At 65.7% G+C, this 56,975-nt stretch carries 41 protein-coding genes and 1 pseudogene; 26 read left to right on the top strand and 16 right to left on the bottom strand.

The window, feature by feature from the left end; all coding sequences use genetic code 11:
• Positions 1-78: 78 nt before the first annotated feature.
• The 4 genes from trxA to IFT77_RS16250 form a co-directional block, all read right to left on the bottom strand.
• On the bottom strand, positions 79-405 hold the full coding sequence (trxA, locus tag IFT77_RS16265; RefSeq protein ID WP_123547390.1) for a thioredoxin: 327 nt from the start codon (positions 403-405) through the stop codon (positions 79-81).
• Positions 406-476: 71 nt separating this feature from the next.
• Entirely contained in the window at positions 477-1,484 is a 1,008-nt protein-coding gene (trxB, locus tag IFT77_RS16260; RefSeq protein WP_192040485.1) for a thioredoxin-disulfide reductase, read from the bottom strand.
• Positions 1,485-1,703: 219 nt separating this feature from the next.
• Entirely contained in the window at positions 1,704-3,377 is a 1,674-nt protein-coding gene (gene murJ, locus IFT77_RS16255) for a murein biosynthesis integral membrane protein MurJ (RefSeq protein ID WP_371741097.1), read from the bottom strand.
• A complete protein-coding gene (locus tag IFT77_RS16250; RefSeq protein WP_192170639.1) occupies positions 3,374-5,692 on the bottom strand; it encodes a DUF6049 family protein in 2,319 nt (772 codons plus the stop codon). Before IFT77_RS16250 ends, murJ begins: the two co-directional genes overlap by 4 nt.
• Positions 5,693-5,865: 173 nt before the next feature.
• On the opposite strand from IFT77_RS16250, the gene IFT77_RS16245 reads away from it, so the two are divergent.
• The 7 genes and pseudogenes from IFT77_RS16245 to dnaB all read left to right on the top strand — a co-directional run bounded on the left by IFT77_RS16245 (position 5,866) and on the right by dnaB (position 12,864).
• Positions 5,866-7,296: a CCA tRNA nucleotidyltransferase gene (locus IFT77_RS16245; protein ID WP_192170638.1), complete on the top strand. Its 1,431-nt coding sequence runs from the start codon at positions 5,866-5,868 to the stop codon at positions 7,294-7,296.
• A 16-nt stretch (positions 7,297-7,312) separates the two neighbouring features.
• Positions 7,313-8,719 carry a sugar ABC transporter substrate-binding protein gene (locus tag IFT77_RS16240; protein ID WP_192170637.1) on the top strand — a complete coding sequence of 469 codons (1,407 nt, stop codon included), beginning with the start codon at positions 7,313-7,315 and terminating at the stop codon, positions 8,717-8,719.
• 210 nt (positions 8,720-8,929) lie between these two features.
• A pseudogene (gene rpsF / locus IFT77_RS16235) lies at positions 8,930-9,292 on the top strand (30S ribosomal protein S6); the annotation flags it as partial.
• 111 nt (positions 9,293-9,403) lie between these two features.
• A complete protein-coding gene (locus tag IFT77_RS16230; protein WP_192040481.1) occupies positions 9,404-9,979 on the top strand; it encodes a single-stranded DNA-binding protein in 576 nt (191 codons plus the stop codon).
• Positions 9,980-10,030: 51 nt separating this feature from the next.
• Complete coding sequence (gene rpsR / locus IFT77_RS16225) at positions 10,031-10,291, top strand: 30S ribosomal protein S18 (RefSeq protein ID WP_055964231.1); 261 nt, start codon at positions 10,031-10,033, stop codon at positions 10,289-10,291.
• Between the two features lie 28 nt (positions 10,292-10,319).
• Positions 10,320-10,772, top strand: a complete 453-nt coding sequence (gene rplI, locus IFT77_RS16220) for a 50S ribosomal protein L9 (protein WP_123547383.1) — start codon at positions 10,320-10,322, stop codon at positions 10,770-10,772.
• Positions 10,773-11,460: 688 nt separating this feature from the next.
• Positions 11,461-12,864: a replicative DNA helicase gene (gene dnaB, locus IFT77_RS16215; RefSeq protein WP_192170636.1), complete on the top strand. Its 1,404-nt coding sequence runs from the start codon at positions 11,461-11,463 to the stop codon at positions 12,862-12,864.
• 493 nt (positions 12,865-13,357) lie between these two features.
• On the opposite strand, the gene IFT77_RS16210 is transcribed toward dnaB, so the two are convergent.
• Complete coding sequence (locus IFT77_RS16210) at positions 13,358-13,864, bottom strand: hypothetical protein (protein WP_192170635.1); 507 nt, start codon at positions 13,862-13,864, stop codon at positions 13,358-13,360.
• 324 nt (positions 13,865-14,188) lie between these two features.
• On the opposite strand from IFT77_RS16210, the gene IFT77_RS16205 reads away from it, so the two are divergent.
• From IFT77_RS16205 to IFT77_RS16190, 4 genes are all read left to right on the top strand, one after another.
• Positions 14,189-14,905: a hypothetical protein gene (locus IFT77_RS16205; protein WP_192170634.1), complete on the top strand. Its 717-nt coding sequence runs from the start codon at positions 14,189-14,191 to the stop codon at positions 14,903-14,905.
• A gap of 797 nt (positions 14,906-15,702) precedes the next feature.
• Positions 15,703-18,840 carry an RHS repeat-associated core domain-containing protein gene (locus tag IFT77_RS16200; RefSeq protein ID WP_192170633.1) on the top strand — a complete coding sequence of 1,046 codons (3,138 nt, stop codon included), beginning with the start codon at positions 15,703-15,705 and terminating at the stop codon, positions 18,838-18,840.
• Between the two features lie 620 nt (positions 18,841-19,460).
• Entirely contained in the window at positions 19,461-20,030 is a 570-nt protein-coding gene (locus tag IFT77_RS16195; protein ID WP_192170632.1) for a recombinase family protein, read from the top strand.
• A gap of 170 nt (positions 20,031-20,200) precedes the next feature.
• Complete coding sequence (locus IFT77_RS16190) at positions 20,201-21,082, top strand: DUF3800 domain-containing protein (protein ID WP_192170631.1); 882 nt, start codon at positions 20,201-20,203, stop codon at positions 21,080-21,082.
• 166 nt (positions 21,083-21,248) lie between these two features.
• On the opposite strand, the gene IFT77_RS16185 is transcribed toward IFT77_RS16190, so the two are convergent.
• From IFT77_RS16185 to IFT77_RS16150, 8 genes are all read right to left on the bottom strand, one after another.
• Positions 21,249-26,033 carry a type ISP restriction/modification enzyme gene (locus tag IFT77_RS16185; RefSeq protein WP_192170630.1) on the bottom strand — a complete coding sequence of 1,595 codons (4,785 nt, stop codon included), beginning with the start codon at positions 26,031-26,033 and terminating at the stop codon, positions 21,249-21,251.
• A 193-nt stretch (positions 26,034-26,226) separates the two neighbouring features.
• Entirely contained in the window at positions 26,227-28,353 is a 2,127-nt protein-coding gene (locus IFT77_RS16180) for a DUF262 domain-containing protein (RefSeq protein WP_192170629.1), read from the bottom strand.
• Positions 28,354-28,396: 43 nt separating this feature from the next.
• Positions 28,397-29,203: a hypothetical protein gene (locus IFT77_RS16175; protein WP_192170628.1), complete on the bottom strand. Its 807-nt coding sequence runs from the start codon at positions 29,201-29,203 to the stop codon at positions 28,397-28,399.
• A 645-nt stretch (positions 29,204-29,848) separates the two neighbouring features.
• Complete coding sequence (locus tag IFT77_RS17620; RefSeq protein ID WP_371741098.1) at positions 29,849-30,070, bottom strand: hypothetical protein; 222 nt, start codon at positions 30,068-30,070, stop codon at positions 29,849-29,851.
• A 219-nt stretch (positions 30,071-30,289) separates the two neighbouring features.
• Entirely contained in the window at positions 30,290-30,874 is a 585-nt protein-coding gene (locus IFT77_RS16165; RefSeq protein ID WP_192170626.1) for a GntR family transcriptional regulator, read from the bottom strand.
• A 90-nt stretch (positions 30,875-30,964) separates the two neighbouring features.
• Positions 30,965-31,627 carry a hypothetical protein gene (locus tag IFT77_RS16160; protein ID WP_192170625.1) on the bottom strand — a complete coding sequence of 221 codons (663 nt, stop codon included), beginning with the start codon at positions 31,625-31,627 and terminating at the stop codon, positions 30,965-30,967.
• Positions 31,628-31,661: 34 nt separating this feature from the next.
• The gene (locus IFT77_RS16155) at positions 31,662-32,339 is read right to left on the bottom strand and encodes a hypothetical protein (protein WP_192170624.1); all 678 of its coding nucleotides are present in this window, start codon (positions 32,337-32,339) and stop codon (positions 31,662-31,664) included.
• A 376-nt stretch (positions 32,340-32,715) separates the two neighbouring features.
• Positions 32,716-33,261 (bottom strand): hypothetical protein, encoded by a 546-nt coding sequence (locus IFT77_RS16150; protein ID WP_192170623.1) that lies wholly within the window; start codon positions 33,259-33,261, stop codon positions 32,716-32,718.
• A 372-nt stretch (positions 33,262-33,633) separates the two neighbouring features.
• On the opposite strand from IFT77_RS16150, the gene IFT77_RS16145 reads away from it, so the two are divergent.
• From IFT77_RS16145 to IFT77_RS16100, 10 genes are all read left to right on the top strand, one after another.
• Positions 33,634-33,900 carry a hypothetical protein gene (locus IFT77_RS16145; protein WP_192170622.1) on the top strand — a complete coding sequence of 89 codons (267 nt, stop codon included), beginning with the start codon at positions 33,634-33,636 and terminating at the stop codon, positions 33,898-33,900.
• A gap of 317 nt (positions 33,901-34,217) precedes the next feature.
• Positions 34,218-35,081: a hypothetical protein gene (locus IFT77_RS16140; protein ID WP_192170621.1), complete on the top strand. Its 864-nt coding sequence runs from the start codon at positions 34,218-34,220 to the stop codon at positions 35,079-35,081.
• Between the two features lie 47 nt (positions 35,082-35,128).
• Positions 35,129-37,129, top strand: coding sequence for a DDE-type integrase/transposase/recombinase (locus tag IFT77_RS16135; protein ID WP_192170620.1), 2,001 nt, complete (start codon positions 35,129-35,131; stop codon positions 37,127-37,129).
• On the top strand, positions 37,126-38,292 hold the full coding sequence (locus IFT77_RS16130) for an ATP-binding protein (protein ID WP_192170619.1): 1,167 nt from the start codon (positions 37,126-37,128) through the stop codon (positions 38,290-38,292). The genes IFT77_RS16135 and IFT77_RS16130 overlap by 4 nt, the downstream gene beginning before the upstream one ends.
• Positions 38,293-38,296: 4 nt before the next feature.
• Positions 38,297-40,552 carry a TniQ family protein gene (locus tag IFT77_RS16125; RefSeq protein WP_192170618.1) on the top strand — a complete coding sequence of 752 codons (2,256 nt, stop codon included), beginning with the start codon at positions 38,297-38,299 and terminating at the stop codon, positions 40,550-40,552.
• A gap of 359 nt (positions 40,553-40,911) precedes the next feature.
• Positions 40,912-41,763: a hypothetical protein gene (locus IFT77_RS16120; protein WP_192170617.1), complete on the top strand. Its 852-nt coding sequence runs from the start codon at positions 40,912-40,914 to the stop codon at positions 41,761-41,763.
• 97 nt (positions 41,764-41,860) lie between these two features.
• Positions 41,861-42,463 (top strand): DUF1599 domain-containing protein, encoded by a 603-nt coding sequence (locus tag IFT77_RS16115; RefSeq protein WP_192170616.1) that lies wholly within the window; start codon positions 41,861-41,863, stop codon positions 42,461-42,463.
• A 59-nt stretch (positions 42,464-42,522) separates the two neighbouring features.
• On the top strand, positions 42,523-43,104 hold the full coding sequence (locus IFT77_RS16110) for a hypothetical protein (RefSeq protein ID WP_192170615.1): 582 nt from the start codon (positions 42,523-42,525) through the stop codon (positions 43,102-43,104).
• 287 nt (positions 43,105-43,391) lie between these two features.
• Positions 43,392-44,402 carry a hypothetical protein gene (locus tag IFT77_RS16105; protein WP_192170614.1) on the top strand — a complete coding sequence of 337 codons (1,011 nt, stop codon included), beginning with the start codon at positions 43,392-43,394 and terminating at the stop codon, positions 44,400-44,402.
• A 613-nt stretch (positions 44,403-45,015) separates the two neighbouring features.
• Positions 45,016-47,484 carry a preprotein translocase subunit SecA gene (locus tag IFT77_RS16100; RefSeq protein ID WP_192170613.1) on the top strand — a complete coding sequence of 823 codons (2,469 nt, stop codon included), beginning with the start codon at positions 45,016-45,018 and terminating at the stop codon, positions 47,482-47,484.
• Positions 47,485-47,629: 145 nt separating this feature from the next.
• Here IFT77_RS16100 and IFT77_RS16095 read toward each other — a convergent pair whose 3' ends face one another.
• Positions 47,630-49,231, bottom strand: a complete 1,602-nt coding sequence (locus tag IFT77_RS16095) for an ATP-binding cassette domain-containing protein (protein WP_192170612.1) — start codon at positions 49,229-49,231, stop codon at positions 47,630-47,632.
• A 341-nt stretch (positions 49,232-49,572) separates the two neighbouring features.
• Complete coding sequence (locus tag IFT77_RS16090; RefSeq protein ID WP_192170611.1) at positions 49,573-50,199, bottom strand: TetR family transcriptional regulator; 627 nt, start codon at positions 50,197-50,199, stop codon at positions 49,573-49,575.
• 101 nt (positions 50,200-50,300) lie between these two features.
• On the opposite strand from IFT77_RS16090, the gene IFT77_RS16085 reads away from it, so the two are divergent.
• Positions 50,301-52,127 (top strand): carboxylesterase family protein, encoded by a 1,827-nt coding sequence (locus IFT77_RS16085; RefSeq protein WP_197980967.1) that lies wholly within the window; start codon positions 50,301-50,303, stop codon positions 52,125-52,127.
• Between the two features lie 139 nt (positions 52,128-52,266).
• Here the strand turns inward: IFT77_RS16085 and IFT77_RS16080 are convergent, their stop codons facing one another.
• Positions 52,267-52,935 (bottom strand): hypothetical protein, encoded by a 669-nt coding sequence (locus tag IFT77_RS16080; protein WP_192170609.1) that lies wholly within the window; start codon positions 52,933-52,935, stop codon positions 52,267-52,269.
• Positions 52,936-53,068: 133 nt separating this feature from the next.
• Here IFT77_RS16080 and IFT77_RS16075 point away from each other — a divergent pair, with 133 nt between their 5' ends.
• The 4 genes from IFT77_RS16075 (at position 53,069) to IFT77_RS16060 (ending at position 56,891) form a co-directional block, all read left to right on the top strand.
• Positions 53,069-53,773 (top strand): response regulator transcription factor, encoded by a 705-nt coding sequence (locus IFT77_RS16075; RefSeq protein WP_371741096.1) that lies wholly within the window; start codon positions 53,069-53,071, stop codon positions 53,771-53,773.
• The gene (locus IFT77_RS16070; RefSeq protein WP_192170607.1) at positions 53,763-55,547 is read left to right on the top strand and encodes a HAMP domain-containing sensor histidine kinase; all 1,785 of its coding nucleotides are present in this window, start codon (positions 53,763-53,765) and stop codon (positions 55,545-55,547) included. The genes IFT77_RS16075 and IFT77_RS16070 overlap by 11 nt, the downstream gene beginning before the upstream one ends.
• Before the next feature lie 19 nt (positions 55,548-55,566).
• Entirely contained in the window at positions 55,567-55,839 is a 273-nt protein-coding gene (locus tag IFT77_RS16065) for a hypothetical protein (RefSeq protein ID WP_192040476.1), read from the top strand.
• 149 nt (positions 55,840-55,988) lie between these two features.
• Complete coding sequence (locus IFT77_RS16060) at positions 55,989-56,891, top strand: phosphotransferase (protein ID WP_192170606.1); 903 nt, start codon at positions 55,989-55,991, stop codon at positions 56,889-56,891.
• The last annotated feature ends 84 nt before the right edge of the window (positions 56,892-56,975 follow it).

The raw sequence follows: 56,975 nt of genomic DNA, 5'->3' as shown, positions 1-56,975 counted from the left end.
GGAGCGGCCCGGAGACGGCGAGAGCCCGCCCAGCGGTGCTGGGCGGGCTCTCGGGCGGTGCGTCGACGCGGGGTCGACCTACGCGAGGAACTCCGCCAGGTCGGCCTCGAGGGCCGGCTTCGGCTTGGCGCCGATGACGGTCTTGACGACCTGGCCGCCCTTGTAGACCTTCATCGCCGGGATCGACGTGATCTGGTACTGCATGGCGGTCTGCGGGTTGTCGTCGACGTTGAGCTTGACGATCTCGATCTTGTCGGCGTTCTCGGCCGCGATCTGGTCGAGGATCGGCGAGACCGCGCGGCACGGGCCGCACCACTCGGCCCAGAAGTCGACCAGGATCGTCTTGTCGGACTTGAGGACGTCGGCCTCGAAGGAGGCGTCGGTGACTGCCTTGGCGCTGCTCATGGTGGTTCCTTTCGTCAGGGGGTTCGTGTGGTCGTGCGTGCGGGCCGACGTCGTCGACCCGCGGTCGCAGGTCAGGCGGAGACGGGCTCCGGGGCGACCGACTCGGCGGTGTCGATGCCCTCGGCGGCGCCCTCGGTGTTCTCGGCTAGAAAGGTCTGGTCGAGGCTCGCCAGGAAGTGCTCGGCGTCGAGCGCGGCGACGACTCCGGAGCCGGCCGCGGTGGCCGCCTGGCGGTAGGTGTCGTCGACGACGTCGCCCGCTGCGAAGACGCCGCGGAGGTTGGTCTTCGAGCTGCGGCCCTCGACGGCGATGGTGCCGCTCGAGGTGAGGTCGACCTGGCCGTGCACGAGGTGCACGCGGGGGTCGTTGCCGATGGCGATGAAGAGGCCGTCGAGGTCGAGGTCGCTCGTGCTGCCGTCGACCGTGTCGGTCAGCTGCACGCCCGTGGCCTTCTCGTCGCCGAGGATCGCCGTGACCTGCTTGTTGAACAGGAACTCGATCTTGTCGTTGCCCTGCGCGCGGTCCTGCATGATCTTCGAGGCGCGCAGCGTCTCGGAGCGGTGGATGACGTAGACCTTCGAGGCGAAGCGCGTCAGGAACGTCGCCTCCTCCATGGCCGAGTCGCCGCCTCCCACGACCGCGATCTCCTTCTGCTTGAAGAAGAAGCCGTCGCAGGTGGCGCACCAGCTGACGCCGCGGCCGCTGAGGCGCTCCTCGTCGGGCAGGCCGAGCTTGCGGTACGCGCTGCCGGTCGCGAAGATCACGGTCAGCGCCTCCTCGACGGTGCCGCTGCCGAGCGTGACCTTCTTGACGTCGCCCGTCAGGTCGACGCTGGTGACGTCGTCGAGCAGGACCTCGGCGCCGAACTTCTCGGCCTGCTCCTGCAGCTTGAACATGAGCTCGGGGCCCTGGATGCCGTCGGGGAAGCCGGGGAAGTTCTCGACCTCGGTGGTCTTCATGAGCTCGCCGCCCGCCTCGACCGAGCTCGCCACGATCAGCGGCTCGAGACCGGCGCGCGCCGCGTAGATGCCCGCCGTGTAGCCGGCGGGTCCGGAGCCGATGATGATGATCTGGCGCATGGCACCTTCCTCAGTGACGTTCGTGGATGACGGGAGAGGGACTGCGGGCGGTCTGCCCGTCTCGCCCTCGCTCGACCGTCTGGTGCAACACATCCTAGGGTCGGGGCATTCCGTCGGTCCGGGGCTCGCAGACGGCGCTCAGCGACCGGCCTGCCAGCCGGTCGGCGACCGGCTCGGCGACCAGCCTGCCAGCCTGTCGCGACCGGCTCGGCGACAGGGTCAGCGACGCAGGAGGCGCGCTGCCAGCGGGCGCACCCGGCGGATCACCGGGGCGGTCAGGTCGGTCAGCTCGGGCAGGCGGATCAGCGCGAGGAGGCCGAGGTACACCGCGGCCATGACGAGCCCGGCGACGACGACGGTCAGGATGCCGGCGATGCGGCCCGAGTGGGCGAAGCCGTCGGGGGTGAAACCACCCAGCACGGTCACGACGGCGAGCCCGACGGCACCGGCGACCAGCGAGAAGAAGGCGAACTGCAGGTAACGGCGCAGCACCCACCGACCGTCGATGCCGCCGAGCCGGCGCTTCACGAGCACGAGGGCGACGATCGTCTGGGCCGAGCCGGCGATCGAGGTGGTGATCGCGATGGCCACGGCGATGAGCTCGTCGGGCACGACCGCCGACGACATCAGCGTGCCGACGACGAAGATGCCCGACTGGACGATCTGCATGAAGAACGGCGTGCGCTGGTCGTGCAGGGCGAAGAAGACGCGCTGCACGACGAACAGGACGCTGAAGAGCACGAGCCCGGGCATGAAGCCGAGGATGACCTGCGCCATCTGGCTCGCCCCGGTGAAGGTGCTCTCGAAGAAGCTCGCGAACGGGTAGGCCACGACGCACATGGCCACCGTCGCGAAGACCATGAACATGCCGATGGTGCGGAGCGACTGCGACAGGTCGGTGCGCACCGCACGCAGGTCGCCGCGCGAGGCGTGCCCGCTCATGCGCGTGAAGTAGGCGGTCGCGATCGAGACGGCGACGATGCCGTGGGGCAGCATGAACAGCAGCCACGAGTTGGCGAGCACGGCGTTCGAGGCGCCCGTGCCGCTGCCCTCGGACGCGACGCGGCTCTGCACGAGGCCGGCGAGCTGGGTCACGAGCACCATCCCGAAGAGCCAGCCGGCGGCCTTGCCGGTCGCCCCGAGGCCGACGCCGCGCCAGCGGAAGTCGGGACGGAACGACAGCCCCGCACGTCGCCAGAACAGCAGCAGGAACCCTGCCTGTGCCAGGACGCCGAGGCTCGCCGTGCCGGCGAGCACGGTGATGCGGCCGGGGGTCCAGACGTCGACGACCGAGTTCTCTGCCGATCCGCCGAAGAGCACCATGAAGACGACCAGGCCGGCGATGGCGACGACGTTGTTGATGACCGGGGCCCAGGTGAACGGCCCGAAGACCTGGCGGGCGTTGAGCACCTCGCTGAGCAGCGAGTACATCGCGTAGAAGAAGATCTGGGGCAGGCACCAGTAGGCGAACGCCGTGGCGAGGGCGATCGCGTCGGACGTGTAACCACCTTGACCGGTCGACCCTGCCTGTTGGGCGTAGAGCCGCACGAGCAGGGGCGCGAGCAGCGTGCCGACCAGGCCGACCGCCGCGAAGACGATGGTGCCGAGCGTCACGATCTTGTTGATGAACCGCTGGCCGCCGTCGTCGTCCTGGGTGGCGGCACGCACGATCTGCGGCACGAGCACTGCGCTCAGCAGGCCGCCCGCGATGAGGGCGTAGATGTTGTTCGGCAGCTGGTTCGCGAGGGCGAACGAGTCGGCCGCCCGGCTGGCCGACTGGCCGATGGCCGCGGCGAGCACGGCGGTCTTGACGAAGCCGAGCACCCGGGACACCATCGTGCCCGAGGCGAGCAGCACGCTCGCCCGGCCCAGGCCGGCCTGCTGTGCGCTCACGAACTGACACCCGTCTCGGTGGTGTCAGGTCGGACACCGGTCTCGGTGGTGTCGCTGCCGGCGGCTCCTACGGCACCGTCCGCACCGGCGGCACCGTCGGACGTCCCTGCCGCCGCCTCCTCGCGAGCGAGACGCCGCTTGCGGAACGTCCGGTAGATCCCGCCGCCGAACAGCACCAGGAACCCGACGGCGAACACCCACGTGATCGCGGTCTCCCAGCCGGCCTGCACCGAGATGGACACGGTGGACGGCGTCGAGATGGCGACGCCGGTCGCGCTGACGAGGCTGAGCGACACGTCGACGGTCCCGTTGGCGACGGACTGCACCGGGACGCGGACACGGGCCTGCGAGTCGGAGGCGACGGTCACCTCGATGCGGTTCTGCTCGACCGACAGCAGCGAGTTCGACGGCTGCACCATCAGGTAGACGGTGGCCGCCGACGAGGTCGAGTTCTGCACGTAGAGCGGCAGGGAGGTGCGGTCGCCGAGGATGGAGAGGTCGCTGCCCTGCACGATCGAGACGAGACCCGACGTGGCGACCGACTCGGCGTCGGCGTCGGCGACCTCGGCGGCGAGGCCGTCGGGGTTCGCACGCCAGGAGTGCGACGCGAGGGCGAGGGTCCGCAGGCGCGAGGGGGCGGTCACCGTCTGGGGCTGGGCGAGCGCGGTGGAGAAGTCGGAGACGCGGCGGTCGGCCGTCGCGAGCGTGCGCATCAGGGCGGCGCGCGCGTCGTCCTCGGGCTCGTCGACGACGGTGGCGGCGGTCGGGGCGCTGGCCACCGCCTCCTGCAGGGTGCTCTCGGCGGACCACGGGAGGTCGCGCAGCGCTGCCAGCGTCCGCGTCAGGTAGGCGCTGTCGGGCGACCAGCCGCGACCGAGCGTGGCGAGGAGCGTGCGGGCGTCGCTCGGACGCTCGCGGGCGACGGTGGCGACGCTGGCGGAGAGCTCGGCCATCGCCGTGGCCCAGGCCGCGTCGTCGGAGGCGCCGGCTGCCTCCGAGAGGAGCGTCGAGAGCGTGTCGTCCGAGACGAGCCCCGCGGTGGCCCCGAGCTGCGTCGCCGCGTTCTCGGTCGCCCCGGTCGAGACCTCGACGTTCGAGCTGGACAGGATCGTCGAGGTGTACCCGCTGGCGGCCAGGACGTCGAGGTCGGCGGCGACGACCGTGTCGGCCTCGGGCCACGCGACGCCGGTGGTCGACCAGGGCCAGCTCAGCAGCGACTCGGTGGTGGGCAGGGGCGGCGCGGCCGAGGGGTCGTCCGCCTGGCCGGTGCCGGTGCCTCCGGTGCCGGTTCCTCCCGTGCCGTCGGTGCCGGTGCCCCCGGTGCCGCCCTCGGCGGGCGGCTCGACGGCCGAGGGGTCGGACGTGCCGCTCGACGACGGCTCGGGCGTGCCGCTCGGCGTCGGCTCGGCGAACAGCGTCGGGTCGATCAGGGCGTCGAACGAGACGGGCGTCGGGATCGGCGTCGCGCCTCCCTGGCTCAGGCCTGCGACGTCGGCGTCGGCGTAGGCGAGCGGGAACATCTCGAGGCCCGACCGCAGCAGCTGGTCGAGCCAGTCGAGGGCGGAGGGCGGTGCCGAGGTGCCGAGCAGCCGGACGGAGGCGATGATCATGGGGTCGACGGCCACCGCGGCCTGCGTGCCCTGCACGGCCCTCAGCTGCCGCGTCAGGGTGCCGTCGATCGAGGTGTACGCCGAGAGGGCGCTCGCGTCGAGCACCCCGTTCTCGGTCTCGGGCGTCGTGATCGGCACGGCGACGGCGACCTTCGTCGCCTGGAAGCTCTCGGCCGGGAACCACGCGACGCTGCTGCGCGCCTGGGCGAGCTGGGCCCCGTCGTCGTCGACCAGGCGGGCCCCGAGCGCCCGAGCGCCCCAGCCGTAGCCGCCGAGCGCGACGGTCGCGGCCGGCACGGTCACGGAGCCGACGGTGCGCGACTGCCCCGACGGGACCTCGGGCACGTCGACGCGCGTCAGGGAGGTGCCGAGGTAGTCGCTCCCGCTCGTCGAGGCGGGCGAGAGCCAGCCGGCGAGCTTGGCGCGGGTGACGAAGGCTTGCCGGTCGAGGTAGATGCGGGCGACGGAGGCCGCCAGGTCGTCCTCGGTCGCGTTCGTGACGACGACGTCGAGCACGAGGTCGCGGTCCGGCACGAGCACGCCCGACTCGGCGGGCGCCAGCGAGAGCGTGACGGCGTCCTCGGGAGCACTCGAGACGGCGGCGGCCGCGCGGGCGGGAGACGAGCCCGACGACCCGAGGCCGAGCCCGACGACCACGACGAACACCGCCGTCAGCGCGGCGAGCAGGGCGTGGAGTCGTCTCATAGGCAGGGTGCGGCCGGCGCGGGACGGCCGACGAGCATGCCGAGTCTAGGCAATCGAGACCATGCGGTCGCGGTGGGCGCCCCGGGACGCGACCGACGACGGACGGCCTCAGCCCTGGGGAGGAGGCGCCCGCCGCCCGGTGCGCCGGGCGCACTGTGGCAAAGTGGTCGGTCATGGACACCGTCGCCTCCGCAGTCGAGCGACTGGACCGACTGGCCGCCGCTCCCCGCATCGAGAAGCTCGCCGCCGCGTTCGCCGCGGCCGGCCACGAGCTCGCCCTCGTCGGCGGCCCCGTCCGCGACGCGTTCCTCGGCCGCCGGGTCAACGACCTCGACTTCACCACCGACGCCTCCCCCGACGAGATCCTCGAGATCGTCGTGCCCCTCGCCGAGGCGCACTGGGACGTCGGCCGCCAGTTCGGCACCATCGCCGCCCGCGTCGACGGCGAGGTCGTCGAGATCACGACGTACCGCAGCGACGTCTACGACGGCGAGACCCGCAAGCCCGTCGTCGAGTTCGGCGACACCCTCGAGGGCGACCTCGTGCGGCGCGACTTCACCGTCAACGCGATGGCGCTGCGACTGCCCGAGCGGGTGCTCGTCGACCCGTCGGGCGGCGTGGAGGACCTGCTGGCCGGTCGTCTCGTGACGCCGGGCAGCGCCGTCGACTCGTTCCGCGACGACCCGCTCCGCATGATGCGCGCCGCACGCTTCGTCGCGCAGCTCGGCTTCTCCGTGTCGGACGAGGTGCGCGAGGCGATCTCGGCCCGCGCCTCCACCCTGTCGATCGTCTCGGTCGAGCGCGTCGCCGACGAGCTCTCGAAGCTGCTCCGCACCGACACGCCCCGCGACGGCATCCGGCTGATGGTCGACACGGGCCTCGCCGACCACGTCCTGCCCGAGCTCGCGGCGATGCGCCTCGAGATCGACGAGCACCACCACCACAAGGACGTCTACGAGCACAGCCTCACGGTGCTCGACCAGGCCATCGGCTACGAGCGCGAGCGGCACCCGGGCGAGGCTCCCGACCTGACCCTCCGGCTCGCCGCGCTGCTGCACGACTGCGGCAAGCCCGACACCCGAAGGCTCGAGCCGGGCGGGGTCGTGACGTTCCACCACCACGACGTCGTCGGGTCGAAGCTGGCCCGGAAGCGCCTGCGCGCCCTCCGGTTCGACAACGACACGACCAAGGCCGTGTCCCGCCTGATCGAGCTGCACCTCCGCTTCTTCGGGTACACCGAGGGCGCCTGGACCGACTCGGCGGTGCGCCGCTACGTCCGCGACGCCGGTGACGAGCTCGAGCGCCTGCACATGCTGACCCGTGCCGACGTGACGACGCGCAACAAGCGCAAGGCCGACCGGCTCGGCTTCGCCTACGACGACCTCGAGGCCCGCATCGCCGACCTGCGCGAACGCGAGGCGCTCGACTCGCTCCGTCCCGACCTCGACGGCGACGACATCCAGCGCGTGCTCGGCATCTCCCCCGGCCGCGAGGTCGGCGAGGCGTACAGGTTCCTGCTCGAGCTGCGCACCGAGGAGGGGCCCCTCGGCAGCGAGGTCGCGACCGACCGGCTGCTGGCCTGGTGGGCGGCGCGCGCCTCCTAGGCCGTACTGTCGGGTCGTGCGCACCCGACCCAGCTCCGTCACGATCGCCGCCGCCGTCTGCGTCGTCGTGGTCGCCGGTTCCGCGGCGGGCATCGCCGCCTTCGGCGCCTCCCACTCGTCCGAGGGCGCGACGGCGTCGCCCGGCCGCGACGGTCGGACGACCGTCACCGTGCGGCTCTGGGACGAGGGCGTCGCCGCCGGCTACGAGAAGTCGTTCGCGACCTTCGAGCGCGACAACCCGACGATCGACGTGGACGTCGAGGTGGTGCCCTACGCCGAGTACGCCGCCGACCTCGAGTCGGACGTCGACGACGGCAGCGCCCCCGACGTCTACTGGCTGAACAGCGCCGCCTACGCCGACCAGGCCGAGGCGGGCGACCTGCTCGACGTCGACCGGGTGCTCGGCGCCTCGGCGCACCGCGCCTGGAGCCCCGAGGTCACCGAGCAGTACACGCTCGACGGCCGGCTCTGGGGCGTGCCCCAGCTCAGCGACGGCGGCGTCGCGCTCTACTACAACGCCGACCTGCTCGCCGCGGCGGGCATCGACCCCGCCGCGCTCGACGAGCTGACCTGGGCGCCCGGCGGCGGCGAGGGCGACACCCTGCTGCCGGTGCTCGAGCAGCTGACCCTCGACGCCCAGGGCCGCAGCGCCGCCGACCCCGCCTTCGACGGCACGCCGGTGCAGTACGGCTACAACGCCGGCGAGGACCTGCAGGCGATCTGGCTCGACTACCTCGGGTCGAACGGGGCGAGCCTCGAGGACGCGACGGGCACCTCCTTCGAGCTGGACACGCCGGAGGCGCAGGCCGCGTTCCGGTACGTGGTCGACCTGGTGCAGCAGCACCGGGTCGCTCCCCCGGCGTCGCTCACCAACGCCGACCCGGACTACAGCCGCGACCAGTTCACGTCCGGCCACATGGCGCTGTTCCAGTCGGGGCTGTACAGCCTGGCGCCGGTCGCGGCCGGGTCCGACTTCACCTGGGGCGTCGCGCGCATGCCCGCCGGTCCCGAGGGCCGGGTCAGCGTGTCGAACGGCATCGTCGCGGCAGGCAACGCCCACACGCCCCACCTCGACGCCACGGCGCGGGTGCTGGCCTGGCTCGGCTCGACCGACGGCTCGCGCTACATCGGCGCCGAGGGAGCGGCCGTGCCCGCCGTGCTCGGCGCCCAGGCCGCCTACTACGAGCACTGGTCGGACCAGGGCGTCGACGTGGCGCCGTTCTTCGACGTCGTCTCGTCGGGGCGCTCGATCCCGGCCCCGACCGGCATCTGGGGCGACGCCGAGCCGGTCGTCGACCCGGTGCTCGACGAGATGTTCCTCGGCACGACGACGGTTGAGGAGGCGCTGGCCAGGGCCCAGGAGCTGGCGACGGCCACGCTCGAGGACGACCCCGGCGAGGGCGGGCGCGGGACGCCTCGCTGATCGGTCGCCTCGCTGATCGGGCGCCGGGCTGCCCGGGCGCCGGGCTGATCGTCGTGCGCTGGTCGCTGGCCACTAGCCCGGCATTGTGCGAGGCGGGGCGACCGGCTACGCTGGGAAGGTTGCGTCTGCCCCCGGGCGGGCGCGACGTCATGAACACCCTCCTGCTGCAGAACGTCTGTAGCCGCGAAGTCCGAAGGAGGTGGGTTAGTCATGCACCAGTACGAACTGATGGTCATCCTGGACCCCGAGATCGATGAGCGCACCGTCGCCCCGAGCTTGGACAAGTTCCTCAACGTCATCCGCAACGACGGCGGCACGATCGACAACATCGACATCTGGGGTCGTCGTCGTCTCGCCTACGAGATCAAGAAGAAGACCGAGGGCATCTACGCCGTCGTCAACATGACCTCGAACTCGGCCGCCACGGTCGAGCTCGACCGTCAGCTGGGTCTCTCCGAGGCCGTGCTCCGCACCAAGGTGCTGCGCGCCGAGGAGGCCATCGCGATGGTCGCCGAGGCCAAGAAGCTCTCGGACGAGAAGGCTGCCCGCAAGGCCGCCAAGGCTCCCGCCGCTGCTCCGGCCGCCGCTGCTGCACCGGCCTCCGCCGGTGCCGCGACGCCTGCCGGCTCCGCGACCCCTGCCGCTCCCGCTGCGCCCGCCGCACCGAAGGCTGCCGAGTAGCCGATGGCAGGCGAGACCGTCATCACAGTGGTGGGCAACCTCACCAGTGACCCCGAGCTGCGCTACACGCAGAACGGGCTCGCGGTCGCGAACTTCACCATCGCGTCGACCCCCCGCACGTTGGACCGCGCGTCCAACGAGTGGAAGGACGGCGAGGCGCTCTTCCTCCGTGCCAGCGTCTGGCGCGAGTTCGCCGAGCACGTGGCGTCGTCGCTGACGAAGGGCTCGCGCGTCATCGTGCAGGGCCGTCTGAAGCAGCGCAGCTACGAGACGAAAGAGGGCGAGAAGCGCACCAGCTTCGAGCTCGACGTCGACGAGATCGGCCCCTCGCTCCGCTACGCGACCGCTCAGGTCACGCGTGCGGCCTCGTCTCGCGAAGGCGGCGGCGGCGGTGGCTCCTTCGGGGGCAACCGCGGCGGCGGCCAGCAGGGCCAGGTCGGCGGCGGCCAGCAGTCCGAGCCGTGGGGCCAGTCCGCACCGGCTCAGGGCGGCGGCCAGCAGGGCGGCGGTTCCCAGGGCGGCGACGTCTGGAACACCCCCGGCGGCGGCGGCACCTACAACGACGAGACGCCTTTCTAGGCCTCGTCGCACCTCACTTCTTCTTCATCTGAACTCGAAAGCAGAAAAACAATGGCTGGAAAGAGCAGCGGCGACCGCCGCAAGCCCCTCCGCGGCAAGGGCGGCAAGAACGCCGCTCCCGCGAAGGCGATCCGCGTCGGCGTCATCGACTACAAGGACGTCGCGACCCTCCGCAAGTTCATCTCGGAGCGTGGCAAGATCCGCGCCCGTCGCATCACCGGCGTCTCCGTCCAGGAGCAGCGCCTCATCGCCCGTGCCGTGAAGAACGCCCGCGAGATGGCGCTCCTCCCCTACGCCGGCTCCGGCCGCTGATCAGCGGCGAACGGAAGAGAGAGCAACCATGTCCAAAGTGATCCTCACGCACGAGGTCTCCGGCCTCGGCTCGGCCGGTGACGTCGTCGACGTCAAGAACGGCTACGCCCGCAACTACCTCGTCCCCCAGGGCTTCGCCGTGGCGTGGTCGCGTGGTGGCGAGAAGCAGGTCGAGCAGATCCGCACCGCCCGCGAGACCCGCGAGCTCAAGACCATCGAGGAGGCGCACGACCTCAAGGCCCGCCTCGAGGCCCAGAAGATCCGCCTCACGGTCAAGACCGGTGCCGACGGCCGCCTGTTCGGCTCCGTCCGTCCCGGCGACGTCGCGGACGCGGTCAACGCCCAGGGCGTCGCGACCATCGACAAGCGCAAGGTCGAGATCCCGACCGCGATCAAGCTCGTGGGCGACCACGAGGCGACCCTGCGCCTGCGCGAGGACGTCGTCGCGACGATCACCCTCACGGTGGTCAGCGCGAAGTAGTCCTGCGCTGCGTCAGCAGCCAGCACCACCGCAGCACAGCAGAGCGGCGGCCCCCTCGGGGGTCGCCGCTCTTCTGCGTGCCCAGGGCGCGTCAGCCGGCTCAGGGTGGGCTCGACAGGGCCGACTCCTCTGCGCGCGGGCCTCGATGCCCCGTTCCGGACAAGATGCCTCCGCGTGCCGCGTCATCTCGTCCGGAAGGCCACACGGAGGGCACGAGGCGGTCCACGAGGGTCCCGCAGGAAACGGCGAACAGCCCCCGAACAGGGGGTTACGTCAAGCTGAACGCGACCTGCGCTCGTACCGGGTGCCGCGCCTCCTTGTCAACTTGTCTGTGCACAGCCGGATGTCAAATCGGGACTCTCAACCCACGGTTCAAGGAACTTTCTACACACAGGCTGCGGGAAAATAAAGCCCAGGTCAGAATGCCCAAGTCGCTGCGAAGTATCTGTTTGTCCACAGGACGATCCACAGTTGTCAACAAGCACTCCCGGCGTTTCTCACCGGTTCTCCCCAGAGTTATCCACAGGTGCATTTGCTGTGGAGAACTAGGTGTCCATAAGGTGTACCGCGCTCGCCAGACGGGGGTCGCGGGGGCTCGGCACGGGGATGTCGGTCGCTCGCTGTAGAACCGTCCTGGACGACGTCCGTCGCCGTCCGGCACGCACCCGAACACCCTGCAGGAGGTCCCATGTCGATCGCTCACCTCGGTATCGCGAGCGGCACCTCCGGCGACAGCGACCGGCAGCAGCGCAGCGACCGCGGCGGCATGGGCACGGGCATGGACCGGGTGCCCCCGCACGACCTGCTGGCCGAGCAGAGCACCATCGGCGGCATGCTGCTGAGCAAGGACGCGGTGGCCGACGTCATCGAGACCGTCCGCGGCATGGACTTCTACGTGCCGAAGCACGAGGTCATCTACGACGCCATCCTCGGCCTGTACTCGCACGGCGAGCCCACCGACGTCATCACGGTCAGCGACGAGCTGATGAAGTCGGGCGACCTGTCGAGGGCAGGAGGCGCGGAGTACCTCCACACGCTCACCGGCGTCGTGCCCACGGCCGCCAACGCCGGCTACTACGCGTCGATCGTCGCCGAGAAGGCGGTGCTGCGGCGCCTGGTCGAGGCCGGCACCCGCATCGTGCAGATGGGCTACGCGAGCGAGGGCGAGGTCGTCGACCTGGTCAACAACGCGCAGGCCGAGGTCTACAACGTCGCCGGGGGAGTCCAGACCGAGGACTACGTGCCCCTGAACGAGGCCGTGACGGTCGCGATCGACGAGATCGAGGCGGCCAAGGGCCGTGACGGGCAGATGACCGGCGTGCCCACCGGCTTCGCGCAGCTGGACGCGCTGACCAACGGGTTCCACCCCGGTCAGCTGATCATCGTGGCGGCGCGACCGGCGCTCGGCAAGTCGACGCTGGCGCTCGACCTCGCGCGGGCGGCGTCGATCAAGCACGGCCAGGCCTCGGTCTTCTTCTCGCTCGAGATGGGGCGCAGCGAGATCGCGATGCGCCTGATGTCGGCCGAGTCGAGCGTGCCGCTGCAGAACATGCGCAAGGGCACCGTCGACGCCCGCGACTGGACGAACATCGCGCAGGTGCGCGGTCGCATCAACGACGCGCCCCTCTTCATCGACGACTCGCCCAACATGACGCTGGTCGAGATCCGGGCGAAGTGCCGTCGGCTGAAGCAGCAGCACAACCTCAAGCTCGTCGTGATCGACTACCTGCAGCTGATGACCTCGGGCAAGCGCGTCGAGAGCCGTCAGCAGGAGGTCTCGGAGTTCTCGCGTGCGCTCAAGCTGATGGCCAAGGAGCTGCAGGTGCCGGTCATCGCGCTGTCGCAGCTGAACCGTGGCCCCGAGCAGCGTGCCGACAAGAAGCCCGCGATCAGCGACCTCCGTGAGTCCGGCTCCCTCGAGCAGGACGCCGACATGGTCATCCTGCTGCACCGCGAGTCCGCCTACGAGAAGGACAACCCGCGCCAGGGCGAGGCCGATTTCATCGTCGCCAAGCACCGCAACGGCCCGACGGACACGATCACCGTGGCCTTCCACGGCATGTTCTCGCGGTTCGTGGACATGCCCAGCTAGACCCGTCACTGTCGTCTGCGGTTTAGTTTGTCGAAATGCTGCCTAGATTGTCGCTTTTGATGAAAGACGACAATCTGACCTGCATGGAGCCGCCGACGAGATCGAGACGCTGCGAGCAGGACGATGACGAAAGCGGAAGAGCTGCGAGCACGAGCTGCTCGCACAACTCAGAGAGCCGCGTCGACGACGCCCGAGCAGAGCCAGCCCGGAGCGCCCGCCGCCGAGGCGGCGCCAGCACCCCGGCCGAACGTCATTCGAGCCAAGCCCGTACGCATCACCGCCGACCTGTCGCCCCAGGTCTAGCGAGGCCTCATCGACTACGCCGCAGGCCTCGCAGAGACTCAGGGCCGCGTCCGCGTCACGCACGTGCACGTCACTCGCGCCCTCGTTGCAGAGCTGCTGGAAAAGGACGAGCTGCAGGGGGCCATCGCCCGCCGCGTCCGCGCGCAGCTCGACGACTAGAACGTCCGTAGTTCAGTAACTACTGCGTAGCTCAGTCGCCAGCGCGGATCTGCCCGCTCGCAACAAGGTGAAGCCAAAAGAGCTCGTTTGCGAGGTTGGCGAGGTCATTGGCTACATCCTCCACAGCCCGAACCGAGAACTCTCGCTCTTTGGTACCTCGTGTTCGCGTGAGAGTGGCCTTGGCTATGCCCTCGCTCCACGGCACCCATTCGCCATGTAGTAGGTGGTTTCTACTCTCCATCGCAAGTCTCATCGGCGCACCGAGCCGTTCGATGTTCTTCCGCACCGTGTCGCCTTCGGGCCGGCGGGTCGCTAACTGAGAGCCAAGCTCGAGCAGTCGATTAAAGGAGAGACCGTTCGTCACAAGGGCGCCGGCGTCGGGTGTTCCGCCAATGAGGCTCGCCACTACGAGGGCCAGCGTTCGCTCGACGCGCGCCGCCCACACGGCGACTTCGCCCATGGCAATTAGTTGCTGGTCGCCAAGATCCGTGTCTCTTAGCTGAGCGAGATCCTCGACCGTGTACTCCTCGTGGCTCACGGGTTGACTCGCGGGAGCGTCATCGGTGCACCTTCGGCGAGGGGGTGCCGGTGGTCATGTCCTCAGTCTCACAGAGGGTGCCGTCACCGGAACCTATTTCGGACTTTCTATCTGAGACGGCAATACCCCCGAAGATCCGGGGGAGTGGTCGTAGCTTCAGATCGTCCGGTGAGCGATCGACCAAGGCGTGATTCCGCAGAGGGGGGCGGTCGTGACGGCCAAGCCAGCATGGCTCCTCGTCAGCTGCTGCAGGTCTGTGTCGTTGGGTAATGAGTCTCTGTGTGCTTTGCTGGACGGACCTGTCGGTTAATTATTGGAGGCCTCATGGCTCGTAAACGTGTCATTGCATTTGTAGGAGCTGTTGCTGCTGTCGCGGCTTTCTGTGCTCCGTCCGCGGCTGTCGCCGTTCCGAAGACGTTGGAAACTGGGGGTAGTCCCGTTGCCGAATCCGAGCTGCCAGGTGCGGGGGAGCACGTCGGATTGCCCGAGGGGCTCTACTCGTACAACGACGGAGAGTTCACTCCCGTCGACGTTTCTCGCGTTCAGTTGGACATCGTCGAGCCGGCCCCTCTCGCCGACGGCGAGGTGGAGACCAACTTGATCGATTTCAATCAGTGGAGCAGCTGCTTTGTTGCGAACAACTCCCAGGAGGTCTTCGCGAACTATGCATGGCAGCTCCTCGAGCCGATTCAGAACATCCAGCTCAAGTGCGGAACAGGCGATTGGGGCTACAAGCACATCCGGGCCGGCAAAGAAGCGGTCTGGCAGACGCAGCTCGAGTACCTCAGGACGGTTTCGCCCGGCTTCTTCGCAAACTGGTCTTGGGATGACGTGATGAGCACATCCAACGACACAGCCATTTACGACCCGCAGTATTGGGCGCAGAAGCAATCGAATACCCGCTGCGCAATTGGTGTCAACTACTGGCTCGACAGCAACGGAAACACTTCTCTGCCCATCCGGGGCACCACGGTCTGGAGCACTGACATCCCGGGGAATGGTGTCATCTCCTCATACCCGGACGCGAGGCCTGTCTGCTAGCTCAGTGAGAATAAGAGGGGGCCTCGTGCCCACAGCGCGAGACCCCCTCGGTACCTGGCCCGACTCGAACGGGCAGCCATCCCCAACAAACTGTGGGCTGGACGCTCCCTTACCGGTGTAGGAACGCCTTGGGCGGGCATAGCCAACAGCTTAAGTCTGCAGAGGCGCAAGAAGCTAGACCAGCAAATTCGTAGCTGCAGGTTCGATTCCACGCTGCGGCGGGGCCGTCATATGCCGTCCCAACCCGGTGTCCGTTAGGCGGTCGTCAACCGGACGCGTACTTGACGGCAAACGCGAAAGTCTTGAGCGGTGCGACGGCCGGCCACGACAGTCAAGGTGTTGTCCCAGTAGGTGCCTCTCGAGAGAGGCACCTTTCTGCAAGGCGATCGGGTGCCGAGGGCTTGTTGGTCGAGTGAGAGCTGAATGGAACACGTGTGCCCACTGTGGGGGCATACAGACTGGTTCACCCTCTTAGGCAATTCTTTCACCCGGTACCTAAGTGCTTTAGAGGGACATCTCTGGTGAAGTCCACCTCAGGGCCTAATTCGCAGGTCCTTCTTATGGCGCATTGGAGCACCTTGAAAAATCGAGCGTTCATCTCGGCCGTCGCAGTGGCGGCCGTTCTCGGATCGGCGCTCGTCGCCGTTCCCGCGGCAGCGGCAGGCCCGGAGGCCTGGAACACTGCTTGGACACCACCCGCATCCGCCAACGGTGCGCTCATCCCCGCAGCAAACCCCCCAGCAGCTGACTGGGACGCACCCGCGTCCGCAGCCCGAGCGTCTTCCTCGACTTCACGCGTGGCCGCTGCGACCGTCGGAGCGCCGGGCCTCGGATCGCTGCCGTACTTCGGGTTCGACCAGACCGAGCTGAGCCTTGACACCGTCGCCCAGGTCAACCTCGGCAACGGCAACCTCTTGCTCACCGGAAGCGACGGCGTCTTGAACGGCGCCGGCATCGCCCTTCGGAACGACCGCTTCTATAACGGCCTCTCGACGACGGACGGCTCCTACGGTGCCGGCTGGTCGTCCTCCCTCAGCCAGGTCGACATCGGCCTGGACGTCACGTCGACCGAGGCGAAGTTCCGCGGGCCCACCGGGTTCACCGCGACCTTCACCAAGAGCGGAACCACCTGGAAGGCCCCGAACGGGTTCAACGCGACCCTGACGGAGAACGCGGCCTCGACTGACCAGAGATACACGCTGCAGTACAACTCTTCGGGCGAGAAGATCTCCTTCTCGACCAGCGGCTACATCACCAAAGACACCGACCGGAACAACATCGGGTCGTCCTACACGTACGGCACAGACGGACGCATCAGCACGATCTTCACCGCGTCCGGCCGCAACTACACGATCAACTGGGCCTCCGCGACCGACAACCACATCGCCACGATCGTCGACGGCGCCGGCCGCACGATCCAGTACGACCGCAACGCCCAGGGCCAGCTGACCCGAGTCACCAAGCCCGGCAGCAACTTCGAGGACTACACCTACGACTCCTCAGGTCGCGTCGCAACCGCGAAGATGACCGGCACCGACCAGGGCGACCTGGTCTTCACCTTCGGCTACGACACCTCCCACAAGGTGACCTCCATCAGCTCCGCCCTCGCCGGCACGCCCGGCACCGAGCTGTCGAAGACGACCTACACGTACACGTCGGGGCTGACGAAGATCACCGATGGCCGGGGGAACATCACCGAGCACACCATCGACTCCGGCGGCAAGGTCACGGCCGTCAAGGATGCCCTGCAGCGGACCCAGTCGACGTCGTACACGGCGAACAACAACGTTTCGACGACCACTGACGCCCTCGGCTCCGGCTCCACGCCAGGAAACATCACGAGCTACAGCTACGACCAGCTCAACAACGCCACCGGAGTCAGCTACCCGACCGGTGCTGCCGCGTCGGCGACGTACTCGCAGGGCACCTCGTGCCCCGGGGCAGGCTCGGGCAATCCGAACCTCCCGAAGTGCTCGAAGGACGACGCCGGGAACGGCAAGTCCTTCCAGTACGACACCGCCGGCAACCTCACCAGCACCACCGACACCACCTCCGGTGGAACCGGCGCCGTCACGGAGTCCTACACCTACGAGAAGGCCGACCGTAGTGTCTGCGGCGGCTTCGAGGGCCAGATCTGCTCGTCCAAGAACGGCATCGGGGGAGTGACGTCGTACAAGTACGACAACTCCGGCAACCTCACCACCGTCACCCCGCCCGCACCCATGGGCGAGACCGTCTACACCTACGACTCCCTCGGGCGTGTGCTGACGGTTCGTGACGGCAACGGCGACACCACCGCCTACACCTACAGCCAGCGAGACGACGTCCTCCAGACCACGTTCTCCGGGGGCGCGACATTCAACGCCGAGTACTACCAGAACGGCACCATCCACTTCCAGCGAGACAGCACCACCGGAACCAAGGAATCCTTCTACGACGGTCTCGCCCGGCTTCTGCGTGTGACGGGTCCTGCTGTGGCAACGACACAGTCGTACACCTACGACAAGGTCGGCAACGTCCTCAGCTACACCGACGCCCAGGGCAAGGTCAGCTACACCTACGACACCGCTAACCAGCTCACCCAGCTCACCGAGCCCGGCGGGGCTTGCACCACTGCGGCGCCGGCTGCCTCGAGCGGGTGCGTGAAGTTCGAGTACGACAAGAACGGCACGGAGACCAAGCGCACCTTCCCTGGTGGCGCCAATGTCGTCACCACCAACGACCTCGCAGGCCGTGCGACTCGCATCACGGCGAAGAATGCAGCCGGGACAGTCGTGTCCGACATCGGTTACACCTACGGAGCCGGCGGTTCCACCGCCAAGACCGCAGATCGCCTGAACATCCAGACTCGTATCTCGTTCAAAGAGGTCGGGATCACCGCCGGCGCGATCACCAGCTACTCCTACGACTCGCTTAAGCGCCTCACCTCGGCGGTCGAGAAGACCGGCACCACCACGACCGCCTCGTGGACCTACGCCTACGACAAGGCCGGCAACCGGACAACCCAGACCCGGGCAGGCTCCACCGGTGGGGCGGCGGGCACGACGTCGTACACGTACAACACGGCCAACCAGCTCACCGGCTCTACCGGCGCCACGGCGGCCTACCAGTACGACGCCGCCGGAAACCAGAAGGTCAACGGCGCGAACGGGCAGGCTGCGAGCTACAACTCGCGTCTCGCCGTCACGGGTATTGGGTCCTCGACCTACAGCGCATTCGGACAGGGCAATACGGACACTTTGACCCGCAGCGCGTCCGCCACCTCCTACACGGGCGCGTCTTTTGGCCTTATGACTGAGAGCTCGTCTGCCGGTGTGACGGCATACACACGGATGAACGGAGAAGAGATCGTCGGAAGCCGTGCACCAGGCGCGTCGAATAGCTACTTCGTTCTCGATTCCCTCGGCTCCGTAGTTGGCCTCTTCGACAAAGCTGGCGTTTTCTCTGGCGGATACTCCTATGCACCCTACGGCGAGACCCGCGCCAGCTCGAACACCGGGGCCACGAACACGAATGCTCTGCGGTACATCGCTGGGTACTTTGATTCTTCAGTCAACCTGTATCGGCTTGGCGCCCGATACTACGACGCCTCACAGGGCCGTTTCACTCAGTTCGATCCCTCTGGTCAAGAGGGCAATTCGTACTCCTATGCGGCCAATGAGCCTGTAGGGAACTTGGACCCGACCGGTCTCTCTTGGGTCAAGGCTGGCCGTGTCTTCGGTGCGGCCACGGGGCTTTACGGAACAGGAAAAGTCCTGAATGGCAATGACACAGTTGCGGGCTTCGCCGCCGGTTTCGCCATTGAGACCGCATGCGTCGCAGGTGCAGCCGCCCTGGGGGCTGCTACAGGTGGACTGGGGTTCGTAGCTGCGGTGGGTTGCTTTGCCGCGGGTGAACTCGGAGGCAATGCGGTAGACAAGGCGATAGGTGCATAGGCATTGAAGGGACAGGCAATTCATGAATAAATCTCCAGGCCGCCAGTTGTTTTTCATCGCATTAGGAGCAGTCCTCCTCTTGGGGGCAGCCGCGACCTACGCCCTAGAACCCGATTTGTCAGCCGGCATCGGCCGTGTGGGACTCCCCGCGGGAGTTCTCGTAATCGGCGGCATACTGATCGGCCTACTGCTGATAATTGGCGGGTTGGTTGAGCTCAAGCGACGGGGTAGAAGCTGAAGACCCGTAGGTCGTTCAGCTCCTGAGCTCAGCCGGCCAGATAACAGCGCTGCTGTCCAGGGAGAAGTGGCCTTTCGAATCGAAGGGCCACTTTTTCTTGGCGGGCTTAGGGCTGCCAATTGCTCAACGATTTATCGCAAAGCTGTCTCCTGTCGCAGATGTTCTAGGAGTGGTGCTTTCATGGCCTTATGCGGGTGGCGTCATGCACGCATTCACCCCGCCCGATGCGGCATACCCGCCGCCCGTTGGACGGTCGTTCATCGGGACACCTGCGCAGCCCCGCTTCGTGCGCCCGAGGTTAAGTGGGACCGGGCCTGCGGATTCTCGTATGCCTGTCCCGAAAAATGCCCGGTGACGGGGGTATAAACGCTACAGCCTTCGGATGCTCGTCGGATATGCCCGCGTCTCGACCTCGGGACAAGATCTTGCGGCACAACGTGACGGTCTAGCAGCACTGGGTGTTGACGATCAACACGTGCATGTTGACCATGGCTTGTCGGGGACGACTCGAGCGCGACCGGGTCTGCGCGAGGCCCTGGCCGCGTGCCGTGCCGGCGACGTCCTGGTCGTCACGAAGCTCGACCGTCTCGCTCGATCGCTGCGCGACGCGACGGACATCGCGGACGAGTTGACGAAGAAGGGTGTCGCCCTGAACCTCGGGGGAGCGGTCCACGACCCCACGGACCCCGTCGGCCGACTGCTCTTCAATGTCCTCGGCATGGTCGCGGAGTTCGAGGCCGATCTGATCCGCGCCCGCACTAGGGAGGGCATGGCGATCGCCAAGGCCGCTGGCAAGCTCCGCGGCCGCAAGCCCAAGCTGACGGCTTCGCAGGAGAGGCATCTGGTGCAGCTGCACCGCACCGGCGCCCACACGACGAGCGAGATCGCGGAGCTCTTCGGCGTCGCCCGCTCGACCGTCTACCGCGCGATCCAGAGGTCTGAGCCGTTGTAGCCCTTCGCTCAGGCGTTAAAGGCCTGGGAAACCTTGGTTCGAAGGTCAGCAAGCCGAAGGAGAACCGGTCCGTCAGGTTCTGCTGCATCTGACTGTCGTCGGTCGTTCGAGGACCCTGCCGGAAACTAGAGTGACTCCCGGTACCAGGTGGCCAGCGACAGGGGGCTCGCATGCTTATTTTCTACGTCGACGAGTTCGGCAACCACACACTCGATCGAGACGAATTAGCAGACGTCCCTGCCCTCAAGAAGGGCGCGAGCCAGTACTTCATCCTCGGATCCGTTGGAGTTCACGACACCTCCCGACAAGCACTTGCAGAGCGCATCTTCAAAATTAAAGAAAAGCACTTCGGAGAAGTCGCGACGTCTGAACTGCCTTGGGGCGATTCTGAAATAAAGGGGCGCCACCTTAGAAGGCTGGCCCGAAGCGTTGCTTCGGGAAACCGTCTCGACAAGCCAGCCGCGTACGGGGGCTTTACGAGCGAGGAGCAGGCCTCATCCTTCTTCAAGGACGTGGGGTTGCTCTTCGACACGTTTCGGCCGATTGTTTTCGCGACAGTCGTGGACAAACTGGAAATGGTTCGCACCGGCCGTTCCCTCATGCCTCTAGGTGTCGCCTACGCATACCTGCACCAGCGAGTCGCAACGACGATCGAGGACTTCTACTCGGGCGATGCGGCCATGTTCGTTGCTGATCAGCAGACGCAACACGAAAAGTTCTTCCGCAGTGGCGGCCTTCGGGATGCGAGAGCTGTCCTCGACAAGTCGCTGCAGCGAAAGCCCATCTACGACCTTGTCCTCGACAAACCGCTTTGGGTAGACACCGAACTGAGCCACTGGGATCGCGAGATCCTGCAATTAGCAGACATCGTCGCGTACTCGGCCGGGGAGTACTTGACACACGGCCGTGCCCCTGCGGAGCCGAACTATCTCTGGGAACAGATTCGTCGCTGCATGGCTCTGCACCAGAAGTCGGGTCGCAGGCTGGGAGCAGGTTTTTCGATGTATCCAAAGAGCGTGCGCATCCCAACTGGAGACGCACAGGACGCATGAAAAAACCGGCGTATCTATGAGGCCCGCCGGATTCCAGAAGCCCTCATTTACGCCGGCAAGGAAGAGAATAGCAGGCCCATTGTCGAGACAACAGGCCCGAGAGTCTCAGGCATCGGCCGCGGCGCGACAAACGAAAGCGGCACCGCCCTTGTGGAATTGATCGGGGTCATACGGCGTCTTGTTCGTATCGCAGCGACGGCAGGCTCTGCACAAGGCGCACACTCTCAACACTGACGGTCACGATGCGTTGGATCAGCTCGACGATGTACGCCGGCTTGCCGTGCTCGGCGCCCCAGCCGTTGGGATCATTGACGATCCCGGAAGCCTTGTCGGTCTTGACCTGGTAGCGCTCGAGTATCCAGTCCAGGGCTGACCGAGGGCCGAGCTTGTACTCGTGTGCCTCGGCCGGGATGCCGCCGATCGTCACGCCGGGCGCTACGTGGATGACTGTCCGGTCCCACTTACCCGCCTTGCCGCCGTAACGCATCTTCGTCACGCGCAGGTCCAAGGGGATTTGGCCGTCGAGCTCTACCGGGTAGAGGTCGGCAGCCTCGTACCCGATGTGCAGTTCGGATAGGGCTCGACCGACCGCCGCAAAGGCGTGGAAGTCCGCCGGATCTGTTAGTTCCGGAATACGCGGCAGCATCTTCTTTAGATCTGCCGTGAACTTCGTTCGGTAGTCCTCGGAGTGCAAGAGCCCATACACGGCAAAGAACACGTCATCAGCGGTGACGTCGGCTCCGTAGAGATCCCGGTACCGGCTGAGCGCCTGGTCGGTGATGTTGTCGCGGCGTTGAGGGCCGTCGAACATCGCCAACGCGCCGCTTTGCTGCTCGACGTTGTACACGTACCGAGGGAAAAACTGCCCTCCCTGTCCGAAGAAGTTGAGATCCGGAATTGCGTCCAACATCAGCGCGCAGAACGGAGCGTTAGTTCCTCCCGTGTTCAGGTAAAAGCCGTGATTGCGCTCGCTCGGTGGGAAGACACGGTCGAGTTGGTAGACCATATCGTTGAGCTGCCGGTCGAAGTAGACCATTTGCTTGTTGAACGGCCGGTACACGGACTGGACGATCCTGCTTGCGTCGAACTCGTACGTGACGCCGCGAGCGAGACGAGCTTTGTCGGCACGATTCCAGCTGATCCTGGTGGTGTCAAAGTCGATGAACTCGTCTACCGCCTTTGAGGCCAATCCGGCGGTCGCGAACCGGCTGACTTCGTCGTTGTAGAAGTCGATCATTCGGCTCATGTTCGATCGCAACGCCGTTTCGGACGAGTTGAACGCCCACGTGTCTCGATTTGTTTTCAATCCCCCCGAGTACGTCCCGAAAATGCCTAGCTGCGCGTCGCTCTTGTCGCCGATGGGGGTAAAGCTTTCGTAAATGTCGTTACGTTGGTTGACCCAGTCGCCGTGTTCGTTCGGTCTGATCTGCTGCCACGGGACGCCGGCTGAGTCGCGGTACTGCTCCAGGAGGCTGAGTTTGTCGTCGCGGGTGAGGTAGTCACCGATGTCGCGGTAGTGAATGGTGCCGGACGAAGGCCGGTCTGGGTTTTTGACCAAGAGTGAGATGACGATCGTGGCCCGGCTTCCCGGGCCGAAGGTTTGTCCGCCCTCCTTGAGTGCCTGTTCGCCAGAGGTGCGGGTGTTGCCGCGTAGGTTGAGGATATAGAGCTCGGTAAATTCATCCTGAAGGGCAAGGCGTAGGCCGGAGGCGGTGTTGCCGTCGAGGAAGCCGCCGTTGGTGACGTAGGCGACGATGCCGTGGTCCTTGATTCGGTCGGATGCCCACCGGATGGCGCGGATGTAGGAGTCGTAGAGGCTGTTTTTGTTCTGCCCTGCCGACCGTGCCGCGTAGGTATTGGCGATGCGCTTATCGAGGTAGGGGTATCGAAGGTTTTGGTTGTTGTCGTTGGCGGAGTCCTGCCCGGATGAGTAAGGCGGGTTACCGACGATAACGCGGATATCGAGGGCGTTCTGCTGCTTGACGCGTTCGTTGTTGTCGCCGAATACGCCTTGGTCGTCATAGGTGTCATCGTCTTCGGCGGTCTGGAACGTATCCGTGAGGACAACCCCCGGGAACGGGACGTACTCGCCGCCCTGAAGGCCGTTGTAGGTGGCTTCGATGTTCACGGCGGCGACGTAGTACGCCAGCAGCACTATCTCGTTCGCGTGCAGCTCCTGACGGTACTTGTGTGCCAGGTCCGCTGCACGGATGAGTCCGGACTGCAGCAACCGGACGATAAAGGTGCCGGTACCAGTGAAAGGGTCGAGGACGTGGACACCGCGGTCGGTGAGGCCGGCGCCGAAGTGGTCGCGGGAGAGCCGGTCGGCGCTGCGGAGGATGAAGTCGACGATCTCGTTGGGTGTGTAGACGATGCCGAGCCGTTCGGAGGTGTTCCGGAAGGCGCCGGTAAAGAACTTTTCGTAGAGCCGCTTGATGATCGTTTGCCGACCGGCTGCGTCGGTGATCCCCGCGACGGTGCGTCGCACGCCGGCGTAGAACCCGGCTAGGTCACTGGACTCGGTGGTGAGGTTCTGCTCCTCGAGAGCATCGACCATGCGCTGCATGACCAGCGACACCGGGTTGTGGTCACTGAAGGCGTGGCCCGCGAAGAGAGCATCGAATACGGGTTGGGTGATGAGGTGCTGAGAGAGCATCTCGATGGCCTGCGTTTCGGTGACACCAGGATTGAGGTTGTCTTGCAGCCCCTTGACGAAGCGGGTGAATTCCGTGCGGAGACCCTCATCGGAGCCGTCGACGAGGCTTGTGATGCGCGCAATCTGCCGGCCAGCGATGTCAGCGACGTCTTTGGCCCAGTTCTCCCAGTAGTCACGTTCGCCGACCTTGTCGACGATGCGGGCGTAGATGGCGTTCTGCCAGTCCGCGCCGAGCACGCTCATATCCAGCGGGATCTGCGACGTTTCCGGAGTCGCCGTACCCGGTGCCGGCTCGGGAAGGTCGGAATCGGAGTAGCTGGTGGCGATGACGGGGCCGGTGTCGGTGCGGCCGTTGAGGTCGATCTGTTCGATCTTCGCTTCGAACCGTTCATCGTGCGCGCGCAAGGCGCGGAGCACGTCCCAGACGACCTTGAACTTGGTGTTGTCGTTCAGGGCCTGCTCGGGTGACTGCCCAGCAGGCACCGCAATAGGGAGGACGATGTAGCCGTAGTCCTTGCCGGGTGCTTTCCGCATGACGCGGCCAACGGACTGGACGACGTCGACGGGGCTATCGCGGGAGTTGAGGAAGATCACCGCGTCCAGGGTCGGGACGTCGACTCCTTCGGAGAGGCAGCGGGCGTTGGTGAGGATGCGGCACACGTTCTCACCCGACGTGTCGGCTTTCAACCAATCGAGCCGCTGGTTGCGTTCGAGAATGTTCATGCCACCGTCGACGTGGTCCGCCTCGAGGCGGAACGTGTGCTCGTCCCCATCGTCGTCGAGATCGATGCGGCGGCCGGCGATACTGTCAGCACGGACCCCATCGACGCCGTCATACCCATTGAGGAGACCGCGGACCGTTTTTGAGTCTGCGATGGAGCGAGAGAACGCGACCGCACGACGAAGCGGCTTGTGCGCGTTGGGAGCGGTGGTGTCGATGCCTTGGACGCCGCGTTTGGCGAGGCCGTTGTAGATGCCGACGATGCGGGCAGCGTCGGGAATGTTCAGCTCCCCGCCGGCGGCGAAGGTCTCCTGGAACGCCGAACCGATGGAGTCCTCATCGATGGTGAGGACCAGGACCCGGTAGTCGGTGAGGAGGTCACGTTCAACGGCTTCGCCAAACCCGAGCCGGTGGAACACCGGCCCGAAGACGGCCTCGTCGTCCATCGAGTACAGCACCGCCGCGTTCTCATCCGCCTGGCTGCGGGCGGACTCGGCATAGATCTTCGGCGTTGCGGTCATGTACAGCCGCGCCTGCGCCTGGATCGACTCGTCCGAGTGGACTCGAAGGAACGCCGACTCCTCAGTGCCTTGGCGACTGAACCCGGCGGTGCGGTGGGCTTCGTCACAGATGACGAGGTCGAACGGTGCCAGCCCCTCGGCCTGCGCCTTCGCGATGACATCGATCGACTGATACGTGGAGAAGAACACGGTCAACCCGTCCGGTGCTGACCCCTTCGCGACCTCGGCAAGCAGCTGCGTCGTGTTGGTTGTTGCCGGGTAGGCGAGGTCCGCGACGGTGAAGTCCTCAGAGACGCGGCCGACCTTACTGTCGGAGCAGACTGCAAACGCCCGCATGTCCATTGCACGTTCCGCCGACCATTCCTTCAGCGTCTGGGACAGCAACGCGATCGAGGGCACCAGGAACAGCACTGAACCGCCGGCACCAGCAATGTCTTCCGCGATGCGGAGACTGGTGAACGTCTTCCCGGTCCCGCATGCCATCACCAGCTTGCCGCGGTCATGGTCGGCGAACCCGCGCTGGACGGCGTCGAGAGCTTCCTGCTGATGCACGCGAAGCTGCTTCTTCAGCGGCGGGGCGACCTCGTCGGGCTTGTCGAACGAGTACGTCGACCAGTCGATGTCGGAGGCGTCGAACTCATCGATCGGGATCTGATTCGACGGCAGGCTCTGGCCGACCATCGCGTCCTGCGCGTTCTTACCGAGCGGGGCCGTCGCGACAACGATCCGGGACGTGAAGGGGTGCTTCCCCGATGCGGTGAAGAACGAGTCCAGATCGCCCTTCTGAATGGTGGAGGTGGGGGCGTAGAACTTGCACTGAATGGCACACCATCCGCCGCCGTGCCGTTCCCGGGCGACAAGGTCAATGCCCGTGTCGGGCTTGCCATCGCGGTCCGGCCAGTCTTGCCAGAGCCAAACATCGTCGAACCGAGCCGTCCACGTCGGATCCGTGGTTAGGAAAACTTTTGTGAGGCGCTCAAAGAGGCGCCCCTTCGTGCGGGTATCCGGCGCGATCTGCGCATACTCCGCAAGCAGGTCATGAATTGACGTCATAGTTTGTGCCCCTTATCACCTAACACGCTCACCACCGCTGGACCGGAACGAGCACCCCGAAAGCGTATCGACGCAATGCCTGTGGGCCTACTGCTGCTCGCCACGCTCTTTGACGAACGGGACTGCTGTCGGTTTGGGTTGGCTGAGCCACATAGGCGGTGTGCGTTTTGTCGCCGCTTCGGGCGCTGGGGTGCTACGCGTCTTCGTCGGTTGTTTCGTCGTCAGTGCCAGCGAGGTACTCGGCGCGGACCTCGGTGAGTGCGGTGCCGTCGTGCCGGGCCCAGTAGTGCCACCCCGCTTCGGCGGTGTTGCCGCTGATGGCTTTCGCAGCGCCACTGAGGGTGGCGTGTACGGCCCCATTGTCGAGGTGGATGCTGCCGTCCTGGCCGATTGCTGCTGTCCGACCTGCGGAGCCTGCTGGGCGGGCGTGAATGACACCGCCAACAGTGAGAAGGCCGGCACGAATCAGGTCAGCGACCTCGACGCGGTGCACGGCCCGGTCGGCGCCGTCGTCGTGCTGGACATGGTGCCCGTCTGGGACAGGCCAGACCTGCAGAATCGCTTCTGTGAGGGTCGTGGTGCGGGCAGCTATCAACGCTTCGTCCCAGGTGGATGGCTGGTCGCGGATCACGGGACGGGTGATTAGCAGCGAGGAGTACTGCTCGAGCGTGGTCCGCTTCGCCTCCCACGCTGCGTTAGAAAGGCGACTGTTCAGCGGTTGAGTGGCGAGGGTGAGGTTCCCCAGCGTCTGCACGACACGGTCACGGTCCGCTTCAACCGGCTCGGAGGGGGCGGGCCAGTTCGCCCTCCACTCCTGCGGCATGACGTGTTCGATCGTGTACACGCCGCGGCTGATTGTTCCGTCGCCGTAGCGGTGCCCGGTGGGGTAGCCGCGAAGGTGGTCTTCAACAGCTTCGAGAACCATCCGCAGCCGCGCCCGGCGGAACCGCTTGTACGCCTGGACACTGCGCAGTTCACGGGCCACTTCCGCATTGTCTGGCCAGTACGCGGTGGTCGTGCTCTGCTTCGACAGGAACATTTCCGCCGCATTCGCGATGCCCTCATGGGGTTGTGCGCTGAGGTGGGTGAGGAGGTCCAAAAGGAATCGGTTCGCGCCTTGCGAGGGTGCCCGGACGAGTGCGCGGCGCACGAACCAGCTCTCCAGGACGGCAAGCAAACGGTCCCGAACACGGTCGGGGATGCCTGCTTGCTCGGGTTCTCCAAGCCAAATCAGCAGCGGCTTCGCGATCTCGGAGTCCAGCGTGCCGGTCCGGTACACGAACAACGCCAGCCGGGATAGTTCCCCGTCTCGCACGGTCGCTGAGGTCGTGAAGTTCCGGTAGCGGGTCGCGGCCGCATGAATCTCGGGAAGAAGTTGGCTGACACCTCCGGTGGTGGGGTCGGTGGTGTACCGCTTGAAAGCGGCGAACACTTCCCGTGCGGGGATCTCCCGCAATGTGCGGGCGGTCAGCCACTGGGTCAAGAACAGCGACGAGCGGGTGTAGAGGATGCGGCCGGCCCGTACCTCGCTCTCCCAGAACAGGGTTTCAAACTGGGCCCACCACTGCCGGTACGCGCTCTCCGTGGCATCGGGAGCGGTGTCCAAGCGTTGGAAGACGAAGTTCTTGATCAGATCCGCTGCGGACAGGGGTGTGCCGCGTGCGTTCAAGGTCTCGAAGATTTCCTGGGCGTCTTCGTCGGCTTGCAGCTGGATCACGACCAGCTGCAGCTTCGTCGTGATCGCTGCGACCAGGGTCCGTGCCGCCATCTCCGGCACCGCTGCAGCGTCAAGCCACGCGGCAACCGCGGTAGCGAAGAACTGGTGCGCTTCCACCAGCCGGGACCGGTCGAGGTGCTCATACGTCACCGGGGGTGCTGCCCGCATGACAGCGGTGAACGCGGCCCGATCACGGTTCGTCGGCCACAGCTTGAACTGATCCTCCGCCACAGTGCGGAACGCCTGCTGGTTCTCCACCAGGTCCACGACCTGCCCTGCCACAGCCACCCACCCGCGGGTGGTGAGCTCGGCGTGCAACGCATCCAGCAGTAGCTGCAGCGTGGTGAGCCGTTGCTGTCCATCGATCACGGACCATGCCGGCAACCCGCCAAGTGGCACCTGCTGCTGCTGCAGCACGATCGCGCCCATGAAGTGCGTGGCATCGGGCCGTTCTGTGAGGGCGTCAACAAGGCGGGTGATGTCTTGCCACAGCGGCTCCCACTGCGACTCCGCCGACCACACGTACGGCCGCTGGAACAGCGGCAAAACGAACCGTTGCGGTGAGAAGAACACTTCTTGCGGGCTCCGCACCTGCGTCAGCATCCCAGCACCTCGTTGGTCGTCGACACGCGTCGACTTGCGCCCGTCACGGCCCTACCGACTCCGAAGCGGCCGCATCGGATGCCCCCGTCCCGGTGGTGGAGTGCGCCGCCGGTTTGGCGGTCTGGAGAGTGGCTAGGTGCTTGCGCAGCCGTTTCGCCATCGGTAGGAACGTCGCCAACGTCATCCCACCCGATATCACGCCACCGACCACAGGGATCACCTTCGCGATGCCTTTTGCGAAAGTGCCCTTTGTGAGCTGCACGCCGAGATGCTTGGCAACGGTCCGCACAATCGGGAACACCACACCCTGAGTGAGTGCCTGCTTCGGGAGCTGTTTGACCATCTGTGCCGCGAGTTTTTCCGCGACCATGCTGATTCCCTTGTTTGCTGCCTGCACACCGAACATCACCCCGACGAACAGGGTCAGCACGTTCTGGGTGGCATCGTCTGGTTCGTCACCGTCCTGATCGAACAGGTCCGGCCAGCTGTAGAGATACGCCAGCTTCTGCGCGATCCGCAACATGTGTGCGAAGTACTGCGCCGTATCAGCCGGCACCGTCCCAATAAGTGCGAACCCGCCCGGGATCCCCGCCGCCGCCGACAGCGCCGTGACCTTCGTGGTTTCGTTCGTGATCGCCGCATCAGCAAGCTTCGCCAACACTTCCGCCGAGATACCCGCGACCGCCGGCGTCTCCGAGATCGCGACACGGACCTGTTCGTCCGTGCAGTACCGAGACAGCGACCGGTGCAGAAACTCCGCACGATCGATTCGGACTCCCGGCAGCTTTGTAGCCACGACGAGCGTCTTCCCAAAAGCCGAACTTGACGAGGTGTCCTCAGCGCTTTCCATGATGCTGCTCAACGTAGCGGAACTTGCGAACTGCAAGAGCGGGATAAGGCAGTGACAAGATTGCGCCGGGTCGAGCTCGACGCGCTCGTTCGCAGCGCCGCCAATTCTTGGCCCGTTCGGTGTTGCTCACGTTCGGCGGGTGCGTTCCGGCCCTCGACAGCGTACGAACGCCCCGACGCCGGCCGACGCGATCGGCCAGGTGCGCGCCACGCTCCCTGAGGATCGCATCGTGACCTCAGTTGCTCCCTACTGAGCCCAGAAGTTCGTCAGCGGCCGCGCGTAGTTTGGCTCCGGTCAGCTTCCCCCCAAGCTGGCCGAGAGCTGCCGGGCGGTCCCTAACCCGCTAGGCAGCAGCAGCCCCCGCATTCCGGCTCCCCCCAGCCGGGCGGGGGCTTCTTCGTGCGCGCAGACCGTTCTCGAGTCTGGTGCCGGCCGACGAGCCCTAGTGTCAGATGACGGCGTAAGCGACGACCATGGTCGCTGGGACCTTGCCCGCATCGAGAGTGACGATCGTCCTTCGTGGCAACCCGGTCCGGTCTGACCGGACATCGATCGTCTCTAATCGCCGCGCAGGGCCAGTCAGCCTCATTGGGCAGGGCCAGGACAGAGAGACACTGCGTGGCGCTGGCCCTGGTCTTTGGTGGCCTAGTTAAGCAATGGGCATCCTTCCTCTTTCAGGCGTCCAATCCAGTGCGACTCGCGTTCGTAAGCGCGACGACGATCCCCAACGAACTCCTCGAGCAAAACAATCTCGGGCCAGTCGCCAGCATCAATCAGCGCTCGAACCCAAAGTCCCTTCTTCGTGGTCTGGTGCTTAGTGACGTGTTGACGAAGTCGCCGACCTAGATAGTCCGCGGTTTGACCCACGTAGTGCGGGAACCGAGTCCCAGGGTCGATCAGCGCGTAGATGCGATAGGTCTGTGGCTCCGTCGACGACAGCGGCAAGGGGGTGCCTCTCAGATTTGAACGAATTACCGGCCAGGCGTTGCAGCTGGTCCGCACGGAAAAGGACGCGAGTGCCTGCCGGCAGGACGGGTCGCCCCTTCGGCCTTGGCCGATACCGTAGGGACCAGATTCAGGCCCTTCCTAGTTCTTTAGAGCTTCCGCCAGTTCGTCCGCCACAGCTAGGAGGGCATCCCAGTCGTACGAGTCGATTTCGCGAGGGCGGAGGAAGTTCACACGGATTCGCAGCGGTTCCTCGGTACCGACGAAAAGGGCGTTCCCAGAGGCTTTCGCGAGCTCACCTTGGACGTCCAGTAGGGCTCCTGGCCCGTCGAGGTCGTGGGCCTTGAGTTGCTTCGTTACGGAGGCGATCGAGCCCAACAGGGTTTTGCGGGTTGCGGCGTCGAGGTTGCCCGAGCCCCACTCCCGCGCCAGCGTGTGGAGGCCTGCGAGGAACTGAGCGGCTTCGGCGTAAACGATGTCGTCTCGGGCGGCGACCCGGGTGAAACGGTTCGCCTCGATGTCGACGAGGCCGTACGTGTGAAGTTGGGCGATGGCTTCACGCACTGGGGTGCGCGAGACGCCGAGCCACTTGACAAGTTGGTCGTCGTTCAGGCGCTCGCCCGGCTCGAGGGTGCCGTCGACGATTGCGGCGAGCATCTTCTCGAACACAACTTCCCGGAGGAGTCGGCGGGGGGCGGCATCAGGGTTTGAGGTGGGAATGGGCATGAGGCCATTCTCTCACATCCAAGGTCTGATATTCCAGTGTCAATCTCCGTGAGCATCGGGAAATCGTGAGTGACGCCTTCGGTGGCTCAGTCACACGCAGACGACTGTTCGTTCATGATCGCGAAGATGGCACACGCAGTATGCGTGCACCTCGAGGAGGCCGGCCTTCCACGCTTCATTAAGCTTGGCCAGGTCCCTTATTTGATCGGGTGTCGGCGGGAATAGTTCGTACGGGGGGTCTCGCCGCTTCTGATCCTCGTATGACTCTGGATAGTCGCGAGGCAGTTCCGGATAGGCGTCAGGAGCTGGGACAGGGGCAGGCAAGATGGGGTTGCTCAGGGCGCGCCGGAGGACTTCTGCTCGCTCAGAAGAGGAGAGGCGGCCTTGTTCGCCAGCCTGGTCGAGCGCTCGAACAAGCTCTGGCGAGCCCGGGAGTCGGGCGAGCAGCTCGAGCGCCTCGCCGCGGGTTTGCGGGTCGGGCTCGCTGAGCTTCTGCGTGATCGTGGCGACGTAGCCGGGGCGTTCGGAGTGCAGGTCCCCCATGAAGGTGTTCGCGTCTCCGTAGTTCCCGCTTATCTGTTCAGCGAGGCGTTGGATGCGAAGCCGTGTCGGCCACGGGCCACCTTCGTACATGGTGCTCAGCGTGCGGGCGAGATCGGTCCGGGCAGGGGTCGGGAGGTCCTGCAGCAGGTCCTCGCACCACACCAGGACGTACTCGGTCAGGGAAGTGGGAAGGCCGCGACTGTCGGACACGTCTGCACCTTCTCTCGGGTCGGGAGCAAATTATCTAGGTGAGCCAGGGTGACATCACGACGTTCGTAACGCGCCGGACGTCGCCTCCATCCCGCAACCAAGCAACCGGGGTCTTGTTGCCCTCGCCGTAGAGGTCTTCTTGGGGTGTGCCCATGATGCCGGCCAGGACGATCCAGCTCTGCTCCGAGCTAGCGGCTGCGATCACCTCGGTCAGTCCAGGCAAGAGCTTGCCGGGCGACGACAGGCTGAGCTGCCACTCGGGAAAGCGGAGCCGGCCCGAGATCTCAACTGCGTAGAGCCGACCGTCGGCGACTGCGGTGGTGACTTCGTCGTCACTCCAGTGCAGGAAGCCGGCAATTGCTTTGAGCGAGAGCGTGCCTGCGAGACTTGAAAACCACGACTCGACGACCCTAAGTTGCAGGCTTCCCCGTGCGACGGATCGACGGGCATCGTCGTACTCATCGGCCGAGAAAGAACCAGAAGCGATTAGAAAGGCTCGATCGCTGTCGTCATCGGGTTCAGGCTTCAGCAGGGGCTCCATGGACAACAGCTTTTCGGTCAATGCATCCAAGAAGTAGTCCGCATCGTTGCCAAGCCCTTCAATGGCCTGGGCGAGTCGGCGTCCGGCGTCATCGGATGCGGCGCCGACGCGGAAGTCCTTCTTGGGATCCGATTCCGGGGGCTGCACGTTTGACGCGGCTGAGTCTGTCATGGGCCGATGCTGCCACGGCGCAGCGAAGATACAAATGGCTAGACCCGTCGCCCTCCCTCGAGACGTGTTCCTCTTGCCGGCTCTGTGGCTTGGAGCGCGATGCCGGGGCCGCTTCGGGCGGCCCGAGTCCACTCATAAACGAGCAGCTAAATCACGGGCGGGCCGGGTGAAAATCGCGCACTCCACCGCCACGAGACGTTCCTGACAATCGGCTGCATCTGAAAGTTAAAGAGCCAAGCCAACGGTCACGACACCTTTCGGTGGTCCGGGCGCCTATGAGTGCGGCCAGAGCTAGAACTCCGCCGTTCGCAGCAGGGGTGTAGCCACGTCACCGCACCCGACCGAGGCCGAAACGCACGCAAACAGCATTGCCGCCTTAGGACATCAGGAAGCTGCCGAGGATGTCGACGAGTCTCTGGACGTCCCCACCTCGAACAAGCCACTCCACAGGGGTCAGCTGGACTCCGTTTAGCTGGGCGTCTTCCTGGGGGGTCTGCATGAATCCGAGAATGGTCGAAGGATGCATGTCGTCGCTGAAGGCTTCGACTAACTGCACCAGATGCGGGAGAACAGGGTTCTCTCTGTCATTGACGAACTGCCACACCGGGTAACGCAGCTCGCCATCGACGATGAACGCGAAGACTTCGGCGGGGAAGACCGCAATGCTTCTGGGCGTAAGGCCAAGGCGGCTTGCGGCATCACGGGCAGTAGTCGCATTCTCAAGCCCTCCTCGTTCTGTCTGCCGCTCCATGCGGGCAAGGTCACCTCGGGCTACTCGAGCTTGGGCGTCGTCCCATTCCCACTGAGTCATCGCCCCGGACTTGACTGCGAAGGGCTCCCGCTCCTTTGGCAGACTGCCATGGTCGCGGGTCCCTGCTGCTGGACGAAGCCCGAAATCGAATCCTTTGGCATGAATGATCACCCGACCCACCTTGGATCACCTCCGTGTTCGTCAAGACCGTCGGCTTGTCCCGCGCCCGGCCGTTGCCGTTAATCGCTCTTGGCTTCACAGGATGCGGTTTTGCTGGTTTTCGAGTAAAACTGTCAGAGCCGTCGCATTCCAACTGCGACCCAAGTGACTTACGGGGATGCCCATGGCTACTATGACTTTGGAGCACACCAAGCAACGGTCTTCGTTGACCGTTCCAAGCGCGACTGCCAGGTCGCGCGGCGTGCTCTCCAAAGCTAAACAGTCTGTGCAAGATCCGAGCGGCTACCGCGTCGGATCATTCCACCTGCCCGAGGGTGATGCAAGGGCCGTTTCGACGCTCAACCGAGTGATTGGAACCAAGCCGTGACAACACCCCCTCCGCGCCGGCCTGTCGGCAAGCCTCCAAAGATCGTCAAAGACGAAGTCCGGGCTGCCGAGCTCATGGAAGAAATGCGTCAAGCCGATGCGCAAATTCGAGAAGCCACCCAGCGACGGTTACATCTTGCCCACGAGGCGAACGAACTCGGCATGACTGTCGTCAAAATCGGCGAAGCTGTGGGAGTGAGTGGCGTGGCCGTGTCGAAGTGGATCAGGGCAGCCCGCGCGAAGGACCCCAGCAAGGGCGTCTGACTGAGGACAGATTTATCGGCTACGGGATTTAACGATACTGTCCGGGCGTGCATCCACCGAATGACCTGCCCCAGGACGAACACCGTTCCTTCTCCACTCCCGACGCCTCCGGGTTCGAACATCAAGCTTGTCCGCCGCCGACACGACGAAGTGCTCAAGTTGCTGAAACGCCGGCAGCTGCGCCGCGAGTGAAGCCGATAACTGAGGCGCCTATCTGGGCCGGTGCCATCGGGAAATGGCTTGTTTCCAGTACGCAACACCACGCCAACCGCGGAATTACGCCGCCTAGGCATGTGGGGATTGACCCCCTGCAGGACATGACCACTGTCCTCGGGGCTGCTTCGGCCTCAACAAGCCCTGTCGTTCGCCTCCCGGATGGCACTGACACCCCGCTACGTGTCCGGCTTGGCCGGCCTTCATGGGGCCAGCGTCGACGCACCATTCCCACCCATGCGGTGCGGGATGTGCCAGCGATTGTCACCGCGCCTAATCTGAACCGGGTCGTCGTCGAGAATCTAAGTGACTTTGACCTTCAGCGGGTTGCCTCCAGTTACCCGATGCGTGACTTCGCTCGACGCCTGTCGCAGCAGAACAAACCGGTCGTGACCTACCTGCACACCATGCGCGGCCTCGTGGCCGCTGAGTCCCTTCACGAGCGGGTCTTCTTGCTCCTGGCGGACTTTCATCCTCTAGTGGCTTTCATGGCTGGCCAGCCGTTCACGATCGTGTGGCCGAAAGGTTCGAAGCCCGGGACGCACACACCGGACTTCATCCTGGTGAGCACGTCAGGGCAGCCGGTCGTCGTGGACGTCAAGACACGCGAAGACCGTGCATCGATCTACTGGCAGGAGAGAGAGCCGGTAATTCGAGACACCCTGGCGCAGGTCGGTGTCGACTACCTCGTGTGGACCGAGATGCCTCGTCGGTTCCGGAAGAACCTCGAAAACTTCACCGCCGCGCAGGTGCCTGAATCCTCGGTTGATCGATGGGCGCCGGCCGCGACAGCTCTTGCCGGAGCTGGCGTATCTGCCCATCAACTGGCGGCCCGGTTGGATGTGGCGGGCTACCCCTACTTGAACGCCATGATGCTCATCCGTTGGCTGCTCTGGACACACGTCCTGAAAACGGACATGCACCGCTTATTCACGCCCGACTCCATCGTCGAGGCGGCGAAGCGATGAGTGCAGGGCGCTCGGACTGGAGTCGTGCGCTTTCGGCGGGGATGCCCGTGGTGATGCCCGATGGTCAGGTGGGCTTCATCCGAGGCATGGCGTTCGGCTTCGTGCAGTTGATCGATGCGAAGGGCACTGCGCTGCCCATGCTTCCCCTCGGTTCGTTGGGTCGGATGCTGATGACGGCTGACAATGCTCCTCCGGACACTCCGCGCGCCGAGGGGCTTGAGGAACGCCTGACTCCCCGCGCCCGGGAAAAGGCCGAGGAGGCTATCGAGATCGTTCGGATGGTCGAAACCGGTCTTCGGCCCGACCAGCAGGACGGCGACAAACCTGCCGACGACCTCAATCCGGCCCTCGTGCCTGAGCAGCGCCGACGAGTGAAGGCAATTGCGACTCTCAAGGCCCCCATCTGGGATCTCCCTTACAAGAGCGCCAAGAGGCGCATTGATCGCATCCTGAAGCGCAGCAGCGGCGGGCTGGTGACCCTCGTCGATACTCGCTACATCAAGCCCACTCAGGACCGGCAGCACCCTGACATGCAGTGGTGGGTCCAGCAATGGTTGATCGCCAGGGCCGAGGAAACCACTGTTCACGGCACGTCGATTTACTTGACGTTCCGCATGTGGCTCGCGGCTAACCATGAGGACGTTGCGTGCCCGCCCGAGCGCACCTTTGCCGAGATCTGCACTCGCATCTACGCCGAGCGTCCCGAGCTCAGCCCGAGATGGAGTAAAAAGACGCAGCTCTCGTCCGCCCAGAAGCCCAAGGTGTCCCATTCGCCGAGGAAGCCCCTGGAACCTGGGGAGCTGTGGCTCGGGGACACCACCACAACGAACATTCTTCTGCGTGACCCGCTGAATCGGCCGGGTCGGGATCGGCAATACCGGGCCGAGAAAACCAAGCTCATTGACGCCGCCACAAGGCTGGTTGTCGGCCGCTCAATCGCGGAATCGACGACAGGTTTCGGTATCGGGTTGGCGTTGGCGGACGCCTTTGCCTCGATGGTTGACCCCAGGCAGACCGTTGTTGTGGACGGCCGTACCTACCCGCGCCCGTTCATAGGGCTCCCTCGAGCCTTGTCTCGTTACCCGATCCCTCCACGGCGACTGTTGATGGACAACGGGAAACCTTGGCTCAGCCACTACATCGTGTCCCAGCTCGAACGGCTTCGAATCGACGTCGAGCACGCCCGGGTCCGAGACCCCCGCGCCAAAGCACGAATCGAACGATCGTTTGATAGCGACAAGACGATGATGGAGGAGTTCCAGCCCGGCTTCGTCGGAGGATCGGTTCATGGGCGCGGCCCTGCTGCCGAGGGTATGGCCCTTCTGACCTTCGAGGAGTACTGGCAGCGAGACGGCGACTGGACTGACCTCTGGAACTTCCGGGAACACCGTGGTCTGGCTTCCGAGACCGGCCGCAGCGTCAGCCCCTACCAGCTGTGGGCTGAGGGAGCGCAACGCCTTGGGGCAATCGAGGTACCCATTTGGGAGAACGAGTGGATTCGGTTCCTGCCCTGCTTCACCCAAAAGATGGGTCCCTACGGGGTGGTCCACAAGCACCAAATGTTCAACGCGCCCATCATTGAGGCCCTCCTAAATGTCCCCGGGGCTGCCCCGGCACGGACTTACAAGTTCCACTTCAACCCGGCGGACCTTCGCCAGATCTACTGTTTCGACCCTGACGGCCAGGCCTACGAGGTGCCGTGGGTCATGCGCACTGAGGAGACACCCCAATTCGGTGCGCACGCCGTGACGTTCATGGACGCCGAACGGATGGACGTGACGATGTCGATTCGTGAGTACCAAGACTTGATGGTCCACTACCTCATCCGGTGGCAGGACGAGAACGGGCATGCAGCAATCCGTTGGTCCCTGGCGTCGCGGAACGAGGACATGCACACGTCCGCCATCGAGGACCTCCGCTCTATCGATGTCGGCCACGTCGTGACCTCCGACACCAACCAGGTGGTGCTGCCGCCCTACGGGTGGCAGGAGGAAGTGGATGACGACGAGGACGACTACGACGAAGACCCGTTTGCGAGCTTCGGATGATCACCACTAAGCCGATGCCTGAAGCTGTCCTGGCGCTCTTCTCCCAAGACGATCACCCTGAGGCCAGCTGGCGCCTCATCGCAGAACCCGAGCGTCGCTTCGTCGAAGACGTCGTCAAGGCCGACTTTCTCGACCCGGGATGGCTAAGCCTGGACGAGCTGGCCGCCCTGAGCAGGGACGATCGGCGGCGGCGTCAGATCCACCTCGAGCGGTGGCACAGCTACCGGCCTCTCGTTCGGACCCGGCAGGTCACTAACGCCTTGATGCAACTGGCGTCTTGGCCCGATCCGCAACCTTCATCCACAGCAGAACAGACCCCTGTTCCGGTGATCACCGGGGCGCCTGGGACGGGTAAGTCGAAGCTGCTGAACCAGGTGGCTGCGGAAGCGATTGCCCTTGCTGCTACGGACCGTCGACTTCTCGGCGGGGGAGACCGCGATGACGGGTCGGGCATCCGGCCACACCAGTTCGCTGTCGTGCGGTTGAGCCTTCCGGGGAGGGTCCAGGACAAGCAGCTTTTCGCGCGGCTCTGTGAGTCGATCGGGGTCCCGGCGGGGGCTGATGCCCACGGCTCCTTCGAGCGGGCCATCTACCGGCACGGCATCCGGTTCGTGCTGATAGATGAGATGCAGTTCATCAACTTTGACGGCCAGCACGGCCGCTACGTTCACGACGCGTTGAAGTCGATCCAGAACATGGGGGTCCGGTTGATTCTTGCCGGGCACAACATCCGGGAAATGCTCAAGGAACAGACCCTTGCTACCCGCGAGGCAGCCCGTCTGCAGTCCGAGGCCCGCTGGTCCTGGATCGACCTCAGCGCCTATCCCCACAAGACCAAGCAGGACCTTCGCGAGTGGAAGAAGCTGCTCGCCGCCTACGAGGGCCGGCTCCGCTTGGCTGGTCACCCAGAGGGTGACCGGGTGTTCACCGAGGAGTTCGAGGAGTACATCTGGGTCAGCACGCTCGGCTACGCCAACCACCTCTCGACACTGCTGACCAAGGCCAGCGTCATTGCGTCGAAGGCGCCCTCGCAGCGCATCACCCGGGACGTACTCGATGCCGCGACCATCGAGATCCGAGCCCAGAAGGGACGCAAGGCCCGCCTGCACCTATGGGAGGCCGGCCGGTTCTCCTGGTCGACCGGTTTTGGCTGGCAGGACTAAGGGCATGGCGAATGCCAGCACCGACCTCTTCGGTCCACCGTCTCGCCTGAGCCTCGAGGTGGATCATCATCCGGGGGAGTGGTTGCCCAGCCTCCTGCATCGCATCGCCCATCACCTCGGTGAGACACCCGCCACCGTAGGGCGCTGGTGCGACCTCGACAAGGTGCCAGCGGACCGACGGAACAAGCTGGGAACGGCCCTCAACGAGCGAGCAAGGACGAGCATCTCAGGAGCCCTCGGTTGGGACCCTCAATTGCTGTCGGGTAGCACCATGGACTCGTTTGTCGCCGCAGCTTTCGAACGCCGAGGCGACGTCCCGGCTCAATCCAAGATGTGGACCCGCGGCGCCGGAACCAGGTACTGCCCCGACTGTCTCGGCGAAAACCCCGGTGTCTTCTACGCACACTGGCGTCTGTGGTGGTCCTTCGCCTGCCTCAAGCACAACACCATCCTCCGAGACACCTGCGCACGTTGCGGCGACCCCGTCGTTGAGTCCCGAATCATGGGCACGCAAGCCTGCGATCCGAACGTCTGCCACGGAGCTGGACCCGACGGTTGGGGACACTGCGGACAACCTTGGGCCGAGACCTGGGAGGAAGAACCATTCGCTGGAGACTCACTCATCCTGGAAGCGCAGTCAGCCATCGCCGCCCGCTGGTCGAGCACGACCATCGGTTTGGCCGAGGTCACCGCCGCCGCCGACGGCTGCGAACTAGAGGACGAGCGTACCTACTTTGGCAACTTAAGAGCTCTCGGCATCGCCCTTCTGCACCTGCATGACACCGACGAGATCGCGGCGCTTGCCGGCGTCTCGACGACTCTCGTTCAGGGACTCTTCGACGACCCGCAACGAATTGGGACCACACCACCGAAAGACGCACTCGCCATGGGCGTCCTGATGGGCGCGGCCCACTTTCTCCACACGACAGACGAGTCCGTCATCGGACCTGTACTTCGTAGGATCACGTTCTCCCGCCCCGTGCCCGCCTCGGTAGAAGTATTCGGTCCCGGTTCAGCGAGTCACCTCCAAAGCCATTTCCCCGGCCTCACGGGTCGCATGCAGAGCATTCTTCTCCGAGCGATCGACCGAGATCTTTCCCCCATTCAACGTCTCGTCTGGGGAACGGCGGTCCGTGCAGAAGTCGAACAAGCGGTCGGTCGCGCCGCGATTCGGGACACCCAGATGGTGAACATTGGCGGGGTCACGCTGTCCCGTGCTCACCTAGTACGCCCCTTCGACAACGACGATCTCGACACTCATTGGGCGCCTCTGCTAGCCATGAATTGGGCCAACCCAATCGGAATTGACCCCCACACCGACTTCACCACCCTGCAACGAAGCTTCGGCGATGCCGTCAAAATTGCGGGCGCCGCCCGGCGAGGCATCGGCCCAGAACGCGCCAGCTTCATCTCGGCCATCGGCCGGCGGCTCCGCCCCAGCCTGCTCGGTACCGAAGACCAGGCGAACGCAATCCTCCAACAGATCAGCGAACTAGCGCTCCACCTTCGGCTGTACCCATCGCCAATTAACTATGGCCACCGGCGACAACTTCCCTGGTGGTCTCTGCTCTCCGACAATGAATGGATCGATCTTGCCGAAAGCGCCGGCGAGGACCCTGGGCGCGGACCCAAGGCATTGCGGGTGCGGCGCTTCATGTACTTGCGGGCAACGGCAACTGGCCCTCGCGACCTCCCGGGGCCTTGGCGGTTCGACCCCAACAAGCCCGAGGTCGCCGAATACAGCAAGTTCCTCACGACCATGACTACAGGCCTCCTGCAGGCGATCGACGCTTACCTCAAGGAATGGCTCGCACGACGAGGCGACTGGGTCACGCTTCGAGGAGTGCGCTCAACGCCGTCAGTCATCGGTGCGCCCGTCACCTGGCAGCCACCCCGATGGCACTACCCCGAAGCAGACCTTGCCCCAGAGCTTGACGACATCAACATCGACGTCCTCCACGACATGGTCGGCGCGGGCCGGCTCAGCCTCACTGCTCTTGCGCGGAATGTCCATCGCACCCCACGACACGTGCGCTGGGCACTCATGGCCTGGCCCCTCCCGAGCTCGCAGCCCCATGAGACCATCCGCTGGGAGACGCGCATCCGCCCCGTACCTAGTAGCGAGGACGGCGCTCAGCGCTTCACAACGCGCGCGCCCCGAGCTCCCCTACCTCGGCAAGGCGAACGGCTGTCACCTGCAGCACAAACTCGAGGTGCCCACGCTGCCCACGCTGCCCACGAACAGGACTCGGCCCGCTGATGGGCGCGCAGGACTGGAACGTTGAAGGGGCCCCGGCACTGCGCGAGGTGGAAGCTGGCCAGCCCGACTTGAGAGAGGCCAGCGCCTCGCCAACACTGGAGCAGCGGGGGGCCACATGGAATCCTGCCAAAGATCTCGGAGCCCATTTCTCGCGACCCATCTCCGAAAACACAGCACGTGCATACGCCGGAGACTGGAAACAATTTGATGCCTGGTGCAGAGAGCATGGACGATCCTCCTTTCCCGCCAGCGGTGAGACGGTCGCCAAGTACCTGAAGAGTCGCGGCGTACGCGCTGCCTCTACCGCCCTCGACTTTGCAGATGCAGGAACCGGGGTTCCACCTAAGAGGTTCTACGCCGTGAACACGCTCGTCCGATGGGTCTCAGCCATCAACGTTTTGCACCGCCAAGCAGGCCACCCGCCGCCCGGTGCAACGACTGACGTCAAAAACGTCTTGGCAAGTGCACGCCGGTTGAACTCTGAAGTGCCCCGACGAATGCAACCCGTCTTTCTTCGTGAGCTGCGGCGTGCGCTTGGGCTCATCGATATGAATACGCACCCGGCGGCAATTCGTGGTCATCGTGACTGGGCGATCCTCGTCCTGGGTTTCGCCGGCGGTTTTCAACGCTCAGAACTTGCAGCCCTCACCTTTGGCGATATCCAGCTAGGCGATCCGCTCGGCATCCGCTTGTGGATTCGTACGGCTAGGACGGTTCAAATGGGCCGCACTGCATCCAAACTCTTGCCGTTCGGCAAATCACCCGATACCTGTCCCGCCTGCGCCCTCCTGCGGTGGACGCGCCTCCTGCACTACATCCGAGACCGGAAGCTCATTGAAGTCGAAGTCTTCCTTCTGGGAGTCAGTTTGTCCAAGCACATATGCCGAGAGCCTCAACTCGAATTGCAGACCTTCGACCAGAAATCTCCCGTCCTACGCTCTCTACGCAGGGGCGGCCACGTACAGGACACAAGGATCAGCGACGATGTTGTGAACGATGTTGTCAAGCTGCGGCTCAAGGCAGCGGGCATGGACCCGAAGCGCTACGGTGCTCACTCCTTGCGTTCGGGCTTCATCGCTGAAGCACTCCGCGGTGGACATCCATATAGAGCCATCATGCTGCAGACAGACCACATCAGCAGCGTTGCTCTAGACCACGGACAACGCGACAGTCACTCCTACCGCAACCCCGTTCTCGACCTCGGTGTGTAGCCGCGCAAAACACGCTCGGCACTTCTGATGTCGACCTACCCAACCATTCACCCCTCTAGGTCACCGAAGAGGGCGCGTCGCCCTGTAATTTGGAGCCATGCCTGAACGCACGGATGGTCGATCCGGAGAGCACGAGACCGAACTGGCACACGCAGTCTCGGCTTGCCGACAAGAATTCGTTGCCAAGTATGCAATTTACGGTCAGTCGTGGGCGATCCTTCGCGTTTCGTCGCTAGTGGACCGTGTGTGGACGAAAGCGGCGAGAATCCGTCGGCTTGAGGGTCTCAAGTCCAGTTCTATCGAGCCACAAATTGCGGAAAGCGTCCTGGACGAATATCGAGGCATTGTCAACTACTCTGTGATGATCTTGGACAGGCTGCAGCACGAAGGCTTGAAGATCCCGTCTCTTGGTTCCCGTTCTGTTGACCGCTGGTCCTCTTCGGCGAAGGCTGCAAGCTCCTATGACTCCATTGCCGGCGCGGCGCGTGAACTGCTAGAGCGAAAAGATCATGACTATGGTGGCGCATGGAGATACATGAGGGTTAGCACGATTACTGACGAACTCCTTGTTCGTGTGGCTCGGGTAAACGCCGTACTCGATAGCGCAGATCCGGACATCTCTGTGTTGGAAGACCAATTCAACGATGTACTGAACTATTCACTCTTCGCCATCGTTCTATCAACCGAGAGGGGACAATGATGTCGCTTGGACCGTTTGAGGAAGGGTGTCGGTTCTGCGAACTGCCGGATCGAGACAGAGTGTTGCGGATCGACGATAATTTTTCGATTGTGTTGTCTCTCGGCCCACTTGTACAAGGGCATTTTATGTTGGTTGCTCGTAATCACTTTCAAAGTTCGGCAGAGTTGCCTGATGAAATTACACCGACAGCCGGGCGGCTTATTAAGCGACTGTCGGACAGCGCGCTGCATGAATTTGGTGAGTTGACAATCTTTGAGCATGGTCGAGCGGGTGCCTGCGTTCCTCCCGGACATGGGCAGGATCACTGCTATCACGCGCATGTGCACTTCGTGCCCATAAATGTTGCCTTGACGGAACGTGTGCAGAAAGACTTTGCCCTAACTCGTTTTGACAACTGGGACGCCTTCCAACGGGAGCACGCGCAAAATCCTCTTCCTTATATTGCAATCTGGGGGGGCGATGACGTTTACGTCGCCTTCGACCCAGCGCCCCTGCCTCACCACTACCTGCGGTCAAAAGTGGCCGAAGCCCTAGGCGAACCCTTGTTCGGTGACTGGGCTGCATTTCCACGGGATGACGTGATTGAGGCTGCCAAAAACGATCCTGCTTTGGCTTTCTTGCGCGATATGGACATGTCGTGAGCCAAGGAGGACTCAGAAGTCGACTTGTGGGTTCAAGGCTGGGCCGTCAGTCTGTTGAGGATGCAATCGACGCGCTCGTGTCCCAGCGCTTCAGTACCTACAAGTACCAATCAATTACGGGGCACGGTGGTTGGTATCGGCGACTTGGTGAGGCTGGCACTCTCGGGTACGTCGCTACATCACAGATGGCCATCTTTGCGAGCCGGAGGGCCGGCAGCGATAATCAGTTCCCTCATTGCTTGAAATTTCTAGTCGACAATCAGGGGGCAGACGGCGGGTGGCCCTTCGTGACCAATACCGACGGGGTGTCAACAGTCGACGCGACCGCCTGGTCGATCATGGCGTTGTCAGCTATGCGGAACCAGCCATCGCTAGCGAGTAGCCAAAGCACCATCCAAGTGGCGATTGCACGCGGTGCTGATTACTTACGCAGTGCCGAACTGCAGAATCAGGGCTGGGGGCTGATGGCCGGAACAGATTGGAGGGTTGTCAGCACCGCCCTTGCCATCCGAGCGCTGATAGCTTCCGGCGCGTCCACGACGGACAGTTCCGTAGAGTCAGGGGCACAGAGCCTCATAGGTCGTGTCGATCCTAATTCTGGAGGTTGGTGTGACTCCAGAGGCAACCTGTCCATAGCAGGAACCGCGACGGCAATCCTGGCGCTATCCGATGTCCAGGTAGGTGGCTCGGCGTTTAATTTGCCAATCAAGCGTGCTCAGAAATGGCTTATCTCGATCCAAGGGGCTGATTCCTGGGGCCCAAGCTCCCAGTTCGTCGCTCAGGAAGAGGTGGATTTTCTTGACGCTAGTGGGCTGAAGGGGAGAATCCATTACCTTTACTCCCGCCGGCCGCAGGCGCTCGTTGGGCTTTCCACCTTCACGATCGGGCCGGAGACTTGTGACGGAATAGACCTGCTCGTGGCCTCACCCCACGAGCCGAGGCAGTGGAGTGGCAGCGAGCAGAACTCTTGGACAAGTTGGTTAGTCTTCGACGGTTGGTTTGCCCTCGACCAGATTGCCAAACACTTGCCCAACGACTGGAGCGAAATTTGGTGGACTCCCAGTCGCGTCGTTATTTCGAAGAGCTCGGAGCGGCGCCCTATAACGCTGCTTCGGCGATACTGGCCGCACTTGATCGTCTTGTTCATTGCAGCTGCCACCGTATGGGGCATCCATGAGGGAGGGCTAGTTACAAATGGGATTTTCCAGATAGTGATGTTCATTCTTTCTACAACGGTACTATCGGTGTTTGCTAATGCCATTTCGGCGCTCATACTCAACTGGCGGAGGAAGAAATAATGACAAACGGAACTGGTCACCTCTGGGATCTCGTGAGGATGTGTCAGCCGGCGGGGCTTGGCGCACGCTCTTCTGCCGACCTGCGTGAGGCGTTCTCACGGCTGCCCCCCTGCATTGAGGAAAGCCTCGAAGGTTTGTCCAGAGCTGATCAAGACGCTGTCTTGACGGAAGCCTCTGGGCTCGCCATGAACTTCGCTAAGTCGGCCGCCTTTGACTCGGCAAAAGCTGCCTCGGTACTTATGCCTCGGACGTTCCATGCAGCCGTGCAAATCGAGGTGTCGGCAGATTCAATCACTCGCGAGGATGTTACGCGTGCGGGAATGCACCTTGCCATCGGGTCCTACATTCTCAGACGAGCCCTGTCGATCACCAATGATCCGGCTACTGCTGAATTGACAGAGGCTATAGCTAGGGACCATGGCGTAGATCCCCGGGTCGCAACAAAATTTTACGACTTTGCTGCTCTCGAGGGGCTCGTTCCGCCGGAGTGAGTTCCTGATGGCGAAGCTGTGTGTGGGTATGGCCGTCGCTACCGGGCTCGTCGCATTGAGAGCCAAATCACGTTGTCCTTGCCCCGTCTCTGGTCTTCCAGGCGTGGCTCATCGTCGCCGTAATGGTCGGACGACCAGTAGAACGTATTGAGGGGACGTGTGAGTTGGCGGATCTACAAGGTCACGAAGCTTCGATTTTTCCCGACCACGATGTCCATCGGCGCGCCATTGAACGGGGCCTTCAACAGGGAACGGAACTGCTGGCGAGCCTGGACCCCGAGTCGCCTCTGGATGACCTTGACGGCCGCATAGAAGATCATTTAAACCAATTGGGGAGTCTTCTCGCTGCGCACGATCCCATCGAAGTGATCGAACAAACGCGACTGGCTGCACTGCCTTGGAATTGGAAGCAGCTTGGCTATCAAGCTGGCGTTGAAATCGGATTTAGTATCGTCGAGCTCATGTCGGTCGCTGCAATGACGAATATGTCGCAGGACGGTTCTTCCCGCGAGCCAGCGGCATCAATCATCGACATGAGCCTGGATATTATTGAGCGGCTTTTCGACCTGGGCATGCTCAGGTCCGTTTTGGCTGCTAATTTTGACGATCCCCTCGCGCTTATTCAGGCCAGAGTTCAGGCGTCAGAGCTAACCATCCGGGGATCTTCGTACATGGAGCTTGCCGAGGAGACGAATAGCACACTCTTCGCATCGGATGGGCTCGAGGAGATCGTCCTTGACGTGTGCGGATTCACTTTTTTTCACGCCACAACAGTACTCAGTGCCATCCATAGCTTGCAGGTCGAGAATACGCAGCGCCGACTAGACCGTACATATCGCGATGTCAGGATGGAGCAGCAAAGGCACGAGTCAGGAAGTACGGCGACCGAGTCGCGGGAAAAGGCTGCCCGCTCCCTAATCTCAGCCCTGAACCCCAACGCGGCCGCCGCTTCCGTGTCCTTGGCAGAGCTGGTTACGGCGACCGGGTTGGACAACGGCACAGTGGACGCCGTTCTGCAAGCTTTTTCATGGACTCCTGACGCGTCCTTAGGCCTCAAGGAGCATGCACGGTTGTTCTTGAGGGGCAGTAATCCGCTACGCGCGACCCCGATCTTGCGAACACCGACAGGGAGGGCGATGCTTCCTCACCCTGCTCTGACACAGGACGCCCTCAGGGAGACGCTGGAAGCAAAGCTCCGGGCCTCCACCGCTTGGGAGAAATACCAGAAGCATCGCGGAGAGGTTCTGGAAACACGCACTCGGAGCGCTATCGACCGTCTCTTGTCCCCCACACGTTCTTGGCATGGCCTGAACTATTACATCCCTGCCACGCAAGCTGAAGAGGTTGACGGGCCAGACGCGTTTACCAAGCGCGTAGAGGGCGACCATCTGATCCTGGTCGACGACGTGGCCCTCATCATCGAAGACAAGGCCGTGTCCCTCAGCTCGTCCTCACGATCTGGGCTGGGGTCCCGCCTGCAGAAAGATCTGACGGGCATAATCACCAAAGCGGCTGGCCAGGCCGACCGGTTGGTTCAGCGCATTGCCTCTGACAACGGAATAAGGATTGATGGCGAAGGGTGGCTGGATCTTCGGCACATCAAAGAAATTCACACTATCGCCGTAAGCCTCGACGATCTGGGATCGACGACTACGGCCACAGCCGATCTGGTTCAGGCAGGCCTGATCAAAACAGAATCGATTCCCTGGACAGTCTCCATCCACGACCTCGATCTCATCGCGGAATTGACAACTCGGCCAGCTGAATTCCTGCTCTACCTACGACGACGCAGGCACCCCTTGGCCACGGTCATGTTTACAGCGCCTGATGAGCTTGATCTATACCTCTACTTCCTTTCCAAGGGGCTCTACGTGGAGGAGGATCCAGAACAGCTGCGGTCTACTTTCAAATTTTTGCCACCCGCGACTGAAGCAGAGAAACGAAAGTGGATAGGTCAGGGGCCAACTTATGTCACTAGCCAAACCGACCCTCTGGACGCCTGGTACCAAGAGAGTGTTCTACCCCAGCGGGCCGGCCGGCAACCGCGACCCAACGCCGCCAGAAAGCCCAGCCGAGGGGCGAGCCCCATGGAAAGCCTGCTCGACGAAATTGACACCCTTAGCCCGTTCGGAAAAGTTTCCATCGGCGCCACGCTTCTCACGGGGTCCAGTGACACGCAGACTTTGATGTCGGGATATGGTCCCAGCGTTGTTCGGCGGTCTCATAACGGCCTTAAGGAATGTACGCAAACTGTGCCCATTTCGACTCCCGACGATGGCGGATGGGTAATGGTCTGGGCTGTATGCCCGGCGAATGATGATCCGGCCATCTGGGAGCAGAAGATGCGAGCTTACCTGCGAGCAAAGGGCCACCAACTCGGCGTTCGGCGTTCGGCTCTCTTCGCCTTCAGTGGGGAAAAGCCTGTATTGGACGCAGTTTTCTACGAGGCGATCCCCTCCGAGCTGGACCCCCTCGCGCTGTCTGTCTCCACGTATCTCCGTCCCGCATCAGAGATGGTTCCAGCAAACCTGGTCCCGCAGAGCCGCCGTGGTCAGAGAGCGCAGCCGGTCCGAAAAAACCGGAAACATTAATCAGTTTTGAGTTTCAGGCCTGGCGCTGTGTCGACAACATGTAATGAGGGACAAATTGAACGGCGGCGAAGTGGAGTCGATCGCGACATTGAGAGACCATTTTGCGCTTGAAAGCGACAATCTTGTCCACCGACGACAGTCACCGTCAGTCGAGGGCCACGCGCACGTGCAGCCCGAGCCGGTCGAGGAACCTCTCGTCGTGGCTGACGATCACGAGGCCGCCGCGCCAGGCCGCGAGCACGTCGACGAGGTGGTCGGTGGTCGCCATGTCGAGGTCGTTCGTCGGCTCGTCGAGCACGAGCAGCTGGGGGACCGGGTCGGCGAGCACCAGGCCCGCGAGGGCCACGCGGAAACGTTCTCCTCCGGACAGTGTGGCCGTCGTCCGGTCGACGACTGAGCCACGGACGAGGAGACGCGCGAGGGCGTTGCGAAGCTCACGGTCGGGCACGGCGGGAGCGGCGCGGGCGACGTGCTCGAGGACGGTGTCGTCGTCGTCGAGCAGCCCGTCGCGGCGCTGGGGCAGCCAGGCGACCCGTTCGGTGAGCGACGTCGCCCCCGTGGCGGGCAGGGGGTGCGGCCTCACGCCATGGACGCCGACGAGCTGCTCGAGCAGCGTCGTCTTGCCCGTGCCGTTCGCGCCGACGACCGCGATCCGCTCCGGCCCCTGCAGCACGGTGGTCCTGCCCCGCACGGTCAGCTCCACGAGGCGCCGCCCCGCCGGGATCGCCGGATCGGGCAGGTCGACCCGGACGGCGTCGTCGTCCCTCACTGCTCGTGAGGCGACGTCGACCTGGTCCCTGGCCCGCGCCTCCGCGTCCCCGTGCCCCGAGCGCAGCCGGCCCGCCGTCGCTTCCGCCTTGTTCCTCCTCGCGTGGGCGATGATCGCGGGCATCGACTCCGCCGAGCGTCGCCCGGCCCGCGCTCGACGCGTGATCGTCGTCTCGGCCTCGATGCGCTGCCGTCGCTCGGCGCGCAGCAGCTGATCGGCGTCGCGCAGGTCGCGCTCGGCAGCCGACCGCTCGACGGCCAGGCGCTGCTCGAAGTCGGACCACGTCCCTCCCGAGGTGCGGATCGAGCCGTCGCGCAGCTCGGCGATCTCGTCGACGTGCTCGAGCAGCTCGCGGTCGTGGCTCACGACGACGAGCGTTCCGCGCCAGCGATCGACGAGGTCGAGCAGCAGCCCGCGCGACCGGAGGTCGAGGTCGTTCGTCGGCTCGTCGAGCACGGCGACGGGCCGGTCGCGCAGCCGCACGCCGGTGACGGCGGTGAGGACGGCCTGGCCGCCCGACAGGGTCGCGACCGGACGGAGCAGGTCCCCGGTGTCGAGGTCGAGCCCGACCTCGCTGAGGGCAGCGGCGGCCCGGGCCTCGAGGTCCCAGTCGTCGCCGAGGGCGTCGAAGTGGCGCGGATCGGGGTCGCCGCCGAGGATCGCGTGCAGGGCGTCGAGCCGCGGGCGGATGCCGAGCAGGTCGGCGACGGTGTCGTCGGGTCCGCGACGGAGGCGCTGCGGCAGCAGGTCGACCGGTCCGGTCGTCGAGACCCTGCCGCCGGTGGGGGCGAGATCGCCCGTGACGAGGCGGACGAGCGTCGACTTGCCGGCGCCGTTGGCCCCGACGAGGCCGGTACGGCCCCGCCCGAAGGCCGTGGTGACCCGGTCGAGGACGACCGCACCGTCGGGCCAGGCGAACGAGCACTCGGTGAGGACGACGGACGGTGAGGGCGTGGTGGTGCTGAGGGTGGAGGGCACGGTGCTCCCGGTGGTGGTGTCGGCGCACGACACCACCACGCTCCCGGCCGGAGGCGGGGGAGCGTCGGCCTCGCCCGGGTCAGCGGGCGGGCACGGGCGGAGTCAGTGCGAGGGCAGCTGCTGCGTCGTGGACGCAGTACCGGTGCTGGTGCGCAATGGGCCGTCTTCCGTGCGGGGAGCCCCCGTGTCCGCGAGCCGTCCGGTCGGCCGGTGAGGTGGCCGCGCCGACGTCGCGGCTCGCGACGGGGTACGCGCCGATGCTAGGCGCAGGGTGCGGAGCGGCGCAAGGGCGTGACGCGGTGCGGCGCCCGGTGCGCGGGGCCCGCCGCCCACCGCGAGCCCTACGGCGCGGCCGACTCGACCGTCAGCCCGCGGATCACCGCCGTCACCGCGACGACCTGCGTCCGCACGCCGTCGGGATCGACGGCCGCCTGGCCGACCGCGCCCACGTGGGCGGCGACCACCGCCTTCGCCAGGAGGGCCGGCTCGACGACGGGCTCGCGTCCGTGGACGGCGGCGAGGGCGACGAACCGAGCGCCCAGCTCGGCCGCGACGGCGCCGTCGTCGATCCTCATCAGGTCGGCGAAGACGGGGTCCGCCGCCGCCCGTGCGAGCAGCACCGACCGCAGCGAGAACCACTCCCTGCTGTCGGGCAGCGAGTCCAGGAGGTGGCCCACCGCCTCCTCGAGGGAGTCCTGCCGCCCCTCACCTGACGTCTGCGCCTCCAGGGCTGCCCGCAGGCGGTGCCAGACCCGGCCCGCCTGCTCCTCGTGCAACGCGAGGTAGAGCTGGTCGACGCTGGTGAAGTTCGAGTAGAAGGCCCCGCGGGTGAAGCCCGCCCGCGCGCAGAGGGCCTCGACGCTCTGGCTGATCGTGCCGCTCGCCTCGAACAGGTCGGCCGCAGCCCCGAGGAGGCGACGCCGGGTGTCGGTCCGTCGCCGCACCGAGGGGGTTTCTCCGTCGTTCACGGGACGAGCCTATGCGCCCCGGCCCCCACCCCCTCCAGGTTGAGTGCAGTTCGTATCGAGTACGGTTCGTATTGAGTACGGACCGCATCGAGAGGATCAGGGTGACGAAGAGAACGCAGGACGGATCAGGCAGCAGATCGCACGGCAGGAGGTGGTGGCTGCCGACCGCAGCCGTGGCGCTGGTCGGCGCGGTGGTCGCCTGGCTGAACCAGGCTCCGTGGTGGGGGTGGCTGTTCGTCGCTGCGACCGTCGCGGCGGCCGCGCTCCTCTCGCGGACGTGGCGGCGTCGACGGTGGTTCGTCCGCGGCGCAGCGTGGGTCGGGGTGGCGGCCCTCACCGGCGGCGTGGCCCTGGCTGCGGGGCCGATCGTCGGCACCCGGACCCTGGACGGCCCCCACACGGACCCCGTGACGACCGCCCAGGGCGACGTGGTCGGCGTGCACGACGCGAGCGCCCGGGTGGACGCCTTCGCGGGCATCCCCTACGCGGCCCCGCCGGTCGGCGACCTGAGGTGGGAGGCGCCGCAGCCGGCCCCCGCACGATCCGAGACCCTCGTCGCCGACGACTTCGGCACCTCCGTGGTCCAGGCCGAGCCCAGTTTCGTCACCCGGGCCGGGACCCGCGTGCTCGACCTGCCGCTCGAGCAGACGCTGCTGGGCGGGTACGCGACCGACGAGGACAGCCTGCGACTGAACGTCTGGAGACCGTCGGAGGCGCCTCCTGCGCCCCTGCCCGTGCTCGTCTACCTGCACGGCGGCGGGTTCGTCGCCGGCTCGGGCGCACTGCCCGCCTACGACGGGACCGCCCTGGCCTCCACCGGCCGAGCCGTCGTCGTCACGATCAACTACCGCCTCGGGGTGTTCGGGTTCCTGGCCGGCGACGCGCTCGGCGGCGACACCCCGGGCAACCAGGGGCTGCTCGACCAGCTCGCCGCCCTGCAGTGGGTGCACGACAACATCGGCGAGTTCGGCGGGGACCCGGGGCAGGTCACCGTCGCGGGGGAGTCGGCGGGTTCGGGAGCCGCGTGCATCCTGGGCGTCTCGCCTCTGGCCACGGGCCTCGTCCACGGTCTGATCGGCGAGAGCGGGGGGTGCCTGGGCAGTGCGGGCGACCGCGACGGGGGCGACCTCTACGACGACGCCGAGCACGCCCGCGAGGCCGCTCACGGCCTGAGCGACGCACTCGGCGGGGCGACCCTGGCGGAGATGCGGGAGATGCCGGCCGAGCGCATCGCGAAGGCGGCAGCCGCCGCGGACCTCACGACGCACTGGTGGCCCGTCGTCGGCGACGCCGTGCTGCCCGACACCCCGTCGGCCCTCTACGAGGCGGGTCTGCAGAACGACGTCCCCCTGCTGCTCGGCAGCAACGCCGACGAGACGTCCCTCGACCTGATCGGCGGGGTCGATCCGGACCCGGCGACGTGGGCCCGGGAGGCCCGCGACGAGTACGGGGACGACGCCGACGAGTTCCTCGCGCTGTACCCGGGAGGGGACGAGGAGGAGGTGACCGAGTCGCGGATCCGGTCCGGCACCGACCAGTCCATGACCGCCCCGATGCGGAAGTGGGGCCTGACGGCAGCCCGGTCGGGGGAGTCGCCCGTCTATCCGTACTGGTTCACGCGCGTCCCCCCGGACCCGGACCTCGAGCGCTTCGGCGCGTACCACGGGTCCGAGGTGATGTACGCGTACGGCAACCTCGGCGCCGACGGGGACATCGACTACACGACCGTCGACCGACGGCTCGAGTCGGAGATGACGGGGTACTGGCTCGACTTCGTCACGCGGGGCGATCCGAACGGAGCCGACCGTGAACCGTGGCCGACGCTGCAGGAGGCGCCCGACAGCGTCCTCGAGCTCGGTGACGTCACCTCCGTCACGTCGCGCCCGTCGGCGGCGGCGGTCGACTTCTGGCTGCGCCGGGAGGGGTGAGGCTGGGGGACTGAGGCTGCGGGGCTATCGGGCTGAGGCAGCCGGGCTGACGTTGCGGGGCTGTCGGGCTGACGCCGCAGGGCCGCCGCCGGTGTCGGCGACGGCCCTGCGGGTCTGCGGGTCAGCGGGTCAGCGGAGCTCAGCCCCGGGCGACCTCGAGTGCGACCGAGGGCAGGAGCTCCATGCCCTTCGAGATCGAGGAGGCGTCGTTCCCGGCGCCGCCGAACGCGATGCCCACGCGGTCGCCGCCGTCGTCCGGAGCGACGGCCACCTCGGTGACGCCGGCCGCCTCCAGGCGCTCCACGACCTCGGCGGCGAACGCCGCTGCCTCGGGGTTGCTGCGGTCCAGCTCCCACGGCGGTGCCGGCTCGAGCGGCGCGCAGAACGCCTCCGCCTGCTCGCCGACCGCGGTCTCGGCCGCGGTCGCGGGCCGCGTCAGCGACGACGAGTCCGTGGTCTCCGTGGTCGTGGTGCCGGTCGTGGTCGCGGTGCCCGTCGCCGACTCCGTGTGGTCGGCGATGCACCGGAGGTACAGGTCGTTCGCCGGGTCGGCCGCGGCCAGGTAGGCGAGCGACTCGCGGCCGGGCGTGCCGTACTCCTGGATCGCCGACGTCGCCGCTGCGTCGACGGCCTTCGCGACCTCGTCCGCAGCGGCGCCGGTCGTCGTCGACGAGACCTCGGCGGAGGCGCGGGTCACGCCCGTCGCGGGAGCCTCGGCAGCCTGGGCGGACATCGAGAGACCTGCGACGGCGGCGCCTCCGAGGACGAGTGCGCCGACGACGACGGCGCTGATCTTGGTGAGGGACATGTCGGTCCTTTCGGTTGGGGAGATCTCAGCGTCGGCCAGGAGTGTGAAGGACCTGTGCGCTCGCCGTGCCGGTTCGGTGAGAAGAGCCGTCGCGGGGAGATCCCCGGGCTCACGGCCCCGTAGCGTGGCTCACGTGGCGCGGATAGTGGTGGCAGAGGACGACGAACTCCAGGGGGAGCTGCTCCGGCGCTACCTCGAACGCGAGGGGCACGAGGTCGAGGTGGTCTCCGACGGCGTCCGCGCGCTCGAGAGCGTGAAGGACGGCCGCGCCTCCTTGTTGGTGCTCGACGTGATGCTGCCGGGCCTCGACGGCCTGCAGGTCAGCACCCGCCTCCGCGAGGAGGGGTCGGAGCTGCCGATCCTGATGGTCACCGCACGGGTGACCGAGAACGACCTGCTGCTCGGCCTCGACCACGGCGCGGACGACTACCTGACGAAGCCGTACAGCCCGCGCGAGCTCCTCGCCCGGGTCCGGGCGCTGCTGCGGCGGAGCGCGCCCCAGCGCGTGGACGGCGTGCTCCGCGCCGGGGACATCTCCCTCGACCCGGCGCGGCGCGAGACGCGGACCTCCGGCCGGCTCGTGGACCTCACGCGTGCCGAGTTCGACCTGCTGAGGGCGCTGATGTCGGCAGCGGGGAGCGTCCTCAGCCGGGGGCAGCTGCTGGTCGCCCTGCACGGTGACGGCCGCTTCATCACGGAGCGGACCATCGACGCCCACGTGAAGAACCTCAGGGCGAAGCTCGAGCTCGACCCGGAGGCGCCCTGCGGCATCGAGACCGTCTACGGCGTCGGGTACCGCTTCTCCTCGACCGGGGAGACGGGTCCTCGTGCGTCGTAGCCTGCTCGTCCGCTTCCTCGCGATCGGCATCGTCATCGTCACCCTCTCGATCGCGGGCACGACGTGGATCGTCTCGACGGCGGTCACCCGGCGGGACGCCGTCCAGATCGACCGGGACGCCCGCACCGACCAGGACGTCGTGGCCGCGGTGCGGAGCTGGGCGGGCCGCGAGCAGAGCTGGGCCGACGTCGCGACCGAGCTCGACCGGCTCGGTGACCGGTTCGATCGGCGCCTCGTCCTCCTCGACGTCGACGGGCGGACCATCGGCGACACCGACGCGTCGCGGCCCGTGCCCCAGCTGCCCGGCACGCCGGTCGACCCGCTCTCCGAGACCTTCGCGGACACGCTGAGCCCGATCAGCACGACGGTCGCGGGCGCGATGGTGCTCGACGAGTCGGAGGCCCGGTCGTCCCGTGCCGCGGCGGAGGCGGTCGCCGCCTGCGCAGGTCTGCCGTCGTCGTCGATCTCGCTCTGGCCGAACGGCCGGGCGGTCCTCTCGGGTGCGTTCCCGCCCGGCTGCGAGACCGAGGCCTACACGACACCGCACGGCCCCGAGCAGGCAGCCCTCGGCCTGCTCACCGCGCAGACCAACCAGTGCCTGGCCGCCCAGTCGATCACTCCCGTCAGCGCGGTCCAGCTCGACCTGGTGTCGCCGGGCGCCGCGCAGGGCATCTCGCTCCGCGTCGTCGGAGGCGACGAGGCGGTCCCCCTGGAGACGCTGCAGCGGACGAGGAGCTGCGTCACGAGGGCCTGGACGACGATCAACGAGGACCTCGTCCCGCCCCGCGCCTACCTGGTCACCTCGCCGGTCGACGGCGCCCGGCCGGCTCTGGACTCGTTGACGACCGACTCGCTCGCCCGGATCGCGGCGGTCGTCATCGGCCTCGTCGCGCTCAGCGGCGCCCTCGTGCTCGTCGCGAGCGGCCAGGCGGTCCGTCGGATCCATCGCCTGCAGCTCGTCACCGAACGGCTCACGGCAGGGCAGCACACCGCGAGAGCACCGGAGTCGGGGCAGGACGAGATCTCGCGACTCGGAGGTGCGGTGAACCAGCTCGCCGACGGTCTCGAGCAGGCGCGGCAGCAACGCGACCAGCTGACGGCCGACATCGCCCACGACCTCAGGACCCCCCTGACGAACATCCGCGGCTGGGCCGAGGCCTGGGACGACGGGGTCGTCTCGGACAAGGACGAGGTCGTCAGGGTGATCGGTCGTGAGGCCCAGCACCTCGAGCGCCTCATCGACGACCTGCGGACGGTCGCGTCGTCCGACGCGGGCGAGCTGAGGCTGCAGCCGCAGGAGGTCGACCTCGCGGCGCTGCTGCGCGAGGCCGTCGATGCGCGGCGGCCGCAGGGAGCGGTAGTCGAGTACCGGGGGCCGCTCCGCGCTGTCGTCGTCGCGGATCCCGTGCTCCTGCGCCAGGTCGTGGGCAACCTGCTCGACAACGCCCTCGTGCACGGTCGCCCCCGCACGGTGGTCGTCAGCCTCTCGCCCAGGGACGGCTCGGTCCAGGTCGACGTCGAGGACGACGGGGTCGGCATCCGCGAGGATGCCCTCGGGTCGGTGTTCGACCGCCTCTGGCGAGCGGACCGGTCACGCCGGCGCGACGGGCCCGGGCACGGCCTCGGCCTGACCATCACCCGACGCATCGTCGAGCTGCACGGCGGGAGCATCGGCGTCGTGGCCGTGCAGCCGCACGGGGCCCGGTTCACGTTCCGCATCCCGTCGACTCAGTCGTCCGTGTCGGACGGCGAGCAGCGCCTCCTCGGGTCCTGACGTCTGGCATCCTCGGTCCATGCGCGACGAGACGGATCTGCCCAGGGCTCGACCCGTCGAGGTGCGTGAGGTCGTCGAGCAGCGGTCGCCGTGGCCGTCCGTCAGGGAGGTCGTGACCAACGTGCTGCTGGTCTTCGTCGGCGGCGCCCTGTTCTGGTTCGTCGCCGATCGGCTCGAGGAGCCGATGGGGGTCGCCTTCGTCGTCCTCGCAGGCGTCTGGATCGCGGGCACGGTGCTCGCCCGCCTCCTTCGACGACGGCGTCCTGCCGGGGCGGCCGACGCGGACGAGTGACCCGCCGCTGACCGTCGTCGAGCGGGGGAGGCGCGAGCACGGCACGGGACGGGACGGCGAAGGCGCGAGGAACACCGGAAAGGGACGACGTATCCGGAGGCCCCAGGGCATGTCGTCCCTTTCCGGGCATCTCACCGAGAGGAGCGGACGTGACCAGGACCACCTGGGCAGAGGTGCCCACCACGGTGCGCCGTGCACTCGAGGAGGCGCTGGGCGACCAGGTCGAGGAGGCGGCGAGCCAGTCGGGAGGGTTCTCCTCCGGCAGCGCCGATCGGCTGGTGCTCCGCAGCGGGCGACGGGTCTTCGCGAAGTCGGTGAGCCGATCGCGCAACGCCGTCACCCATGAGCTGCACCGGCGGGAGGCCGCGGTCGTCCGGGGTCTGCCCGCGTCGGTGTCGGCACCCCGAGTGGTCGGGACGGTCGAGCAGGACGACTGGGTCGTCGTGGCGTTCGAGGACGTCGACGGCCGTCACCCCGGGCCGGACGACACGACGCTCGTGCTCGACGCGCTGGCCGACCTGCCCCGCATCACCGACACCTCGCTGCTGCCGCGCCTCCCGGACGAGCTCACGCCCGACTCCACGAGCTGGGTGCGCCTGAGCGAGGCCGGGGCGACGGGAGAGCTCGATCACTGGACCACCGCGCACCTCGACCGGCTGCGCGACGCCTCTGCGCAGCTCCCGGGCGCAGCGGCGGGGGAGCACCTGGTGCACCTCGACTGCCGTGCCGACAACCTCCTCCTCGACGCCAGCTCGCGCGTGTGGCTGGTCGACTGGCCGTGGGCCTCGGTCGGCGCGCCGTGGTTCGACTCGGTGACCTACCTGCTCGACGTGCTCGTGCGCGACCCGCGCAGCGACGTGGAGGGGCACCTCCTGCGCGACTCCCTGCGGGAGGTGCCGCCGGAGGCGGTCGACGCGCTCCTCGCCGGCCTCGCCGGTTCGTGGACCGAGGCGCTGCAGACGCCCGTGCCGGCGGACATGCCGACCCTCCGGGAGTTCCAGGGGCGAGAGGCCGCGGCCGCCCTGGGCTGGCTGAGGCGGCGCTGGGCCTGAGACCTGCCCCGGCACACGGAAAAACCCCATCCCGCTCACGAAGCGGGATGGGGTTCCACCGGGATGCCGGCCCTACGAGGTACG

Origin of the sequence: Frigoribacterium sp. CFBP 13729 (assembly GCF_014841875.1) — a bacterium.
Lineage (GTDB): Bacteria > Actinomycetota > Actinomycetes > Actinomycetales > Microbacteriaceae > Frigoribacterium.
This window is presented reverse-complemented; position numbering and strand designations above follow the sequence as displayed.

Excerpts from the sequence above, each read along its gene's own strand:
- trxA (WP_123547390.1), bottom strand. The coding sequence starts at position 405 with ATGAGCAGCGCCAAGGCAGTCACCGACGCCTCCTTCGAGGCCGACGTC.
- trxB (WP_192040485.1), bottom strand. The coding sequence starts at position 1,484 with ATGCGCCAGATCATCATCATCGGCTCCGGACCCGCCGGCTACACGGCG.
- IFT77_RS16250 (WP_192170639.1), bottom strand. The coding sequence starts at position 5,692 with ATGAGACGACTCCACGCCCTGCTCGCCGCGCTGACGGCGGTGTTCGTC.
- IFT77_RS16245 (WP_192170638.1), top strand. The coding sequence starts at position 5,866 with ATGGACACCGTCGCCTCCGCAGTCGAGCGACTGGACCGACTGGCCGCC.
- IFT77_RS16230 (WP_192040481.1), top strand. The coding sequence starts at position 9,404 with ATGGCAGGCGAGACCGTCATCACAGTGGTGGGCAACCTCACCAGTGAC.
- rpsR (WP_055964231.1), top strand. The coding sequence starts at position 10,031 with ATGGCTGGAAAGAGCAGCGGCGACCGCCGCAAGCCCCTCCGCGGCAAG.
- rplI (WP_123547383.1), top strand. The coding sequence starts at position 10,320 with ATGTCCAAAGTGATCCTCACGCACGAGGTCTCCGGCCTCGGCTCGGCC.
- dnaB (WP_192170636.1), top strand. The coding sequence starts at position 11,461 with ATGTCGATCGCTCACCTCGGTATCGCGAGCGGCACCTCCGGCGACAGC.
- IFT77_RS16205 (WP_192170634.1), top strand. The coding sequence starts at position 14,189 with ATGGCTCGTAAACGTGTCATTGCATTTGTAGGAGCTGTTGCTGCTGTC.
- IFT77_RS16195 (WP_192170632.1), top strand. The coding sequence starts at position 19,461 with ATGCTCGTCGGATATGCCCGCGTCTCGACCTCGGGACAAGATCTTGCG.
- IFT77_RS16190 (WP_192170631.1), top strand. The coding sequence starts at position 20,201 with ATGCTTATTTTCTACGTCGACGAGTTCGGCAACCACACACTCGATCGA.
- IFT77_RS16185 (WP_192170630.1), bottom strand. The coding sequence starts at position 26,033 with ATGACGTCAATTCATGACCTGCTTGCGGAGTATGCGCAGATCGCGCCG.
- IFT77_RS16180 (WP_192170629.1), bottom strand. The coding sequence starts at position 28,353 with ATGCTGACGCAGGTGCGGAGCCCGCAAGAAGTGTTCTTCTCACCGCAA.
- IFT77_RS16175 (WP_192170628.1), bottom strand. The coding sequence starts at position 29,203 with ATGGAAAGCGCTGAGGACACCTCGTCAAGTTCGGCTTTTGGGAAGACG.
- IFT77_RS16165 (WP_192170626.1), bottom strand. The coding sequence starts at position 30,874 with ATGCCCATTCCCACCTCAAACCCTGATGCCGCCCCCCGCCGACTCCTC.
- IFT77_RS16155 (WP_192170624.1), bottom strand. The coding sequence starts at position 32,339 with ATGACAGACTCAGCCGCGTCAAACGTGCAGCCCCCGGAATCGGATCCC.
- IFT77_RS16140 (WP_192170621.1), top strand. The coding sequence starts at position 34,218 with ATGACCACTGTCCTCGGGGCTGCTTCGGCCTCAACAAGCCCTGTCGTT.
- IFT77_RS16130 (WP_192170619.1), top strand. The coding sequence starts at position 37,126 with ATGATCACCACTAAGCCGATGCCTGAAGCTGTCCTGGCGCTCTTCTCC.
- IFT77_RS16125 (WP_192170618.1), top strand. The coding sequence starts at position 38,297 with ATGGCGAATGCCAGCACCGACCTCTTCGGTCCACCGTCTCGCCTGAGC.
- IFT77_RS16115 (WP_192170616.1), top strand. The coding sequence starts at position 41,861 with ATGCCTGAACGCACGGATGGTCGATCCGGAGAGCACGAGACCGAACTG.
- IFT77_RS16100 (WP_192170613.1), top strand. The coding sequence starts at position 45,016 with ATGGTCGGACGACCAGTAGAACGTATTGAGGGGACGTGTGAGTTGGCG.
- IFT77_RS16080 (WP_192170609.1), bottom strand. The coding sequence starts at position 52,935 with ATGTCCCTCACCAAGATCAGCGCCGTCGTCGTCGGCGCACTCGTCCTC.
- IFT77_RS16065 (WP_192040476.1), top strand. The coding sequence starts at position 55,567 with ATGCGCGACGAGACGGATCTGCCCAGGGCTCGACCCGTCGAGGTGCGT.